The sequence below is a fragment of the Endozoicomonas sp. Z74 genome (genome assembly GCF_057680865.1).
This window is the reverse complement of sequence record NZ_JBLYZI010000037.1, coordinates 1-47657: the sequence shown is the minus strand read 5'-3', so window position 1 is coordinate 47657 and position 47657 is coordinate 1. Positions and strand designations below refer to the sequence as shown.

Annotated in this window: 42 protein-coding genes; 25 read left to right on the top strand and 17 right to left on the bottom strand. The window is 52.2% G+C overall.

Annotation, left to right across the window (positions count from 1 at the left end):
* Positions 1 to 111 precede the first annotated feature (111 nt).
* The 6 genes from ACNRUY_RS12670 to ACNRUY_RS12645 form a co-directional block, all read right to left on the bottom strand.
* A complete protein-coding gene (locus ACNRUY_RS12670; protein WP_488112007.1) occupies positions 112 to 1056 on the bottom strand; it encodes a hypothetical protein in 945 nt (314 codons plus the stop codon).
* A gap of 281 nt (positions 1057 to 1337) precedes the next feature.
* Complete coding sequence (locus ACNRUY_RS12665; RefSeq protein WP_488112006.1) at positions 1338 to 2837, bottom strand: hypothetical protein; 1500 nt, start codon at positions 2835 to 2837, stop codon at positions 1338 to 1340.
* A 410-nt stretch (positions 2838 to 3247) separates the two neighbouring features.
* The gene (gene mutL, locus ACNRUY_RS12660; protein WP_488112005.1) at positions 3248 to 5233 is read right to left on the bottom strand and encodes a DNA mismatch repair endonuclease MutL; all 1986 of its coding nucleotides are present in this window, start codon (positions 5231 to 5233) and stop codon (positions 3248 to 3250) included.
* Between the two features lie 70 nt (positions 5234 to 5303).
* Positions 5304 to 6809 carry an N-acetylmuramoyl-L-alanine amidase gene (locus tag ACNRUY_RS12655; protein ID WP_488112004.1) on the bottom strand — a complete coding sequence of 502 codons (1506 nt, stop codon included), beginning with the start codon at positions 6807 to 6809 and terminating at the stop codon, positions 5304 to 5306.
* On the bottom strand, positions 6806 to 7309 hold the full coding sequence (gene tsaE / locus ACNRUY_RS12650) for a tRNA (adenosine(37)-N6)-threonylcarbamoyltransferase complex ATPase subunit type 1 TsaE (RefSeq protein ID WP_488112003.1): 504 nt from the start codon (positions 7307 to 7309) through the stop codon (positions 6806 to 6808). The genes ACNRUY_RS12655 and tsaE overlap by 4 nt, the downstream gene beginning before the upstream one ends.
* Before the next feature lie 32 nt (positions 7310 to 7341).
* Complete coding sequence (locus tag ACNRUY_RS12645) at positions 7342 to 8895, bottom strand: NAD(P)H-hydrate dehydratase (protein WP_488112002.1); 1554 nt, start codon at positions 8893 to 8895, stop codon at positions 7342 to 7344.
* A 192-nt stretch (positions 8896 to 9087) separates the two neighbouring features.
* On the opposite strand from ACNRUY_RS12645, the gene queG reads away from it, so the two are divergent.
* Positions 9088 to 10134, top strand: a complete 1047-nt coding sequence (queG, locus tag ACNRUY_RS12640) for a tRNA epoxyqueuosine(34) reductase QueG (protein WP_488112001.1) — start codon at positions 9088 to 9090, stop codon at positions 10132 to 10134.
* A 92-nt stretch (positions 10135 to 10226) separates the two neighbouring features.
* A complete protein-coding gene (locus ACNRUY_RS12635; RefSeq protein WP_488112000.1) occupies positions 10227 to 10616 on the top strand; it encodes a nuclear transport factor 2 family protein in 390 nt (129 codons plus the stop codon).
* 80 nt (positions 10617 to 10696) lie between these two features.
* Here ACNRUY_RS12635 and ACNRUY_RS12630 read toward each other — a convergent pair whose 3' ends face one another.
* Positions 10697 to 12325: a hypothetical protein gene (locus ACNRUY_RS12630; RefSeq protein WP_488111999.1), complete on the bottom strand. Its 1629-nt coding sequence runs from the start codon at positions 12323 to 12325 to the stop codon at positions 10697 to 10699.
* 390 nt (positions 12326 to 12715) lie between these two features.
* A complete protein-coding gene (locus ACNRUY_RS12625; protein WP_488111998.1) occupies positions 12716 to 13618 on the bottom strand; it encodes a hypothetical protein in 903 nt (300 codons plus the stop codon).
* 437 nt (positions 13619 to 14055) lie between these two features.
* On the opposite strand from ACNRUY_RS12625, the gene ACNRUY_RS12620 reads away from it, so the two are divergent.
* Entirely contained in the window at positions 14056 to 14703 is a 648-nt protein-coding gene (locus ACNRUY_RS12620; RefSeq protein WP_488111997.1) for a TetR family transcriptional regulator C-terminal domain-containing protein, read from the top strand.
* Between the two features lie 9 nt (positions 14704 to 14712).
* Here ACNRUY_RS12620 and ACNRUY_RS12615 read toward each other — a convergent pair whose 3' ends face one another.
* A complete protein-coding gene (locus tag ACNRUY_RS12615; protein ID WP_488111996.1) occupies positions 14713 to 16059 on the bottom strand; it encodes an NCS2 family permease in 1347 nt (448 codons plus the stop codon).
* 491 nt (positions 16060 to 16550) lie between these two features.
* On the opposite strand from ACNRUY_RS12615, the gene xdhA reads away from it, so the two are divergent.
* Genes xdhA through xdhC form a run of 3 tightly spaced genes read left to right on the top strand, consistent with a single transcriptional unit; the run spans position 16551 to position 21316 of the window.
* The gene (gene xdhA, locus ACNRUY_RS12610) at positions 16551 to 18002 is read left to right on the top strand and encodes a xanthine dehydrogenase small subunit (RefSeq protein ID WP_488111995.1); all 1452 of its coding nucleotides are present in this window, start codon (positions 16551 to 16553) and stop codon (positions 18000 to 18002) included.
* Complete coding sequence (gene xdhB, locus ACNRUY_RS12605; protein ID WP_488111994.1) at positions 17995 to 20472, top strand: xanthine dehydrogenase molybdopterin binding subunit; 2478 nt, start codon at positions 17995 to 17997, stop codon at positions 20470 to 20472. Before xdhA ends, xdhB begins: the two co-directional genes overlap by 8 nt.
* On the top strand, positions 20462 to 21316 hold the full coding sequence (gene xdhC / locus ACNRUY_RS12600) for a xanthine dehydrogenase accessory protein XdhC (protein WP_488111993.1): 855 nt from the start codon (positions 20462 to 20464) through the stop codon (positions 21314 to 21316). Before xdhB ends, xdhC begins: the two co-directional genes overlap by 11 nt.
* 17 nt (positions 21317 to 21333) lie before the next feature.
* Here the strand turns inward: xdhC and ACNRUY_RS12595 are convergent, their stop codons facing one another.
* From ACNRUY_RS12595 to ACNRUY_RS12575, 5 genes are all read right to left on the bottom strand, one after another.
* Positions 21334 to 21678: a hypothetical protein gene (locus tag ACNRUY_RS12595; protein WP_488111992.1), complete on the bottom strand. Its 345-nt coding sequence runs from the start codon at positions 21676 to 21678 to the stop codon at positions 21334 to 21336.
* 90 nt (positions 21679 to 21768) lie between these two features.
* Positions 21769 to 22929 (bottom strand): hypothetical protein, encoded by a 1161-nt coding sequence (locus tag ACNRUY_RS12590; protein ID WP_488111991.1) that lies wholly within the window; start codon positions 22927 to 22929, stop codon positions 21769 to 21771.
* On the bottom strand, positions 22926 to 23597 hold the full coding sequence (locus ACNRUY_RS12585) for a GNAT family N-acetyltransferase (protein ID WP_488111990.1): 672 nt from the start codon (positions 23595 to 23597) through the stop codon (positions 22926 to 22928). Before ACNRUY_RS12585 ends, ACNRUY_RS12590 begins: the two co-directional genes overlap by 4 nt.
* Positions 23594 to 24265, bottom strand: a complete 672-nt coding sequence (locus ACNRUY_RS12580; RefSeq protein ID WP_488111989.1) for a carbohydrate-binding family 9-like protein — start codon at positions 24263 to 24265, stop codon at positions 23594 to 23596. Before ACNRUY_RS12580 ends, ACNRUY_RS12585 begins: the two co-directional genes overlap by 4 nt.
* A gap of 70 nt (positions 24266 to 24335) precedes the next feature.
* Positions 24336 to 25703 (bottom strand): FAD-binding oxidoreductase, encoded by a 1368-nt coding sequence (locus ACNRUY_RS12575; protein WP_488111988.1) that lies wholly within the window; start codon positions 25701 to 25703, stop codon positions 24336 to 24338.
* 93 nt (positions 25704 to 25796) lie between these two features.
* On the opposite strand from ACNRUY_RS12575, the gene ACNRUY_RS12570 reads away from it, so the two are divergent.
* Positions 25797 to 26141 (top strand): hypothetical protein, encoded by a 345-nt coding sequence (locus ACNRUY_RS12570; RefSeq protein ID WP_488111987.1) that lies wholly within the window; start codon positions 25797 to 25799, stop codon positions 26139 to 26141.
* An 85-nt stretch (positions 26142 to 26226) separates the two neighbouring features.
* Here ACNRUY_RS12570 and puuE read toward each other — a convergent pair whose 3' ends face one another.
* Positions 26227 to 27216 carry an allantoinase PuuE gene (puuE, locus tag ACNRUY_RS12565; protein ID WP_488111986.1) on the bottom strand — a complete coding sequence of 330 codons (990 nt, stop codon included), beginning with the start codon at positions 27214 to 27216 and terminating at the stop codon, positions 26227 to 26229.
* A 279-nt stretch (positions 27217 to 27495) separates the two neighbouring features.
* Between puuE and alc the strand changes: the two genes are divergently transcribed.
* From alc to ACNRUY_RS12530, 7 genes are all read left to right on the top strand, one after another.
* On the top strand, positions 27496 to 28539 hold the full coding sequence (gene alc / locus ACNRUY_RS12560; RefSeq protein WP_488111985.1) for an allantoicase: 1044 nt from the start codon (positions 27496 to 27498) through the stop codon (positions 28537 to 28539).
* A gap of 12 nt (positions 28540 to 28551) precedes the next feature.
* Positions 28552 to 29073 (top strand): 2-oxo-4-hydroxy-4-carboxy-5-ureidoimidazoline decarboxylase, encoded by a 522-nt coding sequence (gene uraD / locus ACNRUY_RS12555; RefSeq protein WP_488111984.1) that lies wholly within the window; start codon positions 28552 to 28554, stop codon positions 29071 to 29073.
* 40 nt (positions 29074 to 29113) lie between these two features.
* Complete coding sequence (gene uraH / locus ACNRUY_RS12550; protein WP_488111983.1) at positions 29114 to 29452, top strand: hydroxyisourate hydrolase; 339 nt, start codon at positions 29114 to 29116, stop codon at positions 29450 to 29452.
* A gap of 89 nt (positions 29453 to 29541) precedes the next feature.
* Positions 29542 to 30114, top strand: a complete 573-nt coding sequence (locus ACNRUY_RS12545) for an ureidoglycolate lyase (RefSeq protein WP_488111982.1) — start codon at positions 29542 to 29544, stop codon at positions 30112 to 30114.
* Positions 30111 to 31418 (top strand): guanine deaminase, encoded by a 1308-nt coding sequence (gene guaD / locus ACNRUY_RS12540; RefSeq protein ID WP_488111981.1) that lies wholly within the window; start codon positions 30111 to 30113, stop codon positions 31416 to 31418. The genes ACNRUY_RS12545 and guaD overlap by 4 nt, the downstream gene beginning before the upstream one ends.
* 2 nt (positions 31419 to 31420) lie before the next feature.
* Positions 31421 to 32662 carry a urate hydroxylase PuuD gene (locus ACNRUY_RS12535; protein ID WP_488111980.1) on the top strand — a complete coding sequence of 414 codons (1242 nt, stop codon included), beginning with the start codon at positions 31421 to 31423 and terminating at the stop codon, positions 32660 to 32662.
* A gap of 8 nt (positions 32663 to 32670) precedes the next feature.
* Complete coding sequence (locus ACNRUY_RS12530; RefSeq protein WP_488111979.1) at positions 32671 to 32901, top strand: DUF3955 domain-containing protein; 231 nt, start codon at positions 32671 to 32673, stop codon at positions 32899 to 32901.
* 32 nt (positions 32902 to 32933) lie between these two features.
* Here ACNRUY_RS12530 and orn read toward each other — a convergent pair whose 3' ends face one another.
* Positions 32934 to 33476, bottom strand: coding sequence for an oligoribonuclease (orn, locus tag ACNRUY_RS12525; protein ID WP_488111978.1), 543 nt, complete (start codon positions 33474 to 33476; stop codon positions 32934 to 32936).
* A gap of 171 nt (positions 33477 to 33647) precedes the next feature.
* Between orn and rsgA the strand changes: the two genes are divergently transcribed.
* The 5 genes from rsgA to ACNRUY_RS12500 all read left to right on the top strand — a co-directional run bounded on the left by rsgA (position 33648) and on the right by ACNRUY_RS12500 (position 39478).
* Positions 33648 to 34691 carry a small ribosomal subunit biogenesis GTPase RsgA gene (gene rsgA / locus ACNRUY_RS12520; protein WP_488111977.1) on the top strand — a complete coding sequence of 348 codons (1044 nt, stop codon included), beginning with the start codon at positions 33648 to 33650 and terminating at the stop codon, positions 34689 to 34691.
* A gap of 101 nt (positions 34692 to 34792) precedes the next feature.
* On the top strand, positions 34793 to 36253 hold the full coding sequence (locus ACNRUY_RS12515; protein ID WP_488111976.1) for a M81 family metallopeptidase: 1461 nt from the start codon (positions 34793 to 34795) through the stop codon (positions 36251 to 36253).
* A gap of 12 nt (positions 36254 to 36265) precedes the next feature.
* Positions 36266 to 37234, top strand: coding sequence for a TauD/TfdA dioxygenase family protein (locus ACNRUY_RS12510; protein WP_488111975.1), 969 nt, complete (start codon positions 36266 to 36268; stop codon positions 37232 to 37234).
* A 111-nt stretch (positions 37235 to 37345) separates the two neighbouring features.
* Positions 37346 to 38569 (top strand): threonine/serine exporter family protein, encoded by a 1224-nt coding sequence (locus ACNRUY_RS12505; protein ID WP_488111974.1) that lies wholly within the window; start codon positions 37346 to 37348, stop codon positions 38567 to 38569.
* 93 nt (positions 38570 to 38662) lie between these two features.
* A complete protein-coding gene (locus ACNRUY_RS12500) occupies positions 38663 to 39478 on the top strand; it encodes a sulfurtransferase (RefSeq protein WP_488111973.1) in 816 nt (271 codons plus the stop codon).
* 73 nt (positions 39479 to 39551) lie between these two features.
* Here the strand turns inward: ACNRUY_RS12500 and ACNRUY_RS12495 are convergent, their stop codons facing one another.
* The gene (locus ACNRUY_RS12495; RefSeq protein WP_488111972.1) at positions 39552 to 41630 is read right to left on the bottom strand and encodes an amidase; all 2079 of its coding nucleotides are present in this window, start codon (positions 41628 to 41630) and stop codon (positions 39552 to 39554) included.
* 369 nt (positions 41631 to 41999) lie between these two features.
* Here ACNRUY_RS12495 and asd point away from each other — a divergent pair, with 369 nt between their 5' ends.
* From asd to ACNRUY_RS12465, 6 genes are all read left to right on the top strand, one after another.
* Positions 42000 to 42956, top strand: a complete 957-nt coding sequence (gene asd, locus ACNRUY_RS12490) for an archaetidylserine decarboxylase (protein ID WP_488111971.1) — start codon at positions 42000 to 42002, stop codon at positions 42954 to 42956.
* Entirely contained in the window at positions 42953 to 43903 is a 951-nt protein-coding gene (gshB, locus tag ACNRUY_RS12485) for a glutathione synthase (RefSeq protein WP_488111970.1), read from the top strand. Before asd ends, gshB begins: the two co-directional genes overlap by 4 nt.
* 94 nt (positions 43904 to 43997) lie before the next feature.
* On the top strand, positions 43998 to 44873 hold the full coding sequence (locus tag ACNRUY_RS12480; protein WP_488111969.1) for an energy transducer TonB: 876 nt from the start codon (positions 43998 to 44000) through the stop codon (positions 44871 to 44873).
* A gap of 86 nt (positions 44874 to 44959) precedes the next feature.
* Positions 44960 to 45532 (top strand): YqgE/AlgH family protein, encoded by a 573-nt coding sequence (locus ACNRUY_RS12475; protein ID WP_488111968.1) that lies wholly within the window; start codon positions 44960 to 44962, stop codon positions 45530 to 45532.
* A 50-nt stretch (positions 45533 to 45582) separates the two neighbouring features.
* Positions 45583 to 46041 (top strand): Holliday junction resolvase RuvX, encoded by a 459-nt coding sequence (gene ruvX, locus ACNRUY_RS12470; protein WP_488111967.1) that lies wholly within the window; start codon positions 45583 to 45585, stop codon positions 46039 to 46041.
* 385 nt (positions 46042 to 46426) lie between these two features.
* On the top strand, positions 46427 to 47296 hold the full coding sequence (locus ACNRUY_RS12465) for a hypothetical protein (protein ID WP_488111966.1): 870 nt from the start codon (positions 46427 to 46429) through the stop codon (positions 47294 to 47296).
* The last annotated feature ends 361 nt before the right edge of the window (positions 47297 to 47657 follow it).

The window sequence follows — 47657 nt, the reverse complement described above, 5'->3', positions numbered from 1 at the left end:
AACCTTCTCAAGCTTGATACTTCAGTGAAGGCTGGTATCAAGAACAAACGTAAAACCTGTGGCTGGGATGAAGACTATATGATGAAAGTGCTTGGGCTGATTGATTCTTGATCATGTTTTTGCCCTGCAGGAGGCTGGAATTTCATACCGGAACACCTGGGGTTTGTTCTTATCGAGACACCCGATAAGAGGGTCACTATCTGCAAAAGATAAGGTGATGTATCCTTTTATACGACCAACAACAACTAACTCAACAGGGTACTCTTCTTTTGAGCCCGCCACTTTATAAAAGATCTCTGAATCAAACCAGTTTCTCTGAAGATGCAACCGGTAACTGCTGTACTCAACATGCCCAGTCACCACTGCGCCAGCAAAAGGATCTTCTTCAGTGTTATTTCCAAAACGATGAATCACCACTCGCTTCACTGTGTCGTACAACTGCTGTCCATAAATCTGGCTCTTGGTCAATGATGCGGGTTCAGGTAGAAACAAGAAGGTTCTGAAAAAGCGGGTATTGGATATGGGGTCTGTCAAACGAAATCGATTCGCCTGCAGTTTCCTGTCTGCAATATGCTTACAGGAATAGGGCACTTTTGGGTAATCTTCGCAGGGATAATAATCCAGGGAATAAATATACCGATTCCAGAGTACTTGCGAATCCCCTGCATGGGCAGGCGTGTTCATTGCCACAGAAAAACCCGCCTGGGCATGCAATACACCCCTTTTTTTGCTTGCCGAGACCTCCTTGCCATAGAGGAATCCTGCAGCAGCACGATCAAAAAAAACCTTTTTCTCCCGAAATACGCATGACTTATCCTGATTCTTTCCACAGAGAGCACGAATAGAATCAACCTCACCGGGCTCATTCAGAATACCATTACGGATAACCTCTTCAAACAGATACCCTTTATCCATAATAGTGAGATAATTTTTACATACAGCACCTTCATTCACATCAGGTTGAGAACTGCAACCCACGACCAAAAATACCAACACCAGGATACAGAGCCTGAGACTGAACACATTCATCACAAACTCCCTCATCACAGCGGTCATCCCTAACCCGCATACTGCATGAAGCCGCTATGAAAAAGCGATTACCCCTCGTCTTTCAAGGGGTGTAGGAGAAAAGCGTAAAAAGACAATTTGTCATAGAGGCGCTCGTCGGCTTGTCGCTAGCTCTTTTTCCGCCATGACAGCATTTTGTCGACAAATCCAGGCAATAAGCATGAATGTGTCGACAAAATGTGTCAGCCGAAAAAATAGCAGAGCGACAAGCTCGACACTTCATGCAATATGCAGGCTAACCCTTCGCCGGTGACCCAGACAGGGCTCAACTACACCCAATGCTTGATATTAGGATCGGGATTCGGACTTTTTGGAACCGTCTGGCATCTTAGTGCGATGAGCTGCATCCCCTCAACCACCATTGTGCCATCCTTGTTATCCATGGAAATTTTCTGGTCCACTTCTTTCCGTCCGCCATGCCCTCCAATACGAATCGGCCCGATACTGATCCCCCCTCCGGCTTTGACATAACGCTGAAAGTCACTGCTTTCCTTTTTAAACTCATTCATCTGCAACTTGAGGTTGGAAATAAAATAAGCAGCAACAGGAAAGTGAGGAATCATACCTTCACTGGAGTTGGGTACACCACTGGAAACCAGTCCAAAATCCGCCTCCGGATTAAATCGCCAGTTTTTCAGCGCCAGGAAGCCTGGTGAAAACCAGGGTCTGGACACCATTACCTGAATAATTTTAAAAGAGATGGCAAACCCAGAGGCATCAATGCTGTTCTTAATCGTTGAATCACCACCGGAAGCAGAAAGATCCACTTTACTGCCGGGAGGAGCCCCAAAGAAATCCAACCTGAGGGACAGTCCGCCACCACCAAAATTGGTGGTTTCACTGTGGCCGCCTTTATAACTTTCATGGCTAAATGCAAAATCCAGCCAGCTTCGGGTGTTACTGTAAAAATCCGATGGGTAATAGGCAGTAAACATAAACGGGAGGTTACTGACCGGATCAACCTGCCGGGCCTTGGTCATACTGTCAATCAGGTCTCTTTTCAATGAGACCAGGGAGCGGGAACCCAACTGATCGATTGTACTGGTGAGAAGCTCATAATCATTCTTATAACCATCAGAGACCCACTTATTATAGGCACGCTTCACTTCATTAAAATAAATCTGTTCATTATTCGCCCAATCAATCACTGCAGATTTATCATTGCCAATCTGCGCTGCACGCCTTTTACTGGTATAGTTGAGCCATGCCATGTTGTATTCCTGCTGGTAGTTATCATAATTCACTACCAGCGGAGAGGGCTTGAGTACTTCCTGCTTCTCATCCGTAATTATGTTTTTTTCTACAACCGTCCTGACCAGTTTTTCCCGGAGCTTATTCATCTTTTCTTCTGCACTTTTATCCGGATCAAGGTCAGCTACCTCTGAAAACTTCAACACATTCCCGTACTGCTCATCCAGCAAACTGCCTGTATTTTTGGCCAGCCGATTCTGGGCTTCCAGCCCAATACTTTCATTCAAATTTGGAATGGTATTAAGAAAGCGGGTCAGTTCGGCAAAATAGGTGATGGCGGATCGATATTCCTCACCGGAGACATCGCCATTGCCAAACATCACCCTGGCAAATGAAAGCACCTCTTCTGAAAAAGGAACTCCCGGAGAAAACCAGGCGATATTGCTGCTCTGGGTACCGGGATCGCCTTCGCCACCGAGCTGGCCAGAAATATCACGATCACTTTCAGGCTCAATAAAGCGGGACAGCGTCGCAATAAAGGCAGCGGTCATTTCATCTATTTTACTGGTATCAGCCATTGGGCATACTCCAATCTACAGAAGATTGATTGATACAGCAGTGCATCACCGATCACACAGGCCACAGAAGCATTCACAACCGTCTTTCCAGTCATATCAGGATAAAAAAACAAAATAGAATACAAAACCGTCTCTATTTTGAAGAAAGCCCGTAACTGAAAAGGATGATGAAACGTTTGAGGCTGGCATGAAGTTACAGAAAAGTAGTTGACACTTTTAGCTTATGCAACTTTTCAGTCCAGTCAGACAATTACACGAGTTCGGTGGACCCACCTGGAGGCTTTACATCATTCATCTGGAACTTCTGGCGTGCAGTAGGTTGCTGCTGAGCATAGCGAAGCGCAACAAAAGCCGTGCTTTTTTCCAACTCTACAAGAAACTGCCCGTATGGATATTGACGTTTTCCAGTACTACCGCCCCCTTAAAAAAAGATTATCCAGCTGATCCATGGTCAGCAGCGTCCAGGTTGGACGACCATGGTTACATTGGCCACTGCGTTCGGTTCGCTCCATATCCCTCAACAGTGCATTCATCTCTTCAATAGACAACTTCCGGTTGGCCCGTACCGAACCGTGGCAGGCCATGGTCGCCAGAATCTCATTGATATGAGCTTCAACCCGGTCGCTGCTGCCGTGCTGCATCAGATCGGACAGAACATCCCTGAGCAGCTTTTCCACATCCGCCTTCTGCAGCATAACCGGAACCTGCCGTACTAACAGGGTTTCCGGCCCCATCCGTTCAAGGCTTAATCCAAGCCGACTGAAGTAAGCTCCATGCTCTTCCGCGCAATCCGCCTCACGTTCACTCACCGCCACCGATTTCGGTACCAGCAATGGTTGGGCTTTAATGCCATCTGCCTGATAGGACAGCTTCATCCGTTCATAGGTGATGCGTTCATGGGCAGCATGCATATCCACCAGAATCATCCCCTGCTCGTTTTCCGCCAGAATATAAATACCTTTAAGCTGGGCCACTGCAAACCCCAGAGGGGGCGTCAGTGAATCCGGAGTCTCTTCAGGCAGGGGCTGATAAGCCACCGCTGCATCCTGGACGCTTCCCGCTACGGCCAGTCCGCCCGAAGAGCCCTCAGCAATAAAGGAACCTTCAGCGGTTGATGAACCCTCAACTGGCTCTGAGGCAGAAGCATAGAGCTCAGAATACGCCTGGATTTGCCGTCGGACCTGGTCCGGTTTTGGCGCCTCTGACGGTGCCGGTCTGGCACCCCCAAAGCCACTGCCGGATGGCGCACTGGAATAACTCTTATCAGACAAACTGCCTGATGACTGTGCGGCGGTCGCCAGGCGAATATTCTCCTGGCCCTGAAATTCACCGGCTGCTACTCCAGAAGCCATTGGTTGAGAGGCTAGAGCAGTGGGAGGCAACTGGTCTTCCGGCCTCACTTCCCCAAGGGCTCGATTCAGGGTACTGAACAGAAAGTTGTGAACAGTCCGGCCATCGCGGAATCGCACTTCATGTTTGGTCGGGTGCACATTGACGTCCACCAGAGCCGGATCCAGCTCCAGATACAAAACAAACGTCGGATGCCGTCCTCCATAAAGCACATCCCGATAGGCCTGACGGACAGCGTGGGCCACCAGCTTGTCACGAATAACACGGCCGTTAACGAAAAAGTACTGGAGATCAGCGCTGGCTCTTGAAAAGGTTGGCAACCCCACCCAGCCAGTCAGCTTCAGCCCGGAAGCTTCCACATCAATAATCACCGCATTCTCTATGAATTTAGGTCCACAGAGAGAAGCCACTCTCCGGTCTTTTTCAGCCTGGCTGGCCGCGGGACGAAGCTGATGAACACTTCGCTGGTTATGGCGCAGAACAAAGCCCACATCAAAACGGGACAGGGCCAACCGCTTGACCACTTCTTCCAGATGAGAAAACTCGGTTTTTTCCGTTCTCAGAAACTTGCGTCGGGCCGGTGTATTGAAAAACAGGTCCTTTACTTCAATGGTCGTACCCACAGGGTGAGGCGCAGGCATTACCTGTGCCTGCATGTCGCGCCCTTCCACCCGGGCCTGCCAGCCAGACTCCTGGCCTTCCGTACTGGAGGTGAGTGTCAGGCGGGACACAGAGCTGATAGAAGCCAGGGCTTCCCCCCGGAACCCAAGAGTAGCTACGCCCTCCAGGTCTTCCAGTTCCGATATTTTACTGGTGGCGTGCCGGGACAGAGCCATGGCCAGCTCATCTTTGGGAATACCATGGCCATCGTCGCGTATCCGGATCAGTTTAACCCCGCCGCTCTCCACCTCAACGGTCAGCTGCCGGGAACCGGCATCCAGGCTGTTTTCCAGCAGCTCCTTAACAACAGACGCTGGTCGCTCAACCACTTCACCGGCGGCAATCTGGTTGGCCAGGCGGTTATCCAATAAACGGATGGGCTTCATCGTGCTTCAGTACCCCGGGGGAAAGGCTTCCTGTCGAATTCAAGTCGGTTCATGCCACACAGGCAACCGGTTAATTGGGAATAACCAGTACCTGTCCGGCGCGAATGGTATTGGCGCTGGATAGCTTATTGGCCCGCTTCAGTTCAGACAGGCTGATATTAAACTGGCTGGCAATTTCAGACAGTGTATCCCCTGCCTGAATCACATAACGGTCCGGACGGGTATTAAGGGTACCATCCTGCTTCCACTTGGCAACCAGGGTATCCGGTGGCGGTTTCTTGTAAAACCAGGACTTTGAACCGTTAAAAATAGCTCTAGCCATCGCCTTCTGATGACTTCGGCTTTTCAATTTCCGGGCTTCTTCCGGGTTGGTAAGAAAACCAGTCTCCACCAATATGGAAGGAATGTCCGGTGATTTCAGCACCACAAATCCCGCCTGCTCCACATGCCGTTTATGCAGCCGGTTAATTCCTCCCATATTGCTGAGCACCTTGTTGCCCACTTCCAGGCTGGAACTCAGGGTTGAGGTCATGGACAGGTCCAGAAGAACGCCTGCGAGCATATCGTCCTTATCACCCAGGGAGATTCCCCCTTCTCCGCCAATCTGGTCCGAAGCGTTCTCTTTCTGGGCCAGCCAGCGGGCGGTTTCAGAGGTAGCCCCCCGCCGGGAAAGGGCAAACACTGAAGCGCCATGGGCTCGGCGATCCTTGAAACCATCAGCATGAATGGAAATAAACAGGTCAGCTTTGTTCTCCCGGGCAATCCGGGTGCGCCGGCGCAGGTCCACATAATAGTCACCGGTTCTGACCATCACCGGCCTGAAACCTTTTTCCCGCTTTAGCAGGGCCTCCAGTTCTTTGGCAATGGCCAGGGTCACATGTTTTTCATACCCGCCCCCGTAGGCAATGGCTCCGGGGTCTTCACCGCCATGGCCGGCATCAATGGCCACAACAATATCCCGCAGACCGGACGGCTGCTTTTTCACCACAGGCTTGGGCTTTCGGGCCTCATCATCAAACAGGTCAACCACCAGACGGTAACCATAGGTGGCATTAGGCTTAAGCAGAAAACTCTCACTGGCCACTTTCTCACTCAAATCCAGAACAATCCGCAGGTCCTGCTTATTTCTGGCACCATGGCGGATTTTCTGAATGGGCGTGTTACCCAGTTTCAACGATTTGAAGGATGTGTTGAGTTGAGCGCCCTTGACATCAATCACCAGTCGGCTGGGATTCTCCAGATTGAATTTGGAGTGGGCGACCTCATCGGAAATATCAAACACCAGCCGGGTTTTATCCGGAGAACGCCAGAGGCGGACACTGTTAATCAAACGCCCAACCGCCAGAGCCAGCTCAGCCTTAAGCACGGAAAACCCGAGCACCAGAATGCCCAGCCTTTTGACAAAGACCCGCCTGCCACTTCTTTGACTGTTTTCAGGACCGTGACTTCGATCAATCAGTGAGGTGCCTGCACCCTTTCCCGGTACGCCAGCGGAGGGTTCCCGTCTTTTCTGGAAAAACAACCTGCCCAAAACCGACTTCAGCAACTGGAGAGCTCTTCCTCTGGCTCGATTCATTCGCTCTCCTTCACTCCCTGTAGGCATCCCCGGGTCAGCTCCTGAAGCGCCGACAGCGCCTGGCGACCCGCCCCGGTACCGGCAACAATGGTCGCTTTTCTACCGGGCAGGTCATAATCAAAGGTGATTTCCAGGTCTGCTTCCGGCAGTTCTCCCTGGCCACGGGATGGCCACTCCACCAGACAAAGCCCCCCTTCACTGAAGTAGTCCCGCCCACCGATGAACTCAAGCTCTTCGGGGTCGGCCAGACGGTAAAGGTCGAAGTGATAGACCTTCTGTCCACCCACTTCATAAGGTTCCACCAGAGTATAAGTAGGGCTTTTAACGGCCCCCTGATGCCCAAGTTGTCGAAGCACACCCCGGCAAAAAGTGGTTTTTCCAGCCCCCAGGTCCCCGTGCAGAAAAATCACGCCCTGACCAGAGCAGGCCCGGGCCAGTTGAGCCCCCAGGGAAACCATGGCTTCTTCATTTTCTATCCGCAGTTGATATCTGCCCTGCATAAGACGTTATTCTTCCATCTCTTCCAAAACCATCAGTGGATAATGGTATTCAATCTTTTTCGAACCACCGGAATCAGCTGGGTTGCCAATAACCCCACTTCCCCCTGACCGGCCACGATCTCATCCGCTGCACTGGCATGGAGCCAAACCCCAAGACGAACAGCGTCGGTTATATCAAGCTTCTGGGCGACCAGCGCGCCTATAATCCCGCTGAGTACGTCCCCCATTCCGGCCACCGCCATCGCCGGATTACCATGGTCACATAACAGCAGTTCCTGTCCCTCATAAATCAGTGTACCAGCCCCTTTCAATAGAATCGCCATGGGAACCAGCTGGCCCGCTTTCCTGAGCAGAGCGCTATGGCACTCTTTCAAGGCGGTGAAGCGGTCTTTCTGAATGGCGGCACCTTCACATCCCCACAACCGGGCCATTTCCCCGGGGTGCGGAGTGAGAATCATCGGGAACTTTCGGCCATGAAGCAATTGTGGATGTTCCGATAACAGATTGAGGGCATCGGCATCCAGTACCAGTGGACATTCGGATGCCAGCGCATCTTTCAACAGCCTCAGGGCCCACTCATCCTGACCCAGCCCCGGACCGATCACTATGACTGTTTTTCCGGGCAACAGGGCCTTCAACCCTCCCTTGGTCTTGACCGCCGTGGCCATGATTTCCGGGGTGCGAATGGCCAGGGCATTCAAGTGACTTTTGCGTGTCGCCACCGACACTTTGCCGGCACCGCAGTGAATAGCCGCCTCCGCAGCCATGGTAATGGCACCGGGCATACCGTGGTTTCCCCCCACCAGCAACACATGCCCGAAATCCCCTTTGTGAGCGGCCCTGGGCCTGGGCTGGACGAGTCCCTGAAGACTGGACCGGGTAATCCGTCGACTGCCAGGAGCCACCTCCTGATAAATCGTCGCCGGAACCCCAAGGTCATTAAACAGCAGCTGGCCGGTATACTCCGGACCCTGACCGGTCAGAAGCCCCTGCTTTAGCCCGATAAAAGAAACGGTCAGGTGGGCTTTGACAGCCTCCCCCAGGGGAGAACCGGTATCCGCACAAAGGCCGGAAGGAATATCCACGGAACAAACCGGCCGGTCACTGTTATTTAACTGCTGGATGGCAGTCTGATAATGTCCACGAGCCTCTCCGGACAACCCCGTTCCCAGCATGGCATCCACAATAACGTCCCCTTCCAGAGGCTGGCCAGGCTCATAAGGCGTTACGGAAACACCGGCCTTCACACAGGCCTGAAAGGCCTGTTGGGCATCACCGGTCAGTGTGGCTGGGTCTTTCAGGGCAAGCACTGAGACCGGAATATTCTTATCGCTGGCCAGTCGGGCCACCAGATAACCATCACCACCATTATTGCCTGCTCCACACAATATCTGTAGAGAGGTAATGCCAGGCCACTGGTGGGAAATGGCCGCCATCACCGCACTGGCCGCACGGGACATTAACTCAAACCCGGGAACCCCATGATGGGCAATGGCAATATGATCCAGCTGTCGAACCTGTTCCGCGGTGTAGAGGTTTTCCGGGAGATTTTCCCGATAACGTTCCTGATATGAGAAGTGGTCCATAAACGTGTCCGCTGGCTTCCGATGGCATATAATCGGGATTATATCCCACTCATTTGATCCGATTCAGTGCCCGAACACCGACTTTTACAATCAACTCCGAAAACCGCTGACCCGTCTGACTCGCCTTTTACAAATGCCCATGGCGAAAAAAAAGCCCATAGCGAAAGAAAGGCTCAACGGGAAACACCCGATTTGCATAAACTGGCCGATGACATTCGCCAGTGGGCCAGAGAACTGGGATTTCAGGCCATTGGCATTACAGAAGCTCAAATTCCGGAAGAGGACATACAACACCTTAATGCCTGGCTGGCAAAAGGCTACCACGCCGATATGGAGTACATGACCGGGCATAAGGCGCTTCGCACCCATCCGGCACAACTTCATGAAGGCACCCTGCGGGTCATTTCCGCCCGGATGGATTATCTGCCTGCCGATACAGAAACCGTAAAAATCCTGGGGGAGCCGGAAAAAGCCTATGTCTCCCGCTACGCCCTGGGGCGTGACTATCACAAGTTGATTCGAAAGCGTCTGACCCAGCTGGGCAAAAAAATAGAAGCCGTTGCGGGCGATCATGGCTACCGGGCCTTTGTGGACAGTGCCCCGGTAATGGAAAGGCCCCTGGCGCAACAGGCCGGGCTGGGCTGGGTGGGAAAGCATTCCCTGGTGATTAACCGCCAGGCCGGCTCCTTCTTCTTTCTGGGAGAACTGTTTACCAACCTGCCTCTGCCGGTGGATCCGCCCTACGATAAAAACCATTGCGGTCGCTGCACATCCTGCATAACCCGCTGCCCGACTCAAGCCATTGTCGCCCCCTATCAGGTCAATGCCGCTCGATGCATCTCCTACCTGACCATTGAAAACAGAGGCCCAATTCCCCTGGAGCTTCGCCCGCTGATGGGGAACCGGATTTATGGCTGCGATGACTGCCAACTGGCCTGCCCCTGGAACCGTTTTGCCAGCCCCACCCGGGAGCAGGATTTCCAGCCCCGCCACAATCTCGATTCTGCCGACCTGGCCGAGCTGTTTCTGTGGACAGAAGACGAGTTTCTGGAGCGAACCGCCGGTTCCGCCATACGCCGGGCCGGTTACCTGTGCTGGCTGAGAAACATTGCCGTAGCACTGGGCAATGCCCCTGGTACTGAAGCGGTCATTGCTGCTTTGAAAGTCAGGGCTAATCATCCCTCAGAACTGGTCAGTGAGCATGTCAACTGGGCTCTGCAACAGCACCTCAATCGCTGATTCCCTGATAAGGAATCGTCCCCTGACCGCAACCGTCCAGAAAACAGAATTACTTCTATACTGACCGGTGCTTTCTGAAGGAGGGTTCCCCAATGTTTACCAGAGTCACCGAAGAAGCCATGGCGCCTTTTCATCACATCATCCAGCAAATCAAAAAACACTCCCAGGCTGGGGACGTCCGGGGAATGCTGAAATATATCGTGCCTGATGAAGAGCTGGTGAGCTTTGGCGCTGAAGCGAATATCAACCGGAAAAGCGATCTGGAACGGCACTGGGAGAATTTCTTCAGAGCCCATGAGCCTGTCCACTCTGAATACAAGGATATTGTTGTTTATCAAGCCAGTGATGCTGCCTGCATGACGCTCCTGAACACATACCCGGGTCAGAACCGGCCAGACATGCGCATCACTCTCTACCTTGAAAACCACCAGGGAGAGTGGCTGATAAGACACCGCCACCACTCCCGGTCACCGGAATTCTGATCATCAAAAAAGAAAAGGCCCCTCAAGGGAGCCTTTTCAAAGTGCCTATGTGAATTCCTTCCTGCAATTCCATGATCGGCTCAATCAATTTCCAGCCGGACTTTCCCCCACAATCCTGTGTAATGAAGGCGACCATGCTCATCAATCAGCATGCCTGAATAAAGGCTGTTAAAGCGGGAACCACCCAGCGTCCAGGTTCGGGCCGTTTCACCGGTGGTCCAGTCGATGGCCTCCATGGTGAACTGACCATCACGAGCGCCCACAGTATAGGCCATGTTAGAACCGACACTCATTACCGGCACGCCGTTGAGCGAACTAACATCCATATTGGTCCATGCCCGTGTGAATTGCCTGGTTTCTGAATCCCACTCAAACTTTTCAACACCATAAGGCTTGTAAACATCATGATGCCCAAGCCAGCCAATGACAATTGACTCCGCATTAGGGATCTCGCTTGGGAACCAGCTCGGCATAGTTGGGGGCGTATTGTTTACCACCAGCACACCGTTCCCATGCACCACAGTTGACTGCTCAGTCTGGGTCCTGCCCACAGAGGGGTCTGCCATCGTGGTTTCCAAAAATCCGGCGTACCGAGGATCAGTAGTACCTTCCGGGGCTTTCCAACCTCTTGGAATATCATCCCGCCAGAACAGAGCCACATTCATCTTTTCATCACCATCGGTGATCACCACCAACTGATCTTCATCACCAAAGCCCATAAGAGAAGGTGTTGCCCCTGTCCCCGCACCGGTTCCATTGGGGTATTCAGCCACCCATGCACCACTTCTCTTGTGAGAAACGAACCGGTTACCATTCCAGTTAACCTTGATCATATGGTTTTCAGTGGCCACATAAATGCCCCCGTCTTTATCCACAGCGATGGAGTTTCTAACCGCAACCTTATCTACGCCCTTCACCATGCTGGCCAGATTAAACGTCTGCATACGCCTGAGGTTTCGGGTCATGGCGGTCAGGTAACCGTCATCAGTAGCGACAAGTACCCAGCCATCGTAGGTCATATTGATACCCACTATAGATCCCTTGACCTCCCTGGGCAGGCTCGCTGTTTTATCTATGACAATGGAGGAATTTGGCTCACCTTTAATTTCATCGCTGTAAATCGTTATGCTGCTTCGATACTCGGTATTGGGGTCCTCAGGACTCACCTTGTCACTGCGGCCAACAAAAAAGCGGTTATCCCGGTCAATCAGGGTATAGGCGCCGGAAAGATCGGTCATATACGGAAATATATTGCCAATCAGCCACTGAAGCGCCTCTTCAGGCTCCAGGGTATCCAGCTTGTGAATCGCATCCATTCCAATGCCAGCATTAAGAAATGTTCTTCCCGGTAAAGCATAACTGGCCAGCACCGCATGGCTGTCCTGATCTACCTTGACGATCCGGTCTCCACCACTGCCCCACATCACCCTGCGGCCATCCGGATAAACAGACGACGTTGGCTGACCAAACTGAAACGGACCTGAAGCCACAAAAGTAACCTCCTCAAAGGGGTTCAGCTGTCGACTTTCCGACATTGGCCCAGCTTCCAGCACATTGGTCTGCTGAGCCGGTGAGTTATGAGGGAGGCTGTTATTGGAATCCGCAAGATAGGGGTTAACGGGCGGCATATTGGCAGCCTGTAATGCAAACGCCATTGGCAGTGCCATTAAAGACGCAAGTACGGTTTTCTTTTGTAATAATTTTTTCATTTTTCTTTTAACCACTAACCATGTGAAATGACACCTTGAAAAGCGTCATTGAACAGCCATGACAATAATCAATCCGTGTATTTATTGGTCATCAACACTGAAAGAAAGAGCAAAGAATAACCAGAAGAAAGTTTCATATTATTTAATAAAACCGTTGGCCTGGCAGGAGCCAAGATAGTCCTTAACCGGAGTCGAAACATTGATTTAAATCAATAAAACCAATACATTTAAGACTTGAGTCTTAAAATATTTTAAATGCCTTTCTGCAAAATAAAAAAAGCACAGAAAACACCCTGAAAGAAACAATTAAAGCATTTTTCAAACAGATAAATTTTACCAAAAAATGGCCCTGAGAATTATCCTGACAGGGCTTATATGAGGCTCAACAGATTAAGCCTTCACCAATTTCAGATCAGCTTTTACATTATCCTGCTGGGCTTGAAGGAGCCTGATGGGATCAACAAGACCATAAGCTTCTTTCTTGTACCTCCTAAACTCCTGTTTAACTTGCCTCAACTTCTCATTACTTAACGCTGGCTCAGGATAATCACCAAAATTATTGTAGGTCGGGTCTTCCCAGGAAATTAATTGGCCATATTGCTCTCTCATTCCCTGCACAGCCCTCTCTAAATCATCTTTCCTACTTTCCATTCTGGCCAGCTCTCTCTCAATGTCATTCTTTCTGGCAGTAAAAGCATTACGAAACTCGGAACGCTCATCAGCCGTTAAGTTCAACTCCCTGAACACCTCTTTTGCACCACCATGCTGCAGGCTGCCTCCATTCGCAGCCATAGCCAGGGCGGTATCAAAGTTGCCATTATCAAGGGCAAAGGCAAAGGGTGACCCTCCATATCCTGCCAGCCCCTTTTTATTCAGGTCACCGGGAATCACTCTGGGTCGATTTCCAGCCACTGGCTCCAACTCCAGGCTCGAAAGCCCAATGCCCGGGTTTCTGCATATATTTTCAGCCATTGAATAGTTGCCCCGCTTCGCCAGATAAAATAGCGGGGGCTTTCCTTCCACCCGGCAGTCCATCCACTGCTGGTGCATCCGGTCATTACGGCTACCTGCTGTCAAATTAGGTGACTCGTGCAGCGTTACTTCTCCGGAAGGGGATTCCTGGTACTGCTTGTCATGGCCAAATGGGGCCATTTTTGCCACAGTCTGACGAAATAACTGGCCATTACTGCCATCAATCGCTGTTTTCAAATCACTCTGGAAGTTATTCGGTAACTGCCCCCCTCTGAGCTTTGCAGAAAGCTTTACGAAGGGCTTGGCAAATGAAATACCCATCCGTGAGCCCAATTTAGTCCGTATTGGGGCAGTCGATAAAAACCTTGGTTTTAAACCTTCTGTGTTGGTCACATCAACCGCTTGTACTCGTCGGCCATACCGACTTCTCCCCTCAAATCCTGGTTTATTGTGATTTCCCACATCAATATGGAAGTTCGAAGTTCCCCTGCTACCAGGATCAATTGGACTGGACATGACTCCCTCCCTGGGAAAAATTATCCAATAAGTCGTTGTTTGATCCGTTAATGATAGTCAGGCTTTGGAAAAGCGGTTCTACCAGATAATCCTCAGCTCCGTCTTTACTCAGCCCTCAACAGTGGCGAAGGAGACTGGAAGCTTGCCGCCAGCAGGAATACACTCTTATCCGGGCGTATGGCTCAATCGCCCTAAGCATATCTATCATCTGGGACGACCAATAAATTCGACAGGCAACATTCATGGTCAGTGCAGTTATCGCAGAAAGTGTCAAAAAAAAAGCAGGAAAACCCCGCCAGGAAAGGGTTCGTATCATCCTTAAGGCAGCGGAGATGGAGTTTGCCCTGAATGGGTTCCGGGGAGCAACCGTGCAGGGCATTGCAGACCTGGCAGATCTGCCCAAGCCCAATGTCCTGTATTACTTTGCCAATAAACAGGCCCTGTACGATGCCGTTCTCGCCAACATACTCGACTTATGGAACCGGGAACTGGACGACATTCTCCCCGAAGATGACCCGGCACTTTCCCTGGAACGCTACATTCGCTCTAAAGTTGAGGTCTCCCGGAAGTACCCTACTGCCTGCCGGATTTTTGCCAGCGAAGTGATCCATGGGGGCCCCATGCTGTCTGACAGCATGAAGAAAATCACCCTGGACTGGGTCAAGGCCATCACCACCACTTTTCAACAGTGGATTGACAGCGGGCGGATGGCAGCCATCGACCCTCTGCACCTGTTGTTTCTGATCTGGGGCTCCACCCAGCACTATGCCGACTATGAGTCCCAGATCTGCTCCATCATGAGAAAAAAGAGGCTGGTCAAAAAAGATTATGACCAGGCCGCCGACACCCTGTGCAAAGTCATTTTGCAGGGCTGCGGCCTGAGAAAGTGACCGCTGCTTTTAAATACCAAAGAAAGCAAATTTAAGGGCAAACACCGTGGCCAGTACCCAAACACTGATACTGACATCCCGGGAACGTCCTGCCAGCACCTTGACCACCGGGTAAGCGATAAAGCCCAGAGCAATCCCGTTGGCAATGGAAAAACTCAGGGGCATCATGATGGCGGTAATCAACACCGGTCCGGCTTCGGTCAGATCACTCCAGTCAATATTGGCCAGACTCCCCGCCATCAGCACCGCTACATAAATAAGGGCGCCTGCAGTGGCATAGGCAGGTACCATACCGGCCAGAGGTGACAGGAACATACAGAGCAGGAACAGCATCCCAATGGTCACCGCGGTCAAACCGGTCCGTCCACCGGCGGCTACTCCGGAAGCACTTTCCACGTATGAAGTCACCGTGGGGGTTCCCACCAGGGCTCCCGCCCATGAGGCTGTACCATCCGTCACCATTGCCCGGTTCATGTTGTGCATCTTCCCATCCGCATCCGCCAGACCGGCCTTATCGCCTACCGCAATCAAAGTCCCGGTGGTATCAAACAGGTTGACGAACATGAAAGCGACAATCACCCCGATCATTTCCGGATTCAGTGCCCCCATGATGTCCAGCTTGCCGACAATGGGCATAATGCTCGGTGGCATGGAAGCAACACCGGTATAAGCCACATCACCGGTCACCAGGGCAATCAGAGAAACTGCCGCAATGGCAATCAACACCGCCGCTTTCACTCCCCGAAACGCCAGCCCCAGAATCAACATCAGGCCCATGCAGGCCATCAATGGGCTGAACTGAGTAATATCTCCCAGAGTAATAATCGTACCCGGGCTGGCTACCACAATACCGGCATTTTTCAGACCAATAAGGGCAAGAAACAGTCCTATGCCTGCGGTGATACCAACCCGCAACCCTCCTGGAATACTGTCAATAATCCATTCGCGGACTTTGAACAGGCTCAACAGCATAAAGCCAATGCCTCCCCAGAACACCGCTCCCATAGCCTGTTCCCAGGAATACCCCATACCCAGCACTACAGCATAGGCAAAAAAGGCATTGAGCCCCATACCCGGTGCCAATCCCACCGGCCAGTTGGCATAGAGCCCAATAACAATCGTACTGACCCCGGCTACCAGGCAGGTAGCGGCAAACAGGGCACCCTTGTCCATTCCGGCATCGGACAACATGGAAGGAATGACGAAAACCACATAACACATGGTGATAAACGTGGTAAGTCCAGCCAACAACTCAGTGCGAACCGTGGTGTTGTGCTGCTTTAACTTGAACATCCGCTCCAGCAGTGAATCACCCGATCCAGTGTTTCCTGACGTTCCCTGATCTGCTCCAATCATAAAGACTCCAGACATCTGTTGTTTTTATTGTTGCTTTTAATACAGGCTCCTAGCAGCCTGTCGGACTTATGCTTTCGAGCATAAAATTCAGTAGAACGAGTCAAATTTTTCGATGGATTCGTGCGAATAGTTGACCTATTTAATCGAATTCATCGAAAAATTTGGCCGTTCTTTCTGGGTTTCAGGCCGAAATAGTCGTAAGTCCCACAGGCTGCTAGCCTGATTACCAATTGAGCAAGCCTATCAACTTCAAACAAATAAACGCAAATTGCTGACCACCTGGATGATCAGATTAAATTCCATGGCAAAACCACAAGAAGTCATATTCCTGCTCTGTGACAGGCATTAACCCCATTCACCAGTGAATTTAATTGACTGCTCTGACAATAAAGTTCAACACCCACCTGTCTTGCTATTTTCCTGACCAGATAGTCCAATTATCAAAAACAGCCACGGGCTAACAATAATGACAATAAAGGAGTCAGGCTATCGTGATTCGTTTCCTTCTTAACGATAGGCTTGTGGAGGTTCAGGACACTGCATCCGATACCTCCGTTCTTGATTACCTCAGAGGCAATGCATCTCTCCACAGCCACCACCACCCGCAAAATACCCAGAGACGTACAGGCACCAAAGAGGGCTGCTGCTCCGGAGATTGCGGAGCCTGCACCGTCGTAGTGGGTGAACCCGAAGGTGACCAGCTGCAATACCGGACCATGAACGCCTGCATTGCCCTGATGCCCTCCCTTCACGGCAAGCAGCTGCTGACAGTGGAAGACCTCGCCAACGAGGACAAACTTCATCCGGTCCAGCAGGCTCTGGTGGATCATCACGCTTCCCAGTGCGGGTTCTGCACTCCGGGTATAGTGATGTCACTGTTTGCCCTGCACCATGAAGATCCCGACAACCCTCCCGATGTGACGGAAGCCTTGGGTGGCAACCTCTGCCGGTGTACCGGATACCGTCCTCTGGTGGACGCTGCCCGGGAGCTGGCCCGGCAAACGCCCGATGACGTTTTTGCAGAAAACCGTGAACAAACCGTCGCCCAGTTGAAACAACTGCAGCAGGCACAGAGTGTTACGGCTAGCGGCGCTTTTATCCCCGCCAGTGAAGATGAACTGGCCGATTACCTGATGCTTCACCCAGAAGCCCGCCTGCTGGCCGGAGGAACCGATCTGGGCCTGGAAGTCACCCAGCAGCTAAAGCATCTGGACTGCCTGATTGCCATCAATGGCTTAAAGACCCTTCAGAACATCCAGGTAGAGGATGACGAGCTGATCATCGGTGCCGCCGCTACTTACAGGGCGCTGGAACCGGTTCTGCTGGAGCACTTCCCGGAATTTGGCCAGATGCTGCAAAGGCTGGGTTCTCAGCAGGTCCGCAACCAGGGCACACTTGGAGGAAATATTGGTAACGCCTCCCCCATTGGCGACACACCGCCGGTTCTGCTGGCACTGGATGCTTTTATTGATCTGCGTAAAGAATCGTCCACTCGCCACCTGCCCCTGAATCAGTTTTTTCTGGATTATAAAAAAACCGACCTGCAGGCCAGTGAGTACATTGCCCGCATCCGGATTCCCCTGAACCCCCACCAACTGAAAGTCTACAAACTCAGCAAACGCTACGGCGATGACATCTCCACGGTCCTGGCCGCCATCAATCTGGACTTAAACGACGATGGAATTGTTACCCGGGCCAGAGTCGCTTTCGGAGGCATGGCCGCCATTCCCAAAAGGGCGGAGCGCTGTGAAAAGGTGCTGGAAGGACAGCCCCTGAATGGGTCAACCCTGAGCCGTGCACAGCAGGCCATCAAAGAAGAGTTCAACCCCATGAGTGATGTCAGGGCCAGCAGCGAATACCGACTGGAGGCTGCCTGCAACCTGCTTGAACGTTATTTCATGGAGCTGTCTGGCCAGGATGTGAGGATCATCTGTCATGCGTAAATTACCGGAACTGGCCAGCAGCCCTGAGCTCGCAAACAGCCCTGAGCTGACCAAAAGCCCCGAGCTGGTCAACAGCCAGCCAGAGGACACGATTCCCACGGAACTGCGGCACATGAAAGGGAGTCGCTCCGCCCGACACGACAGTGCCCACCTCCATGTCACCGGCCAGGCTCTGTACATTGACGATCGTCCGGAAATGGCGGACCAGCTTCATGCCGGCTTTGGCCTTTCCACCGAAGCATCCGCCGAGATTGCCAGCATTGACCTCGAACCGGTGCGCAACAGCCCCGGGGTCGTTGCCGTGGTTACGGCTGAGGATATTCCCGGACACAGGGATATCGGCCCGGTATTCCCCGGCGACCTGTTGCTGGCAGAAGACAAAGTGGATTATGTGGGTCAGCCGGTGTTTGCGGTGGCAGCCACCTCCCACAAAGCGGCAAAAGCCGCCGCCAGAAAGGCCCGGATTGAGTACCGCCCCCTGGAAAAGATACTGGGGGTCGATCAGGCCATGAAACAGAGCTCCTTTGTCCGCCCGGATCACACCATGAAAAAAGGGGATGCCACCAAGGCCATCGCGGAAGCCCCCAGACGCCTCACCGGTCAAATGAGCAACGGAGGCCAGGAGCACTTTTATCTGGAAGGACAGATTGCCAGCGTTATTCCCCAGGAAGATGGTCAGCTCCACGTCTATACCTCCAGCCAGCACCCTTCTGAAGTACAGAAACTGGTGGCCGAAGTCGTCGGACTCCCACTAAATAAAGTAGTAGCCGACGTTCGTCGTATGGGAGGCGGGTTCGGCGGCAAGGAAACCCAGGCTGCGGCCCCTGCCTGTATTGCCGCGTTACTGGCAGTAAAAACCGGCAGGCCGGTCAAATTCCGTATTGATCGCCAGCAGGACATGATGTCCACCGGCAAACGCCATCCCTTCCGGCACCGCTATCAGGCCGGGTTTGACCGGGAGGGGATCCTGCGGGGTGTCGATATCGAAGTGGCGGGCGATGCCGGACACTCTCCCGACCTGACCGATGCGATCGTTGACCGGGCGATGTTTCACAGTGATAACGCCTACTACCTCAACAATGCCCGGATAAAAGGCTATCGCTGCCGGACCAATACCGCGTCAAACACCGCTTTTCGAGGGTTTGGAGGTCCCCAGGGCATGTTGGTGATCGAGCGCATCATGGACGACATTGCTCGTGCAACCGGTCAGGACCCCCTGGACGTTCGCCTGAAAAATCTTTATGGCTCTCCTGAAGGGGAGGGTAAGCGCGATACCACCCACTACCACCAGAAGGTAGAGCACAATGTGCTTCATGAGCTGATCGCCCGGCTTGAAAAAAGCTCGGATTATCGCAGGCGTCGGGCAGGGATTACGGCCTATAACCAGAGCAGTCCGGTACTGAAAAAAGGGCTGGCACTGACGCCTGTCAAATTTGGCATCTCCTTCACTGCCAAACACCTGAACCAGGCCGGGGCACTGGTGCATGTCTACACCGATGGCAGTGTCCAGATCAATCACGGTGGCACAGAAATGGGCCAAGGGCTCTATACCAAGGTGGCACAAATTGTCGCCAATGAACTGGGGGTTTCCCTGGATCAGGTACAGGTGACCTCCACCCGGACTGACAAAGTGCCCAATACATCCCCCACCGCTGCCTCCAGTGGTGCCGATCTCAATGGCAAGGCCGCCCAGGACGCCTGCCAGACAATCCGTGAACGTCTGGTGGATTTTGCCGTTGAGCATTACGGAGTCAAAGCCGGGTCGGTGGCGTTCCACGACAATGAAGTTCATCTGGGTGATCGACAGATGCCGTTTTCCGGGTTTGTCCAGGCCGCTTACCTGAACCGGGTTTCACTCTCCAGCACCGGCTTTTACAGCACTCCGGAAATTCATTATGACCGGGCCACCGCCCGCGGTCGTCCTTTCTACTACTTTGCCTGTGGCGCTTCCGTTTCCGAAGTGACTGTGGACACCCTGACCGGTGAGTACAAGGTGGATCGGGTGGATATTCTCCATGATGTGGGCAAGTCCCTGAACCCGGCCATTGACCGGGGCCAGATTGAAGGGGGCTTTATCCAGGGTATGGGCTGGATGACCACGGAAGAGCTGGTCTGGGATCAACAGGGCCGGCTGCTCAGCAACAACCCGGCAACCTATAAAATCCCCACCATTGAAGATATGCCGCCGGTATTCAACGTTGACCTGTTTGAACAGGCCAACCCCGAGCACACGATCTATCACTCCAAAGCCGTGGGCGAGCCTCCTTTCATGCTGGGGATGTCGGTCTGGGCGGCGATTCGGGATGCAGTGTCCAGCCTCTCCGGCTACACCCTCAACCCTGATATTGATGTACCAGCCACGGCTGAACGTGTTTTAAAGGCAGCCACCGCCCTGAAAAAACGCTCCAGAACGGAAAAACCTGATCATTCCGACTCCTCCAGGAAGGAGGCGCTGCCCAATGTGGATTGATGCCATTACGGAATTACAGCGAAAAGGGGAGGCAGGGGTTCTGGTGACCATACTGGGTACGGCGGGTTCCGCCCCCAGAAAACCGGGCAGTAAAATGCTGGTCACCGCGGAACAGAGCTTTGACACCATCGGTGGCGGGCACCTTGAGTTTCTGGTGATCCAGAAATCCCGGGAACTGCTGGCCTCCGGTCATGATGCCCCCCTGCTGGAACACTTTCCCCTGGGCCCCAAACTGGGTCAATGCTGTGGGGGAAGCGTCAGTGTCCTTCTGGAACCATTGATGGGCTGCCATTTCCATATCGCTCTGTTTGGTGCCGGACATGTGGGCAAGTCCCTGGTGAATGTCCTGGCCCCTCTTGACTGCCAGATCACCTGGATCGACAACCGATCGGAGCTCTTTCCCGGGGAGGTACCAGACAATGTCCGACTGTGTGTCAGTGAACAGCCGGAGCAGGAGATTGATCATCTGCCCGATGACGCTTACGTACTGGTGGTTACCCACAATCATCAGCTGGATTTCGCCATTACCGAAGCCACCCTGAAAAGAGGCCGCAGCCGCTGGCTGGGGGTGATTGGCTCGGAAACCAAGGCCAGACGTTTCCGCCAAAGGCTGGCACATAGGGACCAGTTCAGCAGCGAACAGATTGATCACATGCGGTGCCCGGTAGGTATTGATGCCGTGGGTGGACGAAAACCAGCGGAAATTGCCATTGCCATCGCCGGAGAGATTCTGTCTGTCAGAAATGGAGCCCGCAGTGAACAGACCCGGAAGCGCGAAGGCATTCCCTGGCAGGCGTTGAAAACTCTAATTTGTAATGAAACGGAAGGAATAGAGGCAGGCTAATGGTTTGCTTCTTACTCTCAATCGTCTTCCATTAATAATATGACTCCAGGCTTATAATAAATTTCATATTGATCAAAATGCTGATCATATTCACTGCGATTGTATAATTTTCTTTCATTACGAAAGAAATCAGCATATTTCACCAAATACGCACCCATGCCGCCTTCCATTCTTTTCTGTAGTAAAGGGTCTTCAAGCGGACGAGCCCATTGAAACTTTAGAGAGTTATCGTGATACAGGCAAATATTCGAAAAATACTTTTTTTTCGTCTTTTCGTCGACTATTTCTGCATAAAGTGCATTGACTTTACATGAAATAAGAAAAACGACAGCTGCCATAAAAAAGTCAGATAACTTCAACATAATCTATATACTTATGAATGACATCACTCATATATTCCTTATGGCCAGTGGCTCAGAAAGCCAAAGAACCTCCATGCTCTGATGCTCACATCACCCCTTTTTCATTAATTGCCCATTCAACTCCCAGAAAAGCGCGTTCTGGATAATGCCTGATATTGGAATAATACGAATATCATAACCCGGCAGGTTGATCACGGCGTCCCCTGCCTCCCACATCTGGTCAATCACCACCCTTCCCGGCTTCAGGGGAATTGGGCTATTGGCAGAACCTCCCTGAAGCCAGACACTCTTCACTCCGGCCTTATTGACAAAAAACAGGGGAACACTGGGATAGGTAAAATAGCCCAGGTGAGTATAGACATTGGGAGCCAATAAATACTGGCCAAGATTATTATCAGACAGCGGCTCCTCCAGATACTGGAAAAAGCCAGGGTTGCCATTGCCCTTGACTTGCTGAGCCAGCAGGTGAGACTCCACCCCCAACCACAGTTTACCCGCCTCCTCCAGACTCTCCTGATAGCACTGAACCGCCTCTGCCATCAGCGACATCTGGGTATCCATAATTCGATCCAGGCTGTTCCGAAGCTGCCCCATAAACAGCTGACAGCAGACGCCTGCCCCCAGAGGATATACATTAAAGTCACCCGACTTATGAAACAGCCCGTCCCGGGCATAAAGTCCTGCACGATCAGCTCCTCCGGCCTGGAAGACACTGCCATACATCACGGGCATCTGCCCTTCCCTGACACAGGCACTGACCAGCTCGGCCAGAAAACACCAGGCCAGAATGCTATTGAGGGTGGTGTCCCGGGGACAAAAGCGGTCCTCAAACCCATAGCTCGGTGATTGGTTCAGAAGATTATCCAGAAAAACCGTCGGCCTGATCCCCTGGCTGACAGGAGAGTGACTCGACCCCGTCAGAACCAGAGAAGCGCCAGAGTCCAGCACCTTCTGGTAGCAGTCCAGTTGAGCGTTCACATCCAGCCCGTGATCCGCGGCAATCACCAGGTCCCGGGCTGTCAGTTGCTCCGGGCGATCCAGCAACTTGATCGCGGCAAGGCCTCCAGCACGATTCGTCAATTCCCGACCGAATCCAGTAGAGCCAATGTCCACAACCCAGATATTGTTAATCGCACCCGACACCAGCTGACTGGCCAGCTTTGCTGTGCTGTGTATCAATGGGTTGCCAAGATTCCGCAACAGCCCTGGATCGTCCAGCCAGTTTCTGATCGTTTTCAGATAACCACTCATGCAATCGTTCCCTGCTTGTCTTGCCATTCCCTGGAAGACAGCCGGAAAAGACAATGCCGCCGCAATGGGTGACCAACCGGTAGAGCAGGGTGCTCAAAACGTTCCGGGTCTTCCCTCATGCCCAGCTTTTTCATCACTCTTTTAGAGCGGGCATTACCCAGTGTGGTAAATGATACGATTTCATCCAGCCCAAGGGTCTCAAACCCCGTTTTCAAAGCACACTGCGCGGCTTCAGTGGCGTAGCCTTTGCCCCAGTGGGGGGCCGCCAGACGCCAGCCAATTTCAACACAGGGTTGAAAGGGCAGGTGGTCCTGGGGAATATGCAGCCCCACAAACCCAATAAAACGTTCGGAAGCCTTTTCCTCAACCGCCCAGAACCCCCAGCCCCGCCGGGCTATCAGTGAATGGCAACGCCTCGCCATGGCATCACTGGCCTCCCTGTCCAGAACAGATGGAAAGTACTCCATTACTCGGGCATCGGCGTTCAATTCGGCAAAGGGTTGAAAATCTTCTTCCTGCCACTGCCTCAAACGAAGACGTTCTGTTGCCAGCTCTTTATGGATTTCCTTCAAATAGGTTTCACTGCCATCATCCCAGTCACAGCCGTGATCCAGTAACGACTTCTGTTTAACCGTTTGCAACAGGCTCTCAATATCCCCGAGGTTCATGGCAACTCCAGTGTCATCAATGACATCTTATCCGGACGATGGAAGTTAGGCCGGTTCGAACAGTCGGTGCTGCGGTAACACAGATAGTGGCAGTCTTCCGGGGAATTTTTCCAGCCAGGCTCCGGATGATGCACCCGGGAAACAATCCGGAAAAAGTTGATTCGATACCCGGTTGATTCAATACCGGGTGATTCCCCCAGACGGGCTTCCGGCTCAGACTGCTCTGCAATCAACGACAGGGGAATGGCTATTTCTCCCATCCACAGGCCCTTTTGAACGTTTGCCTGCACTTTCCAGTGAATGCCTGACTCGCCACAGCCAATCAACTTTGCCTGATTGTGGCTGCCCGTCCCATCCGGGTTATCAATGCCAGCCACAAACAGGGCGCCATTGGGGTTAACCTCCACTTCCAGGTAGTTCCGGGGAACCTCAACCCCTCTGGCAACAAACACTTCAAATACCTCCTGCTGATAAAGCGGGTCATTGCAGGAACGATATCCGTTGTCGTTTATAAAGGGATTGTTCTCACACTGAAAACTCACCTGCAGGTTTTGCTGGTCATGGGCCAGGGAGATAAAGGTTTTCTCTTCACAAGGGCCACCGCCCACCGCATGAAACAGGGAGCCACCCGGGTTGAGCGGCTTCAAATCAGGGCCTGCATAAATCATTGGACACCCACAAACTGAAGAGAACTGGAGCTTATCAACCACCAAGGTATCACACTCCTTCAGGTTTGGCTCAGGCCGGAGGAATCGATTGTGGGTAGCAAAACCGGTTATCGGGATCATAAGCCGCCTTGATGATTTTCAGCTTTGCATAGTGGTCACCATAATAGGCGTGCCCGGAGTTCACCAGGTTGCTGTCACAATAATTGCAATATGCTCCCATGGAGGCCTCTGAAAAAAGCGACCGAACCGTTTCCACCCAGCGGATTCTTGAAGCCTCCCTGGCGGGAGCTTGCCAGGCCGAATACACCTGGACACTGCCGATCGCCTTTCGATGGGCATAGGCATTATAGTCATCCGGCATTATGGAGGAGCAACCATTCTGGTGGGCATCAAACACCACAAACGAACCATCCAGTTCACCCTGGAAAGCTGAAAACAATTGATGCGTTTCTCCATCCGTCAGGGGCCGTTTTAACAGGGCGGAGGACGCCTTAAAGCAGGAGGTATCTGACAAGTCATGCACCGGATTGTATTTCATATGCACCGGCTGGTTTTTTCCATCCAGCCCTCCCCAATGCTCAACGGCCTCAAGGCTGGATAATGTCCGGAACTCGATTGTGCGGGGTTCAACGCCGCGAAAAGCCTGTTGAACCATGAATTCCAAACGACTCTGGGGGCCATAAAACTGCCCAAAAGAAGACAACACATTACCGTCAGCTGTTGCAGTGAAACGCAGAAAGCAGGTCAATTCCCGGGGAGATTCCGCCACCAGCTCAAACCACTGACGGGTTATGGCTGCAACCCTCTCCTGATCCCAATCCCAGGTGAGTTTATAAATAGCCACGTCCTCAGCAGGAGCCAGCCTCATAAGAAAAGCAGTGATGACACCAAAGCTGCCTCCACCCGCCCCGCAACAGGCCCAGAACAAATCCGGCTGATGGTCGCTGTCAATGGTTTGCAGCTGCCCATCTGCGGTCACAATGCGAATCCCCTGGATATTGTCACAGGTGAGCCCAAGATAACGCCCGGAAAAACTGAAGCCTCCCCCGGTGGTCAGGCCTGCCATGCCCACCGTCGGACAGGAACCCGCCGGGATGGTTTTACCGTAATCGTTGTACAACGGCTGATAAACACCTTCATACATCAGAGCACCGGCGCCTATCCAGGCCTGACTCCTGCCTTTTACCGGCTCAATACCCTTGAGGGCACTCACATCGATAACGCAGGAATCCGGATCTCCCAGACTATAGCCTTCATAACTGTGTCTTCCCGAGCGGACCCTCAGGGATTTTCCGTCGCTGATGGCCCGCTTTAACGCCTGACCAACGTCCTGCTCTGAATCACAGAAGAAGATGGCTGCCGGCTGTGGATTAAACCTCCGGTTTATCCCCTGACGGGCACTGTCATAGTCAAAATCACCGGGCCTGACGATCCTCATGAATGCCTTTCCTGTGGACAACCAACAGGCTCTTGAAGATAGCCCCTGAAAAGCAGGACAACCAACAATCCCCCGCCTGAACCATAGCGACCAGTGAGCCCGGTTTACGAGCAAAAACTTTCCTTGCTTTACATCAACATGACTCACCACTCCCAAGTTTCGTTCTTCGCAAAAGTCGTAGATAAAGCCAGAACTGCCCGTGAAAATTCAGGAAATATTCAGGAGGACCATTTTCGTGACGTCACGAAAATGGTCGCAGTTGGCTCAAATGCACAGCGCCCCGTTGCGGATGTCATGCTGACCCGATACGCCTGCTATCTTATCGCCCAGAATGGCGCAAACCATCCGTTACACCAAGTGCATGATGAAATATGCAAAAAAAGACAGGGTAGTAATGTTCTCATTAACGTACTCACTGAAGGCGTGAGCATCCCATAGCAACAACATAGACTCAACCCCGCCTCAGCTCAGAACCCGAAGCCTTCACTTGCCAGGCGGGGCGCGGTTAAAAAGAGGTTTTATGTCACGATAGGGTTGGCTCAACGATTGCTGTAACACTGGCCTCCCCCACACCGGCTTCTTTCTGGGGGCAGGGATGGTGCTTATGCCAGTGTCGTGCAATCTGTTCCCGGGTGCAGAGCCATACCTTTTCCCGTGCCTGGACATAATCAAGAAAACGGGCCAGTGCTGCCGCCCGCCCCGGACGCCCCACCAGACGACAGTGAAGCCCTACTGACATCATCTTCGGCGCATTCTCTCCGTCTTCACGCCCCTCTTCATAAAGGGTGTCAAACGCATCTTTAAGGTACTGAAAAAACTGCTCCCCGCTATTGAAACCCTGGGCTGTAGCAAAGCGCATATCGTTACAGTCCAGGGTGTAAGGCACCACCAGCTGGGGTTTGCCAAAGCGGGTATCCCAGTAAGGCAGGTCATCTGCATAACTGTCTGCGTGATACAGAAAGCCCCCTTCTTCCACCACCAGCCGCTCGGTATTCGGGCTGCAACGACCGGTATACCAGCCTGCTGGACGCTGTCCCGTCACCTGGGTATGAATCCTGATCGCCTCCTGCATATGACGGCGCTCTTCTTCAATATCGTGAAACTGGTAGTCGATCCATCGATAGCCATGACTGGCAATTTCCCAGCCAGCCTCCTGCATGGCTTTCACCGCATCCGGATGACGGGCCATGGCCATGGCAACACCGTAGACAGTAACCGGGATATTTCTCTGGGTGAACAGACGGTGGAGACGCCAGAATCCCGCCCGGGAGCCATACTCGTAAATGGACTCCATGCTGATATGACGCATGCCCCGGTGAGCCGGTGCTCCAATAATTTCAGAAAGAAAGGCTTCCGAGGCCGGATCACCATGGAGAATATTATTCTCTCCCCCCTCCTCATAGTTGAGAACAAACTGGACGGCAATCCGACTGTTATCCGGCCAGCGGGGATGGGGAGGCCGGGGACCATACCCCACAAGGTCTCTGGGGTATCCGGCGCTGCTGAATTCCATAGGCCACTCCTGTTTTTTTTCTTTGCTCCAGATCAAACTATTGCCTGATCCATGCTTTTTATGGCATAAAAGCTCAACAATTTGACCAAATGGTCAATAAAGTGAGTCGTATTCTAACAGAATTCAATTCTTACTCAGAACCCTTTTACTGAGCACTGAAACTGAACAGCGACACTTTACCCGGAAGGAGTCCAGGCGACTCCGGAAAAAAAGAGCACGGAACAAGCAACGTGCCGTCAAAAGAAAACAACAATAACAGCGATTAACCACGGACTTTGGATGAACCATCAAACTCAATCAACCACTGAACAACTGGCTGAACTCTGGCAGCAGACCCGGATTGACCTGGCTGCCCGCGCCCTGGGCGGGGATGTACTCTCCTGCAGCGACGATTTCTTTGCTGAGAAAGACAACCTGCTGCTGGCCAGCGAGCCGGTGTTTCTTCCGGAAAAATACACGGCTTACGGCAAATGGATGGACGGCTGGGAGTCCCGCCGCCTCAGAGATGTGCCCGGAAAAGAGAGCCAGGACTGGGTTATCGTACGTCTGGCTGCCCCTGGGGAAGTAGAAGCCCTGGAAGTGGATACCCGCCACTTCAAGGGAAATGCGCCCGGTGCCGTCCAGCTTGAATACATCGTCAGTGACCAGGACCCCAATGAACAGAGTGCCTGGCAGCCCCTGACAGACCGGATAGAGGTAAAGCCGGACTTCAGAAATCTGATCACTCTTGACCAGCCCACCCGAGCCACTCATATCCGCCTGAGAATATTCCCTGATGGCGGCGTTGCCCGGTTGCGGGTTTATGGCAGGATCGAACTGGACCAACGCTATCGATTACCCGGTGAACCCCTGGACCTGGCAGCCCTGATGAACGGCGGCCGTTCCGTGGCCTGCAGCGACTCATTTTTCAGCCCGATGCAAAATCTGCTACTCCCGGGACGGGGAGCCGATATGCACAATGGCTGGGAAACCAAACGCCGACGCCAGGGCGGTCATGATTGGATGATGGTCAAACTGGCCAAACCCGGAACCATCCACCGGGTAGAAGTGGACACTTTGCACTTCAAGGGCAACTATCCGGATCGTTGCAGCCTTGAAGCCTGCTGCTTTGAAGGTGACGCTCCCGATGAAAAAACAAACTGGGTCACCCTGCTTCCCGAACAAAAACTCCACGCTCACCGTAACCATGCCTTTGTTGAAGAACTGGAAAACACCGGGCAGGCATACACCCACGTACGCCTCAATATTTTCCCGGATGGCGGGGTCTCAAGGCTTCGGGTAGTGGGTTTTGAGGACTCTGACCGTTTTAAGGAAAGCATTTAAGGAAAGGAAAGCATGACCCTGGAAGAACTGAATCAGTTGGAAGAAGCGTCAGCAAGGCGCTTCTTTCAGCAATGCTGCACCAGCGAGCGCTGGATCAATGCTATGACCTCTGCCCGGCCATTTACCAGCCAGGCCAATCTGCTACTGGCCGCAGACCTGTCCTGGTCCGAGTGTGGAAGAGATGACTTTCTTCAGGCCTTTGAGGGACATCCCAAAATAGGCGACGTCGGCAGTCTCAGGGCCAAATACGCCAACACCAGTGACATGGCAGGGCACGAGCAGTCGGGCACCACCGGTGCCAGTGAAGAGATCTTGAAAGCCCTGGCCGAAGGCAACCAGGCTTATGAAAACCGGTTTGGGTATATTTTTATCGTCTGCGCCACCGGTAAGTCCGCTGCCGAAATGCTGGCTCTGCTCCAGAGCCGGCTGCCCAACTCACCGGAAGATGAGCTGGAGATTGCGGCCGCGGAGCAACACAAAATCACCCGGATTCGCCTGAACAAACTGGTGAAGCAGGCGACCGTCGTAAAATAGCCAATGTCTAAGAAAGCTCTGAATCAGGAAGCCATCAATAATGACAGGTATCAGCACACACATTCTGGATACTGGCAATGGATCACCCGCCCAGGGTGTCCCCGTATCCCTTGAAAGGCAAATAGACGGCGACTGGATCATCGTTGGTCAGGGCATAACGAACGACGACGGACGGATACAAAACCTGACGAGCGATGAAGCCAACCTGGAACAGGGCGTTTACCGCCTGCAATTTGCCATCAAAGCGTATTTTCAACAGCAGGGACTCCAGTGTTTCTACCCGGAAGTCGTGGTCTGCTTTGAAGTCAGCGATAACCGGCATCACCATGTGCCTTTACTGCTGTCGGCCTATGGCTATTCCACCTATCGCGGCAGCTGATGCCCGGATCACTTTTCCAACACCGTGCACAGCTATGTCTCTAGCGTAAGAATGCTCATAGCGGAAAAATAAAAAAGAGAACAAGGCACATGGATACAGCACTACCGGTCCTGGCGCTCACCATTGAGCCCCTGACCAGAAAAAACTTTGCGCCTTTTGGTGATGTGGTTGAAGCACGTGATGAACCTCTGGTGATCAACCAGGGGCGTTGCTACAAATACAGCAACCTTACGTCCGTCAACACGGATGACACAGGCTATGCCACCGTCCACCTGTACAAGACATCTGCCATCCAGCACCCCTTCAAGCTCGTTCTTCTGGAACGCCACCCTCTGGGCAGCCAGACGTTTATGCCCCTGGAAAAACAGCGTTTTCTGATAGTGGTGGCGGAAGGCTCTCAATCCACTGAGGGCTCTCTACCCGCTGAAGGCTTTCAATCCGCTGAGGGCTCCAACACCCCGGACCTGACAACCCTTCGCTGTTTTCTGGCCAATGGCACCCAGGGCATTACCTACCATCCCGGAGTCTGGCACCACCCTCTCCTGTCCCTGGATACCGGCTCTGACTTCCTGGTGATTGACCGGGGTGGGCCCGGTGAAAACTGCGACGAAGTACCCATGCCCAATGACCGGGAATACATCGTGGAGGTGAGCGGACCATGAACACCAACCCCGTTGTCTGGAGAGCTTCGGTCCTCCACTTCCTTCAGGATCCGGGTCTGGCCCCCCCAGAGGAAGCCTGGGCTTTTTTTGAAGACGGTGCACTGCTGGTCGCGGAGGGTCACGTCCTGGCCTGCGGGCAGGCCAGCGATGTAATGAAAGACCTTCCACCAGGGTGTGAGATCCGGGAACTTCCCGGACGGCTTCTGGTTCCGGGGTTCGTAGACACCCATGTCCACTACCCTCAGATGGAAGTACTCGCCGGCTGTGGAGTGCAGCTGCTGGACTGGCTGAACCAGTATACCTTTCCCGCGGAAAAACAGTTTTCTGACCGCGATTACGCCGATGAGATCGCCGGATTTTTTCTGGACCAGTGCCTGAGTCATGGCACTACCACAGCCCTGGTGTTTGGCACTGTGAGCCCCACGTCAGTGGACGCCTTTTTTGCAGCGGCACAAAAGCGCAACCTGCGTATGATTGCCGGTAAAGTAATGATGGACCGCAATGCCCCGGAATATCTGCTGGACAACCCCCAGAGCAGCTATGAAGACTGCCAGTCCCTGATTCAACGATGGCATCATAAAGACCGCCTGGCCTATGCAGTCACCCCACGCTTTGCCCCCACATCCACTTCAGAGCAATTGAGCCTGGCAGGAAGACTGCTTCAGGAGCATGAAGGGCTGTACATGCACACTCATCTGTCTGAAAACACCCGAGAGGTGGAGTGGGTTCAGGAGCTGTTTCCATCCAGCAAAAATTACCTGGATGCCTATGACCAGCACGGCCTTCTGGGGCCAAGGTCTGTTTTCGCACACTCCATCCACCTGTGCGACCACAGCTGGGAACGAATGGGTGACTCCGGTTCATCCATAGCCTTCTGCCCGGGTTCCAACCTGTTTCTGGGCAGCGGCCTGTTTAACCTGGGCAGGGCAAAAGCCTGCGGCATCCCCACCGGTCTTGGCACCGATGTTGGGGGTGGGACCAACCTCTGCCTGCTCAATACCATGAAAGACGCTTACCAGGTATCTCAGTTGCGAGAGGAAACGATCTCCCCGCTTCAAGCCTTTTACCTGGCCACACTGGGTGGCGCGAGAGCCCTGCACCTGTCGGACCGGATTGGCAGTTTTCGCCCCGGTTGTGAAGCCGACTTCCTGGTGCTGAATCCAGCGGCCACCCCGCTACTGCATTTCCGATCAAAAAAAACAAGAACACTGGAAGAGTTACTGGGCGTATTGATGGTCATGGGTGACGACCGGGTCATCGAAAAAACCATCATCATGGGCCAGGAAACCGGTGGGGGGAATTAAACATGGAATCCTATCTTCAAGAATGGCTGAACCTGCTGTTTCGATGGCTGCACGTGACCGCGGGCATTGCCTGGATTGGCGCCTCTTTTTACTTTAACTGGCTGGAGGGCCGTCTGGAAAAAGCCCCGGCGGACAAAGCCAGAAAAGGCATCAAGGGGGAACTCTGGGCGGTTCATGGCGGCGGCTTCTACGAAGTCAACAAGTACCACCTGGCCCCGGAAAAGCTGCCCACCACGCTGCACTGGTTCAAGTGGGAAGCCTATGTGACCTGGCTCAGCGGCATGGGTCTGCTGGCCATCATTTATTACTGGGGTGCGGAAAGTTATCTGCTGGCTCCCCAGTCCTCTCTGACACCTCTGCAGGCCGTGGCCATCAGTGTTATCAGCCTGCTCAGTGCCTGGCTGATTTATGACCTTCTCTGCCGCTCGCCCCTGTTCAGACAGGAGACCCTGTTCAGCCTTATTCTGTTCTTACTGATTGTGTTTGCGGCCTGGGGGTATGCCCTGCTGTTCAGTGGTCGCGCCGCTTATATCCATGTGGGGGCGCTGATCGGTACCCTGATGGTTGGCAATGTCTTCCGGGTGATTATTCCCTCCCAGCGTCAACTGGTGACCGCCGCAGAAAAGGGTGATAAAACCTTTGACCCAGCTGTGGCACATCATGCCCTGCTGCGCTCAAGGCACAACAACTACTTCACGTTGCCCCTGCTGTTCATCATGATCAGTGGTCATTACGCCATGACCTATGGCAATGAGTGGAACTGGGCCATTCTGGCGGTACTGGCCGCGGCTTCCGTGCTGGTCCGTCATTTCTTCAACCGCCGTAACCAGGGAGCCGTTCTGAACTGGCTCTGGCCAGTGGCTGCCATCTTGATGCTGACGCTGGCGTTTATCATCCGTCCACAGATGGCTCCCCAGGTACCCGTGGCAGAGCAGCCCGCTTTCGATGAGAGCAAAATTGTCGAGATTGTCAGTGCCCGCTGCTCTACCTGCCATGGCGCACAACCTACCGATCCGCTGTTCCAGTCGCCTCCTGGCGGTCTGGTATTTGATGATTATCAGTCCATTGTCAGCAAGGCAGATAAGATCTACAGTCAGTCGGTTCAGACCCAGATTATGCCTCTGGCGAACCGTACCCAGATGACCGAAGAGGAACGCCAACTGCTGGGCCAGTGGTATCACCAGCTGACCTCTGAAGCGGAAAGGCCTGAGGCAGAAAAAGGGATTGAGTTAACCATGAAGTAAGGTTTGTCATGACCCCTCTGAAGGTTTCACTGTTTCTGATCAGCATCGGGCTGGCTTGCGCAGCGGCCTACCACTTCATCGGCACTTACGTTGATGAAGAAGGGGTTCTCCACGAACCCTTTGGCCTGATTCCCATTGGCTGGTTTTTCCTGCTGTCCGGCCTGGTGACCGGGCTGTTTTACCTGACCCGGGTGTTGATCCAGCGAATAGTGAAGTCGAAGAAACAGAGGGAAGAGTGAGAGCCTCAGAGATAAAGGCTCTCTGGCTGGGATTAAAGCTTGATGAAATGCTCGCGGTAATGACGCAACTCTTCGATGGACTCGCGAATATCTTCCAGCGCCAGATGAGTTCCTTTTTTGGTGAAATTTTCCAGCAATTCAGGCTTCCAGCGTCTGGCCAGCTCTTTCAGGGTACTGACATCCAGGTTGCGGTAGTGAAAGTAATTATGGAGATCCGGCATAAACCGGCACAGAAAGCGACGATCCTGGCCAATGGAGTTGCCACACATGGGAGACACGCCTTCATCCACAAAGCGCCGGATGAAGTCCAGAGTAATCTGTTCTGCCTCATTTTCGCCAATGGAGCTGTTTCGAACCCGCTCGGTTAACCCCGTGGCCCCATGGGTTTTCACACACCATTCATTCATCCCTGCCAGCACAGTCTCACTCTGGTGAACCGCCATCACAGGCCCCTCCTCCAGAACATTGAGCTGCCCATCGGTGACAATAGTGGCGATCTCCAGAATCCGGTCCTGTTCTGGGTCCAGGCCGGTCATTTCCAGGTCGATCCAGATGAGATTATCCGATTTAGCCATCAAACACCCGATGTTAGTACTGAATAAAGCCCACTGCCGACAGGGGTAAACCCTGAAAATAAGCGGTGAACGAGGAATAAGCTGACATTACAAGTCTACTTCATTCATAATTGCAGCGAAATCAGCACAATACAACTTTTATGCCCCCCTACTTTCCGCTGAAGAGATATTATGAGTAAGCGCACACTAACTCGCAGACAGAGCTGGCGCATACAGAAAATCCAGGACGAACGCATCGCCCGGGCCCGTAAGCGGGAACAGCAAATTGAACAGGAGCTCCAGGATAACCGCCTGGGGCCTGAGCAGAATGGTCTGGTGATTGCCCATTACGGGTCTCAGCTGGATATCGAACCCATTGGCAGTCCTGGCGAAACCTACCGCTGCCACCTGCGCACCAACCTCCCCCCCCTGGTGACTGGCGACAGAATCGTCTGGCGGCCTGCCAGCAGCAAGGATGACAGCCAGCAGCTGGGGGTTGTGGTTGCCCTGGATGAACGCAGCAGCCTGCTTTCCAGACCCGATGCCCGGGGTCAACTCAAACCCGTGGCGGCCAACATTGACTACATTGTGCTGGTGATCGCCCCGCTGCCCACCCCGCACACCAACCTGATTGATCGCTATCTGGTGGCATCCGAGGCGGTTGGGATTGAGCCTGTCATTCTGCTGAATAAGACAGACCTGCTGTCCGATGAGGACAACCGTCTGATTCTGGATGACATGCTGGCTAACTATGAACGTATCGGATACCGGGTGCTTAAGGCCTCGACCCGGACAGAAGATGGCCTGAAAGACCTTAAGGCACTGCTGAATGAACACACCAGTGTTTTTGTGGGTCAAAGTGGCGTTGGTAAATCGTCCCTGGTGAACGCCCTGTTACCCGGGGTGGATATCAAGGTGGGAGCGCTCTCCGAAGCCACCGGTAAAGGCACTCACACCACCACTGCAGCCAAACTCTTTCACTTTCCGGCGGGAGGCACGCTGATTGATTCTCCTGGAATCCGCGAATTTGGCCTCTGGCACATGGAGCCGGAAGAAGTCCTCAATGGATTTCGTGAGTTCCGCTCCTTTATCGGCTATTGCAAATTCCGGGACTGCAACCATGAACAGGAGCCCGGCTGTGCCATCCAGCAGGCCCTGCTCAATGGCGATATTCTGCAGGAACGTATGGACAGCTACCGCCATATTCTCAACTCCCTGGAGAAATCCTCGTTTTAAGGGGAGACACCTAAGGAAAGCCATCCCAGAGCTTCAATCAGAAAAACTGATCTACTCTCATTACTGTCATCGCGCTCAATCCGGCAGCAGTGGAGAAGTCAATGAGAGTATTTGCAGGCGGTATCATCACCGAAACCAACACCTTTTCGCCGGTGCCCACCGGCCTTGATGATTATGTAATATCAAGGCAGTGCCTGGATGATGCCCCTGTAGAAAGCCAGATACTGAATCGCCTCCAGAAACTGACCCAGGCCAGAGGCTGGACATTCTGCCCATCGTTCATGGCCGTTGCCGAGCCCGGGGGAATTACAACCCGGGGAGCCTACGAGCAGTTGCGCGATGAGCTGTTAAACGACCTGAAACAGCAGCTCCCGGTGGATTTTGTCCTGCTGCCCCTTCATGGGGCCATGGTGGCTGAAGGTTATGACGATTGTGAGGGCGATCTTGTGTCAAACGTCAGGGCCATTGTCGGCCCGGACATCCCTGTTGGTGTTGAGCTGGATCTGCATTGCCACCTGACGGAAACCCTGCTCAACCAGGCGGACCTGATTGCCATTTACCGTGAGTACCCTCACACCGATATTCTGCAAAGAGCTGAAGCACTCTTTGAGATGACCGCAGATATGGCCATGGGGAAAACACGCCCGGTAATGGCCATGCATGACTGCCGGACCATTAATCTGTACCCCACGCCCTTACAACCCATGAGAAGCATTGTTGACGGGCTTCTGGAAATAGAAAAGCGCCCGGGCATCCTGTCAGCAAACATCGGCCACGGCTTTCCCTGGGGTGACGTGGCAGACTGCGGCACCCGCACCCTGGTGATCACAGATGGTGACCGGGAGCTGGCCCAGACCACTGCCCGTGAAATTGGCGATACGCTCTTTGAGCATCGCCACCAGCTGCTGTTCAGCCCTCTTGGGCTGGATGAGGCCCTTGATAATTCATGGAGAAAACCTCACACAGGAAAACCCATTGTTATCGCAGATCAGTCAGACAATGCCGGGGGAGGCGCCCCCAGTGACTCCACCTTTGCCCTGGCCGCCATGCTGGAGAAAGGCTTCACCGACTGCGCGATTGGCATGATCTGGGATCCCCAGGTTGTGGATACGGCCAGGAAGGCTGGAGCTGGTGCCAGAATATCGGTTAGGCTGGGAGGAAAAACCGCGGCCTGTTCAGGACAGCCACTGGACCTTGATGTTACGGTCAGACAGGTAATCACCGGCTTTATTCAACCCTTCCCCCAGGAGAACGGTGAAGCCATTCCGGTACCTTGCGGCGATACCGTTTGTCTTGAGTGCCAGGGCATTGCCATCATTGTTAACAGCATCAGAACCCAGGTTTTCCATCCGGATATTTTTACCCGGTTCGGGCTGGATCTGGGCCCCATGAAACTGCTCGTGGTCAAATCCATTTTTCACTTTTACGCCGGGTTTGCTCCTGTTGCCGAAGAGATACTCCTGATGGGTGCTCCCGGCCCTCTGAATGCCCGGTTCACTGAAGTGCCTTATCAGAAAGCCAACCTTCATAAGTTTCCCTGGCTGGACAACCCCTTTCAATAACCATTAGTTAAAATGGACCCGGTAGACATTGCCTATACTCATCCAGGCAACTCAACGGGCCTGTCTCAAGCAATGATGAACTACCGAACCACCACACACCACCCGCGGCTTGGCCATGAAGTGTGCCGGGGAGAAAATCTGAACCACCTTACTGAAAGCCAGAGGCTGTCGCTTCGGCATACCTTATGGCAACACGGTGTCGTTTATGCCCGGAATCAGCACCTGAGTGCCCGCCAACTGGAACAGTTTGCCCATAAAACCTTTGGCCCCATGATGCTGGGAGATAACCGGTATCAGAACAACAAACCGGAACTGCCTGACGAACTGATCAGCAATCATGTTGCAGTGCTCGGCAACCCTCTGGGGCCAATGGAAAAGCCCGTTGAACAGGTGGCCTGGAAATGGCACCACGATAAAGATGCCTTGCCCCGCATTGATGGATTGAACATGAATGCGCTTTACATCGTCATGCTGCACGTTCATAAAGTTCCGGATCAGGACATGGACGGTAACCCCCACACCACAGAGTTTCTTGATCAGATTGAAGCCTGGCGCTCCTTTGAGCCAGATCGACAGGCTCAATTGAGAAAGATAAAGCTGAAACATTTCCCCCCGATGTTCAACCAGAAACAGGGTGAAGACGTTGCAACGGAATACCCTTCCAAAGCCCATCCTCTGGTCACCGAGCACGAACTGACCGCCAGAGAAGGCCTCTATATGGGGTCCGACACAGCCATCCCTTCAGGCATGGACAGCCAGCCTGAAAAAGCCAGTGAATTCTGGCATCAGCTTCTGGACGACGTATTGTCCAGATGTATTGTATACAGCCACCGCTGGCAGGAGGGCGATGTGGTTTTCTGGGATAACTCTCAGGTGATGCATCGCGGAACACCCTATGACTCCAGAAAATATCAACGCATCGGTCTTCGACTCGGTGTGGTGGCCCGGGAAGAGACGGCATTGAGGCATCAACCTGGTTAATGCACTGCTGAATTCACAATGAACTGACCCTGCTGTTTCCACTATTGCTTTCTCCTCCGCCCAGATCATATCCTTCCCGCCACCAATAACAATTTTCCGGGGTTTAATTTTGTGGATCGCAAGGATTTTCGGCAGCGACGTGACTTTCTGGTAGCACTTGGCCAGGCTCTCCATAAATTCGGGACACCAGCTTCCCGCCTTGAAACTCATATGCTAAATGTCTGTCACACTCTGGGGTTGGAAGGCTACTTTATTGTGTCCCCAACCCTGCTGACCGTGGTCCTGTGGGTTCCCGACTCACATAAACGACATAATTACCATATTAGAGTAAAGCCGGGTGACCTGGATCTTGGCGCTCTGGCAAAAACCGGAAAGCTGGTTGATCATGTCATCAGTGATCATTGCAGCATCTCTGAAGCCTCTGACCAGCTGCAGGCTATCCTCTCAAGCCCGGCTCCCTACAGCCTTAAGACAACTCTTTTTGCCTTTGGCATTACCAGCGCCGCCTTTACCATGCTGATTGGTTCCAACTGGGCAGAAGTATGGGTCTCATTTCTGGCAGGCCTGGTTGTGTTCGCCATGGTCTGCCTCCTGGAAAAATTCTCCTCCAGCACCGAGGCGCTGGATCCATTGGTTGCACTTTCTGCCGCTCTGTTTTCCGGATTTGCCAGTTACTGGTATCCCCAGATTAATGTGCCCCTGGTTGTCCTGTCTGGCATCATTGTATTTATTCCCGGCCTTTCCATTACACTGGCACTGAAAGATCTTGCAGCCCGTCACCTGATTTCAGGCACCAGCCGTTTAATGGACAGCCTGCTCTGTCTCTGTAAACTCTATTTTGGTTCGGCACTGGGAGGCGCTCTGGTTCATCTTGTATGGGTAAAGCCAGAAGTGGCTCCAGTGATAACGATACCAGGCTGGATGGACTGGGTTGCCATTCCCCTGCTCTCCCTGTCCTTGGTGATAGTCTTCAAAAACCGACTGCATGACCTTCCATGGAGCCTGCTCTGCTGCTTTCTTGCATACGGTGGCGCGCAATTTGGCTCAGAGTTTCTGGGTGAAGGGCTGGGGCCATTTCTTGGTGCATTTGTTGTCGGAATCTACAGCAATATCTGGTCTCGCATCACCAACACACCCTCTCTGGTCATTCTACTGCACGGTGTGGTACTTCTGGTTCCAGGCAGTAAGGCCTATATCGGTCTTGATCGTGTGGTTAATGGTGTCGCCTTTATCGACCTTCCCCAGATTGGCGTGCAGACCTTTATGATGTTTATGTCAATTTTGGCGGGCTTGATCTTTACCCACCTGCTACTGCCCCCCAGAAAGGCTTTGTAACATTCAGTATGACATCGCCTTGTGCGCGGCAATATCCCTGCTTACGGGAATTACAGTACAATGCGCTCAAGACCAACCAGGCAGTCCCTGAACATGACAGACAATAACAACTTACCCCTGATCCTTGAGCCAAAAGAGCTTGAACCTTTGCTGGGCAGCGAAAACCTGCTGATTATTGACCTGTGCAACCCTCAGCTTTACAGGCAGCTGCATGTCCCCGGCGCCATTAATGTTCTGCCTCAACGCCTGGTTTCAGGGGTTCAGCCTGCCAGTGGCAAACTGCCCCCCCTTGAACAGCTGGAAGCGCTTTTTGGCGAGCTGGGCTACACCGGTAATGAGCACATTGTCGTTTATGACGATGAGGGAGGAGGCTGGGCTGGCCGCTTTATCTGGACCCTTGATGTCATCGGGCATAAACGATACTCCTACCTGAACGGTGGTATTCATGCCTGGCTGAAAGAAGGCCATCCCACTGAGTCAACACCCAACCAGGGGATAAACCGTGAGATAACACTGGAACTGGATCACTCCGTAATCGCCACCAGTGGCTTTATCATGGACAACCTGAACAATGACCAGGTTCGAATCTGGGATGCCCGGTCACCGGCCGAGTACCGGGGGGAGAGCGCCTTTGCCATGAAAGCCGGACATATTCCGGGCGCTATCAACTTTGAGTGGACCCAGGCCATGGATCCTGAGAAAAACTACCGGATCCGGGAAGGGCTTGAGGAAGAGCTGGAAAGTTTGGGAATCAAGGCAGAGCACCAGGTCATCACCCACTGCCAGACCCACCATCGTTCCGGCTTCACTTATCTGGTGGCCAAAGCGCTGGGCTTTCCCGATGTTAAAGCCTATGACGGCTCCTGGTCAGAGTGGGGGAATCTTCCGGAAACCCCCGTAGCGACCTGAACGCCTTTTTTATACGGCAGAATAAGCTCGCCAGGTCTTGTCAGGCGAGCTTATTGATACCTGTGCCAGGCCATCAATGCTGATAAGGCATTCTGATTCGATGGGGAACCCCATAGCTCTTATGCCAGCTTGAATCTCTGGGATCAAATATCCCGGCTCTTTTGCCCCAGGCTGGGTGATCTCGCAACTGTTCAGTAACCCTGCTTTCCAGCAGATCGCCCAGGGCAAGCAATAAGTATTCACTGTCTCTGCCCCCCCACAACTGAAGCCCCACTGGAAGGTTGTTTTTATCAAAACCACAGTGAACCGTTACCCGGGGTTCTCCCGTCAGGTTTGCAGGGGAAGTATAACCAGACATTTTGTATGCCTTGGTCAGATTCAGCTCACCATCAACATCCCAGGAAGGTTCAATTTCCGGGGCTGTCGACATTGCTGTAGGCGTAGCAATAACATCAAACCGGGAGAAGATATTTTTCTCCATATGATCAATCATTACTTTTTGATTGTCCTTTGCCCTCCCAACATGGCTCTCACTCAACGCTTCTCCCATCAGCAGGGCAAGTCGGGTTTCTGCAGGCAAATTATAATAGCCGATGTACTTTCCATTCCCTATGGCTTCTCCACGACCGAAAAGGATGATATGAGTTGCCCAAAGGCGCTTTCTGTAATCATCGGGCAAAACTTTCATGGGCATGATCGGGCTTTGAGCACCCAGCTCATCCTCCAATGCCTGAGCTAAGGAATCCAGGCAACCCAGAGAAATGTCGGCAACCTCTTCAGTTGCCTTGAAAAACGCTTTATCGATGCCAATTCTGATGTTTTTCATCGTTTCCCTGACAGATACTGTTGGCTTTTTACGGGCAGCAATTTTGTAACCCACTTCAATATCCTTAAAGCTGGTTCCAATCAGCCCAATGGAAACCAGGCCTTTTGCAGGATTATCGTATTTGGCCACGGTTATTTTATCTTCGGATGGCTTAAGACCTGGTAATCCATTATTCATGGCCGGGATTGACACAGAGCCCCCACCATCGGTACCCAGCGCCAAAGGTCCTGCCTTCATGGCAACAAAAACTGCAGAGCCGCTGGACGACCCACCAGGGACATGATTCTTACTGAATATATTGGATAACCTGGGATAGAAAGGGTTCAAGCCGGTGGCACCGAGACCAAAAATATGTTGATTGCTTTTTCCCAACACCACAACACCGGCTTCCACCATTCGGGTAACCACTTCAGACTGGGAATTTTTATCGTGAACGACCAATTCTGTACTAATGTTCATTTTGACCGGATCCAGACCCGAGGATGTGGTGTACCCCTCCACATTAATTTCATCCTTTACAACAATAGGCACCCCTTCCAATGGCCGGATGATCTTTAATCGCTGGCACTCTTCAATCATTTCATCAATAGAGATATCCGAGTCTTCATGATCAAGCACCGGGGATAAATGGGCTTTACACTCTGACCATCTATTGTCCGATTCATGGGCCTGCTGTAAAGCAATAGTATCTCCACCAAGCCGTTTAATCACTGTATCCTTCAGATGCTCCGGGATGCCGCCCTGTTCCTGCCCCATCCATGATAAAACGCCTTTGACAATCCGGCTTGGTGTAGTCTCACCAGAAATATACAGTCGATGAAGCTCTTTCACCCCCCCATGGTCAAACTCACCCTTTATTTGTCCGTCATTCACTGAATTCGGGTCATAGTCGCTCTCATAAGCTCCTCGTTTGATGCCATCAACTTCCTGGTTCAAAGCTGCCAATTTCTGAGGCTCAAATGGCTCTGGATCATCGGGCAAGATCCCACTGTCAGAGAGCGTGGAAACAACTATAAAATTTCTAAAATCAGCATTATCAAGATTCATGGACTCCAGAACCCATCGCATCCCGAGAGATTCCAGAGCATCGGTAACCTTTTTAGTGTTAGCCACTCCCATACCCCAAGAAACTACCCCTCCAGCTGAAAGCACATTTCCAGACAGGTTCATGGCACTTTTTAACCATTCCGGAACATAGTCGTCATCAATATACTCTTCTTTCAATGTATTGCTGAACTGAGAGATTTCTGGATTTGAAAAGCCCGCTGCATAACTGGAAACCAGTATACAAGAGGCCATAAAGCAACTTAGGCAGTTGATTTTCATTGTGTAAACATCCTGGGAAAAAGGGATCACTATTTTTAGTTTCAGCCAATAATGAATACCGGAAGAAACAATCGCTTAATTCCATAAGACAGACACTAACTGGATTAGTTCCCTCTGCATGCATTGATGATTTCCAATAAAACAGGTTTCAGAAAACGAACACATTATTAAAGCCATTTTAAAGCTATTTATGCTGAATCAGGCAGGTGCTTACGGTAGGTAGAATTCGTCAACGTCCCCTGTGCATCCCATTCAGGACAGGCATCGTAAATCAACGGTCAAAACATGATGTCTAAGGCATATCCTCACGTCTGAATTCAGGTAGAATACCCACCACCATCAAGCCCAATAACAGGACAGCTCCTTACCGTGAAAGACAAACTGTTCGCTGCCATCCAGTATGGATTGCCCCACCACCTGATCTCACGGGCTGTGCACTACTTTGTGGAATGCCAGACCCCCTGGGTCAAAAACAATCTGATCCAGTGGATCATCCGGCACTACGATGTGGACATGAGCGAAGCCCGGCGGGAAAAGGCTGAAGAGTATCGCCACTTTAATGACTTTTTTACCCGTCTGCTGAAAGACGGAGCCCGCCCGGTGCCAACGGATCCAGAGCTCATCGTCAGCCCTGCCGATGGTGCCATCAGCCAGATCGGCGAGATCAACAACGGCCGGATTTTCCAGGCCAAGGGTCATGACTACAGCCTGATCGAATTACTGGGCGGCAATGTGGAGCTGGGCCAGGAGTTTATGAGCGGAAAGTTCGCCACTATTTACCTGTCCCCCAGGGATTACCATCGGGTTCACACCCCTGCAGCCGGTACGCTGCGCAAAATGATTCATGTTCCGGGCCGCCTCTTCTCGGTCAACCAGGGCACCGTGGAAAATATCCCCAATCTGTTTGCCCGCAATGAGCGGGTAGTGAGCATCTTTGATACGAGCTATGGCCCCATGGCAGTAATCATGGTGGGTGCCATCAATGTCGCCAGTATCGAAACCGTCTGGGCAGGCCTGGTAACGCCTCAACGGGGCCAGGTAGCAGAAACCCACTATGGCGCAGCCAGTCAACCCGTTCAGCTGGCACGGGCGGACGAAATGGGTCGCTTCAAGCTGGGTTCCACCGCTATCGTGCTGTTTGGTAAACAGCAAGTGGAGTGGCTGGACAACTGGCAACCCGGCATGCCCATCAAAATGGGTGAGGCTCTGGCTCGTAAGTACACGGGGATTAAAGAGCCTTCAGCGGGTGAAAAGCCTTCAGACGATTTGGATACCTCAAGCCCTCAGTCACTTTCCGACGAAACAGAAACCGGGGAACAGGAATGACCATTAAGCTCGGCATTGTGATGGACCCGATCGACGCCATCAATTACAAAAAAGACAGCTCCCTGGCCATGCTGCTGGCCGCCAGCCATAAAGGCTGGGAACTCTTTTATATGGAACAGGCCGACCTTTACCAGAAAGAAGGGGTAGCCATGGGCAGTGTCCAGCCTCTGACCGTGAGGGCCAATCCCGATGACTGGTTCAGCCTGGGTGATCGTACAGAGATGCCCCTGGAGTCACTGAATGTCATCCTGATGCGTAAAGACCCACCGTTCGATATGGAGTTCATCTACAGCACTTACCTGCTGGAACAGGCTGAAGCTGCAGGAACTCTGGTGGTCAATAAGCCCCAGAGCATCCGTGACTGCAACGAAAAAATGTTTGCTACTCTTTTTCCCCAGTGCACCCCTCCCGTTATGGTCTCCCGAAGCCCACGGCTGTTAAGAGAGTTCGCAGCTGAAAACGGAGACGTTGTGCTCAAACCTCTGGATGGCATGGGCGGTGCGTCTATTTTCCGGACGCACCCGGAAGACCCCAACCTAAGTGTGATCATCGAAACCCTGACGGATATGGGCCAGCGCCAAGCCATGGTCCAGAAGTTTATTCCGGACATCACCGCCGGTGACAAACGCATTCTGATGATTGATGGTGAGCCTGTGCCTTATTGCCTGGCCCGTATTCCGGCCAAAGGGGAGCTCCGTGGCAATCTGGCAGCCGGAGGCAGTGGCGAAGGGCGGCCTCTCAGTGAACGGGATCGATGGATTGCCAGTCAGGTGGGCCCAGTGCTGCGGGAAAAAGGGCTGCTGTTTGTGGGACTGGATGTCATCGGTGATTATCTCACAGAAATCAACGTCACCTCTCCCACCTGCATCCGGGAGCTGGATAACCAGTTTAATCTCGATATCGGTGGCCAGCTGATGGATGCCATTGAGAAAAAGCTCACGGCTTGAGCTTCATCCGTGCACAATCCAGTGCAATAAAGGCATAATAGGAGGCGAAGCCTCCTGTTATCACCCGGCAAAGGACAGTCGTACCCATCAAGCCATGACCCAACCATCACCCGTTTCCTCCGCCGACCGTTTGGGCTTTACCCTGTTTATGGCCGCAGCCCTTCATGCCGTCGTGGTCCTTGGCATCACCTTCGGGATCAGCAACAAGCCAGCCCCACCTCCGACTCTGGAGGTCACCCTGGCCACTTACCAGAGCAAAGAGCGTCCCAAAGAGATTGACTACCTGGCACAGATTAACCAGCAAGGCAGCGGCACACTGGATAAAAAAGCCCTGCCTTCCAGTGACCAGCAGGCTCAGTTCCAGGATGACCGAATCAATGAGGTACAGCCCAAATCCCAAACCGCGGCTCAACCCAGGCAGCTAAAACCTCAACTGGCCGAAGTGACGACCCAGGCCAAATCAGAACGAAAAGCGTCAGTGGTGACCAAAGAGCATAAGCAAACGCCGGAAGCCGTTGAGCAGGACAAACCCCGTAAACACATTGATCTGAAAAATGAAGTGGCCAGCCTGGAAGCCCTGTTCAACCGCCAGCGTCAGGAATACGCCAAGCGTCCCAGAACCAAACGCCTGACCGCAGCGGCCACAGGCCAGGCGGAAGGCGCCCAGTACAAAGAGGCCTGGCGCCAGAAAGTAGAGAGAGTGGGTAACCTGAACTATCCCGCGAAGGCCCGTCGGTATCAGATTTATGGAGAACTGAGGCTGGTGGTGACCATCAACCGGGACGGAACCCTCTCCGATGTTGAAATACTGGACTCATCCGGTTTTAAGGTGCTTGACGACGCCGCTATACGCATCGTAAAACTGGCCGCGCCCTTTGCCCCCTTTGACGAAACCCTCAAGAACTATGACCGGGTTGAGATCATCCGCACCTGGCGCTTTGAGAAAGGTGACCGGCTGTTCAGCCAATAGTTCAGGCCCCCTGAGAAAGCACCGGAACCACCGGAAGGCTGCAAATCCGGCTTGCTATCAGGGGGGTTTACCTTAATACTGCCGCTATGAGCAGTATTCCGTTTCAAAACCTCAAAAGCCACTTCCTGATCGCCATGCCCAGTATGGCCGATCCCTCTTTTGCTGAAACGCTGACCCTGATCTGTGAACACAGCCCAAAAGGGGCGCTTGGTATTATCGTCAACCGCCCCAGCAGCCTGCAAATCGGGGAAATTTTCCGGCAGGTAGGCATCAGTGGGCACAACACCAAAAAGCGCAGTCATCATGCAGTCTATTCCGGAGGCCCGGTTTCCCAGGAAAGGGGCTTTGTCCTGAACACCGGGGAGTTTGAATGGGACTCAAGCCTTGATATCTGCCAGGGGCTACAGCTGGTCACCTCCACGGATATTCTGATAGCCATGGCCGATGACAAAGGACCCAACCACTCCCTGGTGGCTCTGGGTTATGCTGGCTGGGGAGCTGGCCAGCTGGAAAAGGAGTTATCAGAAAACGCCTGGCTGACCTGTGAGGCCGATCCTGCCATTATCTTTGAAACCCCCTACCACCTCCGACTCAACGCTGCCGCCAACACCCTGGGGATAAACCTTCAATTGATCTCGGATCAGGTGGGTCATGCCTGATATACTGATCCGCTCCTGTTCAAACACCCCTTTTTCCATACAGCGGCTCTATGACTGAAAAAAAACTGAACACCCTGCTGGGCTTTGATTTTGGCACACGCAATATTGGTATTGCCGTGGGTCAGGTGATCACCCGAACCGCAACAGCCCTGCCTGCCCTGAAAGCCAAAGACGGTATTCCTGACTGGCACCAGGTGGAAAAGGTGATTGAGGAGTGGCAACCAGATGCCGTTGTAGTTGGCATTCCCCTCAATATGGATGGCACAGAGTCCAACATGTCCCGCCGTGCCCGGAAATTCGGCAAACGCCTTCATGGGCGCTTCAACCTCCCGTTCTATGAGGCAGATGAGCGACTGACGTCTTTTGAAGCCAAGGAATGGGCAGGACGACTGGGGCATAAAGGACACTATGGCTCCAATCCAGTGGATGCCATGGCGGCACAGATCATTCTGGAAGCCTGGTTGAATGATGAAAGCAATCTGCAATTGTTAGGAATTACTGACGATTGATGCGCAGAATGATGGAATCAAAATACTACAAACACAACGTAGGCTACACAATAACAGTCTACGTTAAGCTCTAATAAATAGCCGATGACAAATATCAGAAAGCCTATATTTACCATCAAACATTTCGAACATCCGCTTTATCATTATTAGCCATACAAAAACCAAACCAGAAAATTGTTAATCTAAAAAACAGAAATTGCTAAAAATAAAACTCACTCCCTTCCAGAATATAAAACAAAAAATACAAAACAAATAAATATCATAAAAAGTCAGCACTGCTCATTCAGGCCACCTACAATGGTTCGGGCTTAGCTATAAGACATGTACATCATTGGCAATAGCTAAGAAAGCGTATAAATATTAAACCTTTAACGGAAGATTTGAAATGAAGCACATTCGATTAATTCTACCTTTTTTTCTTATCAGTATCGCGTTGAGTAGCCCTTCAAACTCTCAAACTGGCGTGGCTTATTCTCAGGAAACAGAGAATAAGAGCAACGACCTTCAAACTGAAGAAGAAGCGAGCTACGAAGAAACTGCTATTGATTATGCTCAGGAAATGAGAGAGAGGGACAAGCGCTTTTTTCCTGGAATAGGGGGGAGCATTGATAAAAAAAACACATACAATAAAAAACTATCAAACTGTCGAGAAATGATACACCAGGGAGCAGCACACCTATATCAAGTAGAAGAAGCAATAGAACAACTAACTACTATAATAGCGGATCAGGGAATAGAGTTAAGCAGCAAAGACGGTGATTGGGAAAAACGTATTCGAGAAAAAGTAAAAGGGAGTGATCGCTATGCTTTGTCCTACTACATGGACGCAAAAGTTGAAATAGCCCGTCAAATAGGCGGTTACATCAGAAATGTTTCTGAAAATCCAAATTTAACTCCTGATGAAGAAGAACGTTACCTTAATCATTTAAAGCGAGAAATAAATAAAATCATTGACAGAAAAGCACTCTTTTTTGAAGGGGCAACTTTAGATTTCTGCTCACGTGCTACGGATTTCCAGTCTCAGGAGCTGATGTATAGAAAACAGCAATGTCGAGAGGCGATGAGATACACATTTGATTTTGAAGCGAAAACTTTAGATTTATGCTCAAGTGCTATGGATGACCAGACTCAGAAGCAGATGGATAAAAAACAGCAATGTCGACAGTTGTTCTACACACTTGAAGGGAGAAGCAGCTCATTCCCTTTTGGGCTTGATAATATAGACACGCTTATTTTGTGCACTCCTAAACTTTGACACTACTGTTACCAAAATAAGCCTTCCATAGAATCCCCCCTCACCCCATTGAGGGGGGCTGGTCAAGGTTTACCCTTCAATAAACCCCATCATGCTGAATCGTCAGCTTACTGGACTTTTCAGACAGATAATCACCATCCAACTCAGAACCCAGTTTGATCATCAATCTCAGGTCATTGGATAAGTTCCTATGACAAAGCGTATCTTCTGGGCCACCTCATAATAGGCGGTATTGGCGCTGTTCAAATTAAGTGTTGCTCTACCCAATGTATAGAAACTTGATCTAAAAAAGCCTCCTCTGAGAAGAGTTGAGTTTTAAGAAACCTTTTCCACCCGAGGTAACGAGACAGGTATTTTGTTG

Coding starts and splice junctions, on each gene's coding strand:
- ACNRUY_RS12575 (WP_488111988.1), bottom strand. CDS start 25,703: ATGAGGATCGTCAGGCCCGGTGATTTTGACTATGACAGTGCCCGTCAG.
- ACNRUY_RS12630 (WP_488111999.1), bottom strand. CDS start 12,325: ATGAAAAAATTATTACAAAAGAAAACCGTACTTGCGTCTTTAATGGCA.
- xdhC (WP_488111993.1), top strand. CDS start 20,462: ATGTGGATTGATGCCATTACGGAATTACAGCGAAAAGGGGAGGCAGGG.
- ACNRUY_RS12665 (WP_488112006.1), bottom strand. CDS start 2,837: ATGGCTGATACCAGTAAAATAGATGAAATGACCGCTGCCTTTATTGCG.
- guaD (WP_488111981.1), top strand. CDS start 30,111: ATGAACACCAACCCCGTTGTCTGGAGAGCTTCGGTCCTCCACTTCCTT.
- ACNRUY_RS12625 (WP_488111998.1), bottom strand. CDS start 13,618: ATGGGTATTTCATTTGCCAAGCCCTTCGTAAAGCTTTCTGCAAAGCTC.
- alc (WP_488111985.1), top strand. CDS start 27,496: ATGAACCATCAAACTCAATCAACCACTGAACAACTGGCTGAACTCTGG.
- ACNRUY_RS12580 (WP_488111989.1), bottom strand. CDS start 24,265: ATGATTTATGCAGGCCCTGATTTGAAGCCGCTCAACCCGGGTGGCTCC.
- xdhB (WP_488111994.1), top strand. CDS start 17,995: ATGCGTAAATTACCGGAACTGGCCAGCAGCCCTGAGCTCGCAAACAGC.
- ACNRUY_RS12590 (WP_488111991.1), bottom strand. CDS start 22,929: ATGAGTGGTTATCTGAAAACGATCAGAAACTGGCTGGACGATCCAGGG.
- ACNRUY_RS12475 (WP_488111968.1), top strand. CDS start 44,960: ATGAGCAGTATTCCGTTTCAAAACCTCAAAAGCCACTTCCTGATCGCC.
- ACNRUY_RS12655 (WP_488112004.1), bottom strand. CDS start 6,809: ATGAATCGAGCCAGAGGAAGAGCTCTCCAGTTGCTGAAGTCGGTTTTG.
- ACNRUY_RS12635 (WP_488112000.1), top strand. CDS start 10,227: ATGTTTACCAGAGTCACCGAAGAAGCCATGGCGCCTTTTCATCACATC.
- ruvX (WP_488111967.1), top strand. CDS start 45,583: ATGACTGAAAAAAAACTGAACACCCTGCTGGGCTTTGATTTTGGCACA.
- ACNRUY_RS12510 (WP_488111975.1), top strand. CDS start 36,266: ATGGACCCGGTAGACATTGCCTATACTCATCCAGGCAACTCAACGGGC.
- orn (WP_488111978.1), bottom strand. CDS start 33,476: ATGGCTAAATCGGATAATCTCATCTGGATCGACCTGGAAATGACCGGC.
- ACNRUY_RS12535 (WP_488111980.1), top strand. CDS start 31,421: ATGGAATCCTATCTTCAAGAATGGCTGAACCTGCTGTTTCGATGGCTG.
- ACNRUY_RS12480 (WP_488111969.1), top strand. CDS start 43,998: ATGACCCAACCATCACCCGTTTCCTCCGCCGACCGTTTGGGCTTTACC.
- ACNRUY_RS12585 (WP_488111990.1), bottom strand. CDS start 23,597: ATGAACCTCGGGGATATTGAGAGCCTGTTGCAAACGGTTAAACAGAAG.
- ACNRUY_RS12530 (WP_488111979.1), top strand. CDS start 32,671: ATGACCCCTCTGAAGGTTTCACTGTTTCTGATCAGCATCGGGCTGGCT.
- ACNRUY_RS12515 (WP_488111976.1), top strand. CDS start 34,793: ATGAGAGTATTTGCAGGCGGTATCATCACCGAAACCAACACCTTTTCG.
- ACNRUY_RS12620 (WP_488111997.1), top strand. CDS start 14,056: ATGGTCAGTGCAGTTATCGCAGAAAGTGTCAAAAAAAAAGCAGGAAAA.
- ACNRUY_RS12495 (WP_488111972.1), bottom strand. CDS start 41,630: ATGAAAATCAACTGCCTAAGTTGCTTTATGGCCTCTTGTATACTGGTT.
- ACNRUY_RS12595 (WP_488111992.1), bottom strand. CDS start 21,678: ATGTTGAAGTTATCTGACTTTTTTATGGCAGCTGTCGTTTTTCTTATT.
- ACNRUY_RS12670 (WP_488112007.1), bottom strand. CDS start 1,056: ATGACCGCTGTGATGAGGGAGTTTGTGATGAATGTGTTCAGTCTCAGG.
- gshB (WP_488111970.1), top strand. CDS start 42,953: ATGACCATTAAGCTCGGCATTGTGATGGACCCGATCGACGCCATCAAT.
- uraH (WP_488111983.1), top strand. CDS start 29,114: ATGACAGGTATCAGCACACACATTCTGGATACTGGCAATGGATCACCC.
- ACNRUY_RS12465 (WP_488111966.1), top strand. CDS start 46,427: ATGAAGCACATTCGATTAATTCTACCTTTTTTTCTTATCAGTATCGCG.
- ACNRUY_RS12645 (WP_488112002.1), bottom strand. CDS start 8,895: ATGGACCACTTCTCATATCAGGAACGTTATCGGGAAAATCTCCCGGAA.
- puuE (WP_488111986.1), bottom strand. CDS start 27,216: ATGGAATTCAGCAGCGCCGGATACCCCAGAGACCTTGTGGGGTATGGT.
- mutL (WP_488112005.1), bottom strand. CDS start 5,233: ATGAAGCCCATCCGTTTATTGGATAACCGCCTGGCCAACCAGATTGCC.
- ACNRUY_RS12615 (WP_488111996.1), bottom strand. CDS start 16,059: ATGATTGGAGCAGATCAGGGAACGTCAGGAAACACTGGATCGGGTGAT.
- ACNRUY_RS12500 (WP_488111973.1), top strand. CDS start 38,663: ATGACAGACAATAACAACTTACCCCTGATCCTTGAGCCAAAAGAGCTT.
- rsgA (WP_488111977.1), top strand. CDS start 33,648: ATGAGTAAGCGCACACTAACTCGCAGACAGAGCTGGCGCATACAGAAA.
- tsaE (WP_488112003.1), bottom strand. CDS start 7,309: ATGCAGGGCAGATATCAACTGCGGATAGAAAATGAAGAAGCCATGGTT.
- uraD (WP_488111984.1), top strand. CDS start 28,552: ATGACCCTGGAAGAACTGAATCAGTTGGAAGAAGCGTCAGCAAGGCGC.
- ACNRUY_RS12545 (WP_488111982.1), top strand. CDS start 29,542: ATGGATACAGCACTACCGGTCCTGGCGCTCACCATTGAGCCCCTGACC.